Here is a 57,287-nt window from a genome sequence, read left to right as displayed (position 1 = left end):
GGCGGTGTGATCATGGCTTTGTGGGGCGCGTTGGCCGATTTCATGGTTCGCAATCAGCTCGACACCATGATCGGTTGCGCCAGCATCCCCATGCTGCACAACGGTGTGGTCAGTGGCGACGTGGCTGCCAGTATCTGGGAGCAGCTTCGCCAAACCCACCTTGCGCCCATTGAATACCACGTACGTCCCCGCCTTCCTCTGCCTGTGGAGCAGCTCGACAATTCGGTATTGGCCGAGCCACCAGCCTTGATCAAAGGCTATTTGCGCCTGGGTGCCCGTGTGTTGGGCGCACCCGCATGGGATCCCGATTTCAACACCGCAGATCTGCCCATGTTGATGCGTCTGGCAGATTTGCATCCCCGCTATCGCAAGCACTTTCTGGGGGCTTGATGCGGGCCGCGCTGGATGCTTCCGGTGCGTGGGGTGGTATGAACCTGCCTTTTCTTCCACCCGAAGCGCAAGCCGTTGATACAGACAGCCCGGAGGCGGAGTCTCATCCCAAGTACCGGGCCATTTTTATCTCGGATTTGCATTTGGGAACTCCAGGCTTCCAGGCTGCTGCACTGCTGGATTTTCTGCGTCACCACTCCAGCGACTCGCTGTATTTGGTGGGGGACATTGTGGATGGTTGGCAACTCCGCCGCCGCTGGTTTTGGCCCCAGTTGCACAACGACGTGGTGCAGAAATTATTGAGAAGTGCCCGCAAAGGTTGTCGCATCGTCTTTGTTCCGGGTAACCACGACGAGTTTGCAAGAGCATTTGAAGGGCATTCCTTTGGGGGAATCCACGTGCAAACCGAAGCAGTACACACCACAGCCGATGGGCGAAGGCTTTGGGTGGTCCATGGGGACTACTTCGATGGCGTCATCCAATGCGCCAAATGGTTGGCCTACCTGGGGGACAACCTGTATGAATTGACCCTCAAACTCAACCGGCACCTCAATCGCTTGCGCGCGCGCATGGGGCTGCCCTACTGGTCGCTTTCTGCCTATCTCAAAGGCAAAGTCAAAAAGGCATTGAACTACGTGACTGATTTTGAGAACGCCGTGGCGGCTGAAGCCCGTCGCAGGGGGCACCAGGGCGTGGTGTGTGGCCATATCCACCGGGCAGAGATGCGCGAGATCGACGGTATTTTGTATTGCAATGATGGTGATTGGGTGGAGAGTTGCACGGCTTTGGTTGAGCACCGCGATGGGCGCTTGGAAATCGTGCATTGGCATGGAAATGCGTCGCCCCGCGTGTTGGAGCCCCTAGGGCAGCAGGTGGCCGCATGAAAATTGCCCTCGTCACCGATGCATGGCAGCCCCAGGTCAATGGCGTTGTGACAACGCTGGTGGAACTGGTGCAGCAACTGGAGTCGCGTGGACACCAGGTGATGGTCATACATCCAGGGCTGTTTCGCACCCGTCCCTGTCCTGGCTATGCGGGCATTGATTTGGCGGTACGGCCATTCAAAATGTTGACAGGCTTGTTGGCTGATTACCAGCCCGATGCGATTCATCTGGCCACGGAAGGTCCTCTGGGCTGGGCTGCTCGCAAATATTGTTTGCGGCACCGCTTGGCGTTCACCACCGCCTTTCACACACGGTTTCCAGAGATTCTGCAAGCGGCGCTGCGCATTCCGCTGGCTTGGGGGTATGCCCTTTTTCGCCATTTTCACCGACCGTCTTCAGGGGTGATGGTGCCGACGCGAGATGTGATGAATATGCTGGCCCAACGTGGCTTTCGCAACTTGCGCAGGTGGACCCATGGGGTGGACACTCAGGCATTTCAATTTGAAGCCGTCACAAAGCCTTGTCATGTGACAGGGGCATTGGCGCATCCCGTCAGTCTGTATGTCGGTCGTGTTTCCTACGAGAAAAATATTGAGGCCTTCCTGCAAATGCAGATGCCTGGGACCAAGGTGGTCTGCGGGGTTGGGCCGCTGGAAGCAGGGCTGAAGGCGCGGTTTCCCCACGTTCGCTGGTTGGGAATTTTGGACAGGCCCACGCTGGCGCAGGTCTATGCAGCGGCTGATGTATTTGTTTTTCCCAGCCGCTCTGAGACTTTTGGCTTGGTGATGCTGGAAGCCATGGCTTGTGGCACTCCGGTTGCTGCGTTTCCTGTCGAGGGGCCTATGGAGGTGCTGGGTGCGCATGACGGTGCTGCAGCCCAGGGTGGTATGCTGGATGAAGACCTTTTGTCGGCTTGTCAGCAAGCCTTGCGCATCCCTCGGCATGAGGCGCGTCAGCGTGCACTGGCATTTACCTGGGGTTCGGCTGCGGATCAGTTTCTCGGCCATCTTGTGCCGGTCAATCGCTTTGTGACACCGCATAAGGTGGTGCAAAAAACTGTCACATCACTGTCATCTGAATAGCAAATACTGCGCGTCTGATTGTGACTTTGATTGCGCCTCTCATGCTGCCCTTGCCTTTGGACAAACCGCTGACCGATGCTGTTGTTGAGGGTGCTGGAGAGTCTGGTACTCCTGACGATTCTGGAGCTTTGCGGTGCAAAAGCCCCATGTCCCCTGTTGTGATGCTGGACCGTGATCAGAGCATCCTGGCATTCAACGAGCGGGTGTTTGATTGGGCCGCACGCACGGACGTGCCGTTGCTGGAGCGGCTGCGTTACCTGTGCATCGTGTCGTCCAATCTGGATGAGTTTTTTGAGGTGCGGGCTGCGCCACACATCACTGCCGCCAAGAACGGGGACGCCAAGGGCCTCTACAGTGCTGCGTCGCTTGAGTCCTTGTCCGCAATCGTCCACAACCTAGTGGTGCGCCAGTATGCGTTGTACAACGAGTCCTTGGTCCCCGCGTTTGAGTCGCATGGAATTCGCATCGTCTCCCACGGGGAACGCAATGCCGCGCAGCGGCGCTGGGTACAAGACTACTTTGTGAAAGAGGTGCGGCCTTTGCTCATACCGGTGGGGCTGGATCCGGCCCATCCGTTTCCGCAAGTGGCCAACAAATCCTTGAATTTCATTGTGCGCCTGCGCGGACCGGATGCCTTTGGTCGTGAGAACGAAGTCGCCATTGTGAAAGTGCCTCGGGCCTTGCCACGCCTGGTTCGCATGCCCAGCAAGGTGGCCCCGCAAGGCACTTGGTTTGTGAGCCTTTCGAGCATCATCCGCTCCCATCTGCACGACCTGTTTCCAGGGCGCGAAGTCACCGAATTCTCGCAGTTCCGGGTTACCCGGCATTCGGACATGGCGCTGGACGAGGAGGATGTGCGCAACCTGCGCACTGCTCTGCGCCAAGGGCTTCAGCAGCGTCACTATGGCCAAGCGGTTCGATTGGAGGTATCTGCCGGTTGTTCTTCGTTTTTGTCTGAGTTTTTGAGGGCGCAGTTTGCGCTACCGCCTGCGGCTGTCTACAGGGTTCCAGGGCCTGTCAATCTGGTGCGGCTGACGCAATTGGTGGATCTCGTCAATGACCCCGCTTTGTTGTTTCCGCCCTGGCGCTCGTCCTGGCCACGGCAGTTGCAGCAGGGAGTCTCTATTTTGGAGCAGGTGCGCCAGAGGGACGTGGTGATCCACCAGCCATTTGAGAGTTTCGATGGCGTGCTGGCATTTTTGCGCGAGGCCGTCAACGACCCTCAAGTGCTGGTGATCAAGCAAACGATCTACCGCACAGGGGCTGATTCAGAGTTGATGGAGTTGCTGACGGAAGCGGTGCGCCGCGGCAAAGAGGTCATGGCGGTTGTGGAGCTGAAAGCCCGCTTTGATGAAGAGGCCAACATCAACTGGGCAGAAGCTCTGGAGTCTGTGGGGGCGCAGGTGGTTTATGGGGTGGTGGGCCTCAAGACCCACGCAAAGATGCTGTTGGTGACCCGCCGGGAAGGTGGGCGTTTGCGCCGCTACGGGCACCTCTCCACGGGCAACTACAACGTGCGCACAGCACGCTTGTACACAGACCTCAGTTACCTGACTGCGAACGAGGAAACCACTGCTGACATGGATGGCGTTTTTAGCCACCTTGCCAGCCAGAATCGCCCGCCTAAGCTGCGCCAACTGATCTTGGCCCCATTTCATCTGCAGCGCCGCATGCAGGAAAAGATTGAGCAGGTGGGGCAAGCGGCCAGTCGAGGAGAAGATGCACGCATCGTGCTCAAGATGAACGCCTTGACCGACGAGGCTTTGATTCGGGCGCTGATCCTGGCCGGGCAGTGCGGTGCGCGCATTGATCTCATTGTGCGTGGAGCGTGCATGTTGGCCGCTCAGGTACCGGGCGTCACCGATAACATCCGCGTGCGCTCGGTCATTGGCCGGTTCTTGGAGCATACGCGGGTGTTTTACTTTCGCAGCAATGGCCAAGAAGACTTGTATCTTTCGAGTGCCGATTGGATGAATCGCAACATGATGCGGCGCATTGAGTTGGCGTGGCCGGTGACGGACTCGAAACTGCGCCAGCAAATTGTGGATGAGTGCTTGGTGGCCTATTTGCATGACGACCGGGATGCGTGGACCTTGGACGCCAACGGTGCGTACCAGCGTGCAAGCCGCCCATCGACAGGGCATGGCGCGCAGAACGCCTTGATGGTGCGCTATGGCGCGGCGGGGCTTCGGTCTGCGTGACGGGGGATGAAATGGATTTGATTCTCTGGCGACATGCCGAGGCCGAAGAGGCTGCCGAGGGGGTAGATGATTTGGCACGCGCGTTAACGCCGCGCGGCGAGAAGCAGGCGGCCAGAATGGCCGCCTGGCTGGACCGCCAATTGCCCGAGGGGTTGCGTGTGATTGCCAGCCCGGCGCGCCGAACAGAGCAGACGGCAGCAGCGCTGGGCCGCAAATTCAAAATGCGTGCTGAACTGTTACCAGGCGGCACAGTGCAAGATTTGCTCGACTTGGCGCAATGGCCCAACGCCCGGGGCACCATCTTGATTGTGGGACACCAGCCCGTACTGGGGCAGGTGATTGCCCAATTGCTCGGGCTGCAGTCGCCTGAGTGTGCGGTACGCAAAGGGGCTGTGTGGTGGCTGCGCCAGCGGCAACGCCTGGAGCAGAGCCAAACGGTCCTGATGACCGTTCAGTCCCCCGAGTACCTGTGATGCTTTGCTTTGCCAGTGGGCTTACTTGGTGCGAGCCTTGGCGGCTGGCTTTGCCTTGGGGGCCGCCACTGCCACTGGTTTGGGTTGTGGTGCCTGCGCTTCTTTGGTAGGGCGCCCGGTTTTGATGGAAGGCACGGCCTGTAAGGCGGTGCGCAGCGCAGCATCAGAGAGGCCTGCGAGCAGCTTCAGTCCAGCGCGCAGCAGCTCGCTCTTTTTGACAGGGTGCGAGAGACCCAGTGCCCGCTGCTTCAGGTTTTCAATCACCAGGTATTCGTCCTTGGGGATGGTGAAGCTGTCGCGCACCAACTTGGGCTTTTTGGTCTTGGCTTCCTTGATGGGGATCGCTTTGCTCGGGGCTGCTTTGGCTTTAGGGGCCGCCGCTACCTTGGCTTTTTCGGTTTTTGCCTTGGTGGGCGATGCTGGTGCTTTTTTTGCGGGAGCGGCGACTGCTTTGGTGGCTTTTGCCGGTTCTTTTTCTGCAGCGGTAGCGACGGGCGTTGTTTCTTGGGCGGTGTTCATGTAGTTCTCCTTAAACGGTATAAACAGTTTATACCGTTTAAGGGTGTGTATCAATCACCCACGATGTGCAAATCCCAAGGCGTTTTTTGCCAGGCGGTGACTTCTTCCTGCAGCAAGTGGGCCGATTGGGGATAGGCTTTTGACCAAGGCGGTGGGGCTGAGAGTGTGAATACGCCAGGCTCTGCCTGCAACCGTATGCCTGAGATATCGGGGGCGCGCCGTGCGTGGCACAGCGCTACGGCCAATCGAAGGCACAGCAACTGCAGAGCAAAGATGGGGTCGGATAAATCCGCCTCTAGCTTGCGCACTTTTCCACGTTGTCCCAAAACGAGCACACTCAGTCGATGCAACTCGGGCAGCGCAAAGCCTGCCGCGTCTGTGTTGTCGAGGATGTAGGCGCCGTGCCGGTGGTAGTCGCTGTGCGAAATGCGGCATCCCACCTCGTGCAACTTGGCAGCCCATTCCAGTTTGCGTGCGGCCCGCTCACTGTCGGGCTGCGCCGCTTGCAAGAAGAGCTTGCAGGCCGTTTCGGCAACGCGTTCGGCGTGGGGCACATCCACGGCAAAGCGCTGCATCAGGGCGTTCACGGTGTCGGTGCGCAGGTCGGTCTCGGGCTGCTCGCGGTCCAATAGGTCGTAGAGGGCGCCTTGTCGCAAGGCCCCTTGCGCCACCTGCATTTCGTCAATATCCAGAAGATCGAACACCGCTCGCAGGATGCTGATCCCGCCGCCAATCACGGCGCGCCGGTCTTCCTTGAGTCCTTCCATGCGAACTCGGTCTGCGCTTTGGGCGCGCAGCAGTTTGTCGCGCAATGCCTCCAGGCCCGAGCGAGTGATGATGCCCTTGGGACCACCCATGGCTGCTAGCACATCGCCCACGGCACCGGCTGTACCTGATGATCCATACGCCACATCCCACGCGTCTCGGCGAAAAACGGCCAGAGCCTCGTCCAGCACGGCTTTGGCGGCGATTTCTGCGGCCAGAAAGGCCTGGGGGGTGAAGGCGCCATCCGCAAAATAGCGGGACGACCATGCCACGCTGCCCACCCTGAACGAAGCCACGGACTTGGGGGAGAACTGCTCGCCCAAAATCAGTTCGGTAGATCGCCCCCCAATGTCCACCACCAGCCGGCGTTCATCGGATTGCGGCAGCAATCGGGCCACCCCTTGGTAGATCAGTCGGGCTTCTTCGATGCCAGACACTACGTCAATCGGGTACCCCAGCACCTCACTGCCGCGGGTTAGAAAATCGTCCCGGTTGCGGGCTTCGCGCAGAGTTTGGGTGGCGACGGCTCGCACATGTTCGCGAGGAAATCCAGCCAGTCGTTCACCAAATCGTGCCAGGCAGGCCCAGCCGCGCTCCAGCGCGTCTTGCGTCAGGTTGCGGTTGTCGTCCAGCCCGTTGCCTTGGCGCACGGTCTCCTTGAGGTATTCGACTTTGTGGATGTGGCCGTGCTCGAAGCGGCCAATTTCAAGGCGAAAGCTGTTGGATCCAAGATCCACAGCTGCGAGCAATGTTCCGTTTTGCATGGGGTGGCGCAGTGTGCGCAGTCTCTCTGGCTCTGATCTTGGGCAGCATAGCATCTGCCTTGCGCGAATGGCGGCTGGGGCCTTAGCCCACAATGCGACCGTCGGATGACAGCATGCTTTGGGTCACAAAGGGCGCGGAGCGTTTCTTGTCTTGATAGGAAACAGCCCAGCCACCCACTGTGACGGGCTTGCGTTGCTGGAAGGCCGCCAGTGCATTGGCCCGGGTGATGGTGCCGTTAATTTGTTGCAACACCTCGGCGGTGTACTTGGCGGCAATAAAACCGGCCAACCCCTGGGGCGAGGGGGGCTCGTCGTACAAACGTGCCAGGGCTTCTCGGTATGCGCGGACGATGGGCAGGCCCGCAGTGACCAGGGGAACGGTCTGTGTGGCGACGATGGACACTTTCTTGGGCAGATTGCCCATTTGGGCCAGCACCTGCAAATTCACGTCGGCCAATGCAATCACGTAGCACTGGCGCCCCGCTGGCAGTTTGAGTTTTTCCACAAACGCGTGCAGTTCGGGGGTGCCCCCCACAAAAAGAACGATGGGCTGCGTCAACTGCGCGTCCGCGCCGATGGTTTGCACCTTGACGTTCTGCTCGCGTGCGGCTTGCGCCACTGCGGCTTGCCAAAGAGCAGGGTCATGGCCCGCCGCATAGGCGACGGCCAGTTCTGGGACACCCATGGATGCCAGGGACTTCAATGCATGGGTGACTTGCGCGCGCAAGTCGGCAAAGACATCAAATACGGTATCGGATGCACCTTGGGCTGTAGTGTGGTGCAGCCATGGGGCCACCAAAGGCAGCGGGTTGTTGGTGTCCGCACCTGTTTGCAGCTTGGCAAGCCCTTGGGCCGCGTTGTGCCCTACGCAGCCCGCCAACGCTGCGCACTGGCTTTGACGGTGGGCGGTTTGCCAGGCCGACTGGAGTTGCCCTGGGGTGCCATCGGTTTCCAGAACCATGTGCTGCACCGGTTTGCCCTGGATGCCACCGCGTGCATTCGTGTCTTGCCACGCCGCGCGCGATCCGGTCAGAAAATCTCGGCTCACATCTTGTTGGGTGGGCGACATGTCCACCACTTGTGCAATCGAAACGGTGCGCGAGCTGTCCCCCTGTGCCCAGGTGGGCTGCCCGGCCGTAACCCATACCCCCATGCCTGTTGCCCAGCGCAGCCAATCACGTCGCCCCAGCGCGACGGCGCCACTACTCCTGCGCAGGGGGCGCGAGGCAGGGTGGGTCGTGATGTGGGTGAGCATGGGGTGTGATTTGGGGTGTCGGCGGCGCTCTGGTGCGGTCATGGTTGGGGCTTGTCTCGGGCGGGCAGACCTGCGGTGGGTCATAAAGTGGGGCAGCGTCCATGCCATCGATGTCTCTTGTGAGGTCGTAGCAGCGCGTAGGCCGGTGGCGGGAGACTAAGGGGGCTTTGTGTCATTCTTATGACGGTGAGCCGCAAGAACTCCACGAGTCGGTCCACGTGATGTTGTCGCCTGGGGGGGCTGCGCAGTTTGGATGCAGATCGGTAAGGTATTCGTGCGCCCACGACTCCTTGAAAATCGCTCCTGCGGCTGTTGTGACAATCCATTTTTTTATGTCACAACACTGTCATAGAGTGATCCTAGAGTAGCGACATCCCAACTTATTCACCCTAGAGGTCTTTCCATGAAACTGTCTGCGATTCGAGTTCTGGTTGCCGGTGTGGTTGCTGCGGGTGCTTTTTCCAGCGCCATGGCGCAGCAAGAGGCAACTGGCGCGGGTGCCAGCTTCCCTGCACCCCTGTACTCCAAGTGGGCTGCTGATTACAACAAGGCCACTGGTGTGAAGATCAACTACCAATCCGTTGGCTCCGGAGCTGGCCTGCGCCAGATCGAAGCCAAGACAGTGGACTTTGGTGCCTCTGATGCCCCGCTCAAGGATGAAGAACTGAGCAAAAAGGGCTTGGTTCAGTTTCCTACCGTGATCGGTGGCGTGGTGCCGGTGGTCAATATCAAGGGCATTGCTGCCGGTCAGATCAAGCTCAGCGGCCAAGTGTTGGGCGACATTTACCTGGGCAAAATCACCAACTGGAACGATGCCGCCATCAAGGCGCTCAACCCCAGTGTGGCTCTGCCTGATGCCGCCATCGCCCCTGTGCGCCGTGCCGACGGTTCGGGCACCAGCTTTATCTTTACTAATTACCTGAGCAAGGTGAATGCTGAGTGGAAGAGCAAGGTTGGTGAGGGCACAGCAGTGAACTGGCCTACGGGTGCGGGTGGCAAGGGCAACGAAGGCGTGGCTGCGTTTGTGGGTCGTCTGCCCAACTCCATCGGTTACGTGGAGTACGCCTACGTCAAGCAAAACAAGATGACCTATGTGCAGATGCAAAATGCCGATGGTCAGTTTGTCGCCCCTGACGACACCGCCTTCAAGGCTGCTGCTGCAGGTGCAGATTGGGCCAAGAGCTTCTACCAAATCTTGACCAATCAGCCTGGCAAGGAATCCTGGCCCATCACTGGCGCCACCTTCATCCTGATGCAGAAGTCGCAAGACAAGCCTGTGCAGGCGGCTACGTCTCTGAAGTTCTTTGAATGGGCTTACAAGTCTGGGGACAAAACCGCTGAAGACCTGGACTATGTGCCTATGCCTGACGCTGTGAAGGGCATCATTCTGAAGTCTTGGGCTGGTATCCAAGATGCGGCTGGTAAGGCGATTGCATACAAGTAAGTAGTCTGGTGGGACTGGCTGGCTTGATGGCCTGGCCAGTCCCCAGATTGCATTTATAGAAGGCTCTTAACGTGTCCACTATCTTGCCGGTCCCGCAAACCCCGTCTGCCAAGGCGGGGCGTGGCGCTCAACGGACCACGCCACCTCGCCCGCAGCCCTTGATCTCTGGCATGTTGGCTGACCGCATTTTTGGTTGGCTCGCTCGCAGCGCAGCCGTGCTGACCTTGCTGCTCCTGGTGGGCATCCTTGTTTCTTTGGTGATCGGAGCCTGGCCTTCGATCGCGAAATATGGCCTCAGTTTCCTGACCCGTAGCGTCTGGGACCCCGTACAGAACGAGTACGGTGGCTTGGTCATGATTTACGGTACCTTGGCCACCTCGGTCATCGCCTTGCTGATCGCCGTGCCCGTGAGTTTTGGCATTGCGCTGTTTTTGACCGAACTTTCTCCCGCCTGGCTCAAGCGTCCTTTGGGGACTGCGATCGAACTGCTGGCGGCCGTGCCGTCCATTGTGTATGGCATGTGGGGGCTGATGGTGTTTGGCCCCATTCTTGCGCGCTTTGTGCAGCAGCCTTTGCAAGCGATGTTCAGCGGAGTGCCTTACTTGGGCGCTTTTGTGTCGGGCCCTCCCGTGGGCATCGGCATTTTGTCGGCGGGCATCATCCTGGCCATCATGATCATCCCCTTCATTGCGTCGGTGATGCGTGATGTGTTTGAGGTGACCCCCGCCTTGCTCAAAGAGTCTGCCTATGGCTTGGGTGCGACCACTTGGGAGGTTGTCTTCAAAGTGGTGCTGCCGTTCACCAAGACCGGTGTGCTCGGCGGCGTCATGCTGGGCCTGGGCCGTGCGTTGGGCGAAACCATGGCCGTGACATTCGTCATCGGCAATATGAACCAGCTCGACTCCCTGTCGGTGTTTGAGGCGGCCAACAGCATCACCTCTGCATTGGCCAACGAGTTCGCCGAAGCCGGTGAGGGCTTGCACCAGGCGTCCCTCATTTACCTGGGCTTGGTTCTGTTCTTCATCACCTTCGTGGTGCTGTCTTTGTCCAAGCTGTTGCTGTCGCGTCTTAAAAAGAGTGAAGGGGCGCGTTCATGAGTACCTCTCAACGCCTGATTTCTGCCGCCGATTTGGCGCAAATGCGGCAAGCCCGCTACAACGGCCGCAAGCGCGTCAACCAGATTGCGCTCACGCTGTCTTTAGCGGCCATGCTGTTCGGTGTGTTCTGGCTGGTCTGGATTCTGTGGGAAACCATCCGCCTGGGCCTGGGTGGCCTGAGTGTGGCGCTGTTCACGCAGATGACCCCACCACCCAACGAAGTGGGCGGTATTTCCAACGCCATCTTTGGTTCGTTGGTCATGGTAACGATGGCCACGTTTGTGGGCACGCCGATTGGCATCATGGCCGGTATCTACTTGGCCGAATACGAGTCGCGCAGCTGGCTGGCGGCCACGACCCGGTTCGTGAACGACATTTTGCTGTCCGCCCCGAGCATCGTGATTGGCCTGTTTGTGTACGCAGTGGTGGTAGCCCGGTTCAAGAGCTTCTCAGGCTACGCCGGGGTGCTGGCCCTGGCGCTGATCGTGATTCCGGTGGTCATCCGCACTACCGAAAACATGCTGCTGCTGGTGCCTGCCAGCCTGCGTGAGGCGGCTTATGCCCTGGGCACGCCCAAGTGGCGCGTCATCACCATGGTTACCTTGCGTGCGGCCCGTGCCGGTGTGATCACTGGGGTGTTGCTGGCTGTGGCGCGCATTGCGGGTGAGACAGCGCCTCTGCTGTTTACCGCGCTCAACAACCAATTCTGGAATGCCGATCTGTCCAAACCCATGGCCAGCTTGCCGGTCACGATTTTCAAATTTGCGATGAGCCCCTATGAGAACTGGCAGGAGCTGGCGTGGGCCGGCGTGTTCCTGATCACGGTAGCTGTTCTCGGTCTCAACATCCTGGCGCGTGTTTTGACACGCCAGAAATAAACAAGGAAGACATTCATGCCCTCCACCCTGCAAGCATCCGCATCCGCCAACTCCAAGATCACGGTGCGCGATCTGAACTTTTACTACGGCAAATTCCACGCCCTCAAGGGCATCAACCTGGACATCCCCGAGAACAAGGTCACGGCCTTCATCGGCCCTTCGGGCTGTGGCAAGTCCACCCTGCTGCGCACCTTCAACCGCATGTTCGAGCTGTACCCCGAGCAGCGCGCTGAAGGCCAGATCGTGCTGGACGGTGAGAACCTGCTCACCAGCAAGCAGGACGTGGCCCTGGTGCGCGCCAAGGTGGGCATGGTGTTCCAGAAGCCCACGCCGTTCCCGATGTCCATCTACGACAACATCGCGTTTGGTGTGAAGCTGTTTGAAAGCCTCAACGCCACTGACATGGACGACCGTGTGGAATGGGCGCTGCGCAAGGCGGCACTGTGGAACGAAGTCAAGGACAAGCTCAATCAAAGTGGCTCCAGCCTCTCGGGCGGCCAACAGCAGCGCCTGTGCATTGCACGCGGCATTGCCATCAAGCCCGAAGTGCTGTTGCTGGACGAGCCTTGCTCGGCGCTGGACCCCATCTCTACCGCCAAGGTTGAGGAACTGATTGCCGAGCTGAAGAACGACTACACCGTGGTCATCGTGACCCACAACATGCAGCAGGCCGCGCGCTGCAGCGACTACACGGCCTACATGTACCTGGGCGATCTGGTGGAGTTTGGCGAGACAGAGCAGATGTTCTTCAAGCCCCAGCGCAAAGAAACCGAAGACTACATTACCGGCCGTTTCGGCTGAGGAGACACCATGCCCGAAAAACACCTCTCCACCCAGTTCGATAGCGAACTCAATAACGTCTCTTCCCGCGTGATGGAGTTGGGCGGCTTGGTGGAGTCGCAAATCCGCCAGGCGATCTATGCCTTGTCCCAGTTCAGCATGGACGCCGTGGAGCAAGTGGTCGCCATGGAGCAGCGCGTGAATGCCATGGAGGTGGAGATTGACCATGAACTCTCGTCCATCATTGCCCGCCGTCAACCCACGGCGCGCGACCTGCGCTTGCTGATCGCTTTCTCGAAGGCCACCGCCAACCTCGAGCGCATGGGCGACGAGGCGCACAAGATGGCGCGGATGGTCAAGTCCATCATTGAAAGCGGTGCCGCGCGTTCACTGCCCTCCAGTGATTTGCGCATGGCGGCAGATTTGGCCTCCGGCCTGCTGCGCAAGGCCCTGGATGCCTTTGCCCGCCTGGACACCAAAGCCGCGCTCGCCATCCTGAAAGAAGACGACCTGATCGACAAGGAGTTCGACGGGTTTGTGCGCAAGCTGGTCACCTACATGATGGAAGACCCTCGCACCATCTCTGCCAGCCTGGACTTGCTCTTTTTGGCCAAGGCGATTGAGCGCATTGGCGACCACTCCAAGAATGTGGCCGAACTCATCATCTATCTGGTCAAAGGCAAGGACGTGCGCCATACCGCGATGGACGATATTGAATCGACCGTGTTGCAGTAAGGGAAGGGCATCGCCATGAAGAAAATGCCCCGGGTCTTGATCGTTGAGGATGAACCCGCGATTGCCGAGCTGATTGCCGTGAACCTGCGGCACAACGGGTTCCAGCCCATCTGGTCTGAAGATGGCGAGTCGGCCCAGCGCGAGCTGGATGCCGTGCTGCCGGACGTGATCCTGCTGGACTGGATGTTGCCTGGCCAAAGCGGGCTGCAGCTGGCCCGCAAGTGGCGCGCCGACAGCCGCATCAAGGCCATCCCGATCCTCATGCTCACCGCGCGCGGTGACGAGCCTGACAAGGTGGCTGGTCTGGATGCGGGTGCGGACGACTACATCACCAAGCCGTTTTCCACGCAAGAGCTGCTGGCCCGCATCCGTGCCGTGCTGCGCCGCCGCGCGCCCGAACAGGTGAACGACAGCGTGACCATTGGCGATCTGGTGCTGGACGCAGCCACCTACCGCGTCACCTTCCAGGCGCAACCCCTCAAGGTGGGGCCTACCGAGTTCAAGCTGCTGCACTTTCTCATGAAGCACTCGGAGCGGGTGCACAGCCGCTCGCAGTTGCTCGACAAGGTGTGGGGTGACCATGTGTTCATTGAAGAGCGCACGGTGGATGTCCACGTCAAGCGCCTGCGCGAGGCCTTGGGCACGGCAGGCACCATGGTCGAGACCGTGCGCGGCGCAGGTTACCGCCTCACGGCCCAACCCCAGGCGCTGATGCAGGCCTGAGGGCCAGCTTCCAGCCGCTGCTGGGTTTGCACTGAACGGGCCACAGGCGGGCCTGCCATCGAAATGGCCCGCATTTTTGAGAAAGCTGTGCGTCTCGCATGTTTTGGCGTTTTGTGTTTTTCCTGACCTGGCAACTGGCCGGAGGCGGGCTGGGTTGGTGGCGGGCGGGCCCATGGGGCGCAGCAGCGGGGGCTGCGGTGGCGGCCTGGGCTTGGTTTGTCTGGGACTTATCGCGCGGGGCTCGCGTGCTGCTGTGGTTGCGCACGGGTGAGCTGGCCAAGGCTCCGAATATGCGCGGCATGTGGGGCGAAGCGGCTGACCGTGCTCGCCGACTGCTGCGCCAAAGTGAAGCCAGAGAACAGGACAGTCTGAGCCGGCTCCACGAGATTCTGGCCGCGCTGCAGGCCACGCCCAATGGCGTGGTGCTGCTCGACAGCGAAGGCCATATTGAGTGGTGCAACCAGATCGCTGCCAGCCAGTTTGGCATCGATGCGCAACGCGATGTGATGCAGTCCATCGGCAACCTGGTGCGCGACCCGGACTTCAGTGCCTACTACGCCGCACATGATTTTTCGCACGACGTGGTGCTGCAGGGGCGCGACAGCAAGCCCTCACGCCCCGTTCGCATCTCGGTGCATCTGCACCCCTATGGCGACGGGCGCAAACTGCTGCTGTCGCGCGATGTGACGGCCTTGGAGCAGGCCGATGCCATGCGCCGCGATTTCGTCGCCAACGTGTCGCATGAGATTCGCACGCCGTTGACGGTGTTGATCGGCTTTGTGGAGACTTTGCAGACCCTGCAGCTTTCGCCACAGGAGCGCAACCGTTACCTGGGCATGATGGCGCAGCAGGCTTCGCGCATGCAGAGCGTAGTGCAGGATTTGCTTACGCTCTCGCGCCTGGAAGGCAGTCCGCCGCCTGGTATTTCGGAGTGGACGCCCGTGCAGGCGTTGCTCCACCGCTGCGAAGAGGAAGCTCGGGCGTTGTCCTCACTGCTTACGCCGAACCAGGCGCGCCCGCATGTGCTGGGGTTTCCTGCGCTCGAGCAGTTGCGCGCCATGGGTGATATTGCCGGGGTGCCTGCTGAGTTGCAAAGCGCGCTCTCCAACATCATCAACAATGCCATCCGCTACACGCCGGTCGGCGGCAGCATCACGGTGACCTGGGAGCGCAGCAGCGATGGATCGGCCCTGTTCTCCGTGCGAGACACCGGGCCAGGCATTGCGGCCGAACACATCCCCCGGCTGACGGAGCGCTTTTACCGAGTGGACCGCAGCCGCTCGCGGGAAACCGGAGGCACTGGCCTGGGGCTGGCCATCGTCAAGCATGTGTTGCAGCGCCACGGTGCTTCGCTCAACATCGCCAGTGAGGTAGGAAAAGGCTCGACGTTCTCGGTCTCCTTCCCGGCCAATCGCCTACGCTGATGGCGGGGGCTGCGCCGTCCGTGCGGCGGCTTTGAGCAGCATCGCGCCAAACGCGGCTGCGGTGATGGCCAGGGCCAGGGCGCTGCAGGCCCAGAATGCGGTGGGTGAGTGGGCCATCTGCGCCCAGGGGCTCCACGTGCCGTAGGCCAGCAGGTAGCCGCCCCCCAGCCCCAGGCCCCACAGCAGCAGGCAATACACCACCAGTGGCGCCACCGTGATGTGGTAGCTGCGCAGCACAAAGACGCAAAAGGTTTGGCAGGCATCGGTCAAGTGGTAGGCCGCTACCCACAGCAGCAGGCCCGACGCCACCGCCACCACGGCAGGGCTGCCCGAGTACAGGCTGGCTATGGCATGGTTTGCTATAAATAACATAGCTGCTAGCGCAATACCTGTGAGCGCTGCAACCCTAAAGCCCATATAAACGATGCGGCGGGCGTGCTGCGGATCGCCTGCGCCCAGCCAGTAGCTCACGCGGGTGCTGGTGGCAATCGCCAGTGACAGGGGCACCATGTATAGCAGCGCCCCCATGTTCGAGGCGATCTGGTGCGCCGCCGCCGCCGTCGTGCCCTGGCGAGCTATGAACAACGCCATCAGAGTGAATGACGTCACCTCCACCATGATGGCCAAGCCCGCAGGCACGCCCAGTTGCAAGAAACTGCCCAGTGTGGGGCCATGGGGGCGCTCCAGCGGGCGCCACAGTTGCAGGGGCTCGTAGATGCCTTGGGTGCGCAACAGCCACAGCGCCAGTCCCAGCATGGTGTAGTTCACGATCAGGGTGGCCCAGGCGCACCCCACCACCCCTTGGGCGGGCAAGCCCGCGCCGCCCAGCGTGAACCAGATGGACAGCGGGATTTTGATAAAAAGCGAGCCCACCTGCAGCCAGGTCACCAACTGCGGCCTGCCCATCGCCTGGTTCAGTGTGCTGTAGATGCGAAACAGCAGCGCAGCAGGCAGTGCGAAGGCCAGCACCGCCAGGTATTGCACCACCTCGGCGCGCAGCGTGGGCGGGATTTCGGTCCATCGCAGCAGGGGAGCGGGTGACAGCAGCAGTCCCATGCCCAGCACCGATGCTGCTGCGCACAGGTACAGCGACTGCCGCACCGACCGCCCTATTGCTGGCAGGTCGCCTGCGCCACGTTGCTGCGCCCACACCGGCATCAGCGCCTGCAGCACCCCCATCAGGCCCACATAAATGCTGATGAAAATCGCCGAGCCCACCGACAGTGCCGCCAATGACGCTTCGCCATCCCGGCCTGCGACCAAGGTGTCTGTGACGCCAAACGCCATCACCGCCAACTGCCCTGCCAGCACGGTGGCCGCGTGGCGTGTAATCTGGGGCAGTTCGGGGGGCTTGTCTTGAATACGGGGCAGGGCGTTAGTCATGCGGGACTGGGGTGGGGACGTGGCTGACACTTGTGTAGCGAGGCTCGATGGCAGACGGAGCGTGCGGCCGTGCTGCACGATCCATTGGCATCATTGCAGACCGCGCTGTCGCCCTGGATCGGGCGGCACAGGCGGATGGGCTTTGGCGCTAAGGCCGCTACCGCGAGGTGCGCTGGAACACCAGCACCTGGTCGTTCTTGTCGGTGGGTCGGGGCACATTGGCGACGGGCGTCCACTCAGCGGCCTGAACAACGCCCGGAGGTGCAGGCCATGCGCTCGCATCCACCAGCAACCAGTTGCAGTCCTTGTTGTCATTCTTGCTGTCGGCAGGCTGCAGGGTGAGCCCGCCGTGGTACTGAAAGGCCGCAGTTTGCGCGCGGCTGAGCCCATAGGTCTGCACGCAGCTTTGCGGCGCATCTGGCATTACCCGCAGCATGTTTTGCACCTGAGGCACATAGCTGCGCGCGTGATTGAGCAAAGGCAACCATAGCGTCATGAGCAGCAGCCAGCCCAGCGCGGCACCGCTGGCGGGCAGCACCAAGCTCTTCCAGATGGCGGCTCGGTCGCGTGAGGCACGCCACCACACAAGGCTGCACCAAGCCACCGAAGCGGCCAGCGCCACCAGCAAAGCGATCCATGAAAAGGAGGGCGCAAACTCAGGCGCCAGCTTGGCCACGTTGGCTGCGGGTTTGGCGGGTACGCCGGTTTGCATGGCAATCCAGATCACCCAGATGGCCAGGGCTGAAAGGCTGAAGAACAGCAACGTGAACCAGTCGATCAGCGCTGCCACGGCGCGGCTGAGGGTGGGCAGGGCAAAGGCCGCCAGTGTGGCCATGGCCGGCAGGCCCAGAAGCAGGGCTCGGTCTGCCGGGTTGGTGGTGATGGTGGCCCCGATGGACACCAGCGAAAACCACAGCGGTAGCCACAGGTGGCGGTGCCATTGGGCACTGGCAATCTGCTTGCGCCAACGCCACAAAGTCCAGATAGCCAGAGGCCAGGCAGGCCAGCCAAACCACAGCAGCAGGCGTGCCAGGCTCAGCCATTCCTTGCCGCCTGCCGCAATGCTGACAATGCGCCAGCCCCACAGGTCCAGCAGCCAGGTCATCCCGGCGATGGCTGCCAGCAGCGCCACGGTGGCACAGGCCCAGGTGCGGCGGTGCGCTACTTCCTGGGCCGGTGCATGCCATAGCAGCCAGGCCCCACCCAGGCCCAGCAAGGTGGCCAGTGTGGGCGCACCTGCCAGCGCCAGGCCTGCCAGCCCGGCCACCAGGGCCAGCGCAGGTGCCACGCGGTGAAACGCCAGGCCTGCGAAACCAAAAAACACCAGGGCGGTGCAGCACAACTGCACCAGGTAACTGGTGGCCTCGTGCGAGAGTTGCGCCAGCCCCAGGCAGGCCAGCAGGGCCAGCAGCCCGCCATCGGCCATGGCGCGGGCGTAGTCGGTGGGAAGGGCCTCACCACCAAACGCAAACGCGACCGGCTGGGCGGCAGGGCTGCGGGCCAGGTAATACACGCCGTACCAGGTGGCCACCAGGGTCAGCACCAGCAGCCCCACAAAAGGCAGGCGCGCAGCCATGTCGGGCGATATGCCTGCGGGCGCCCACTGGATGGCCAAGGCCCCCAGCCAGTAGGGCAGCAGGCCATCTGTCTCGGGGGCTACCCCACCCAGCAATGGGTTCAACCAGGACGTCTTGCCCCGCGCCAGTTCCAGCATGTAGCCAAAGGCGCTGACATCAGAACTCTTCCAAGGGTCGCGCACCACAAAGCCCGGGATGACATACGCCATGCACAGCAACAGCAGGGCCCAGCGGGGCAGTGCTTTGGCGGCTTTTTGGCTAACGATGGCGGGTGTGGGGGGGGTCACGCGAGATGCCAGGCAGGAAGGTGAAGGGGGTCGAACAAAAGAGGCGTTGCCGAGGATAAAGGCAAAACCAAAGAGCCAGAACCAAAGAAAAAAGGCAGCACGGTTGCCCGGGCTGCCTTTTTGGCGAAACGGCCGCGAATTACTTCGCTGCGGTGGTCTTGCCGAAACGGTTGCGGAACTTCTCCACGCGGCCGCCCATGTTGTCCACCGACTTTTGTGTGCCAGTGTAGAAGGGGTGCGATTCAGAGGAAGTGTCCAGCTTGAACAGAGGATAGTCCTTGCCTTCGAAGGTTTCGGTTTCCTTGGTGTTCACGCAAGAACGGGTCACGAACTTGAAGCCGTTGGACAGGTCAACGAACAACACTTCGCGGTAATTGGGGTGAATGCCTTCTTTCATGATCAATCCTTGTCAAGTGCGGGAGCCGTGCAGGACCCGGGGCAACCTTTGCACCGTGGAACATCCAGCGTACTTTCCGCAGAAAAAGCCCTCTATTATTGCACAGGCGGTCGGACAGCATTTTTGCGATGGCCTGTGACCGCTGAAACTGGCGTGGCCTGGGCCAGAACCGCCGCGCAAGGACCGCCCCGCCGCGCTGGCGGTGTCCCCCTTCCCGAATTGCGTAGCAATTCGAGAGAAGGGGGAAGGCGCGACAGCGCCTCAGGGGGTTGTCACCCCCCTCGTCTCATCATGTCGAAGAAGTCCACATTCGTTTTTGTGGCCTTCATGTTCTTGATCATGAGTTCCATGGACTCGATCTCGTCCATGTTGTACATGAACTGGCGCAGGATGCGGGTCTTTTGCAGGATCTCGGGCGCCAGCAGCAGCTCTTCGCGGCGGGTGCCGCTCTTGTTGAGCTCGATGGCGGGGAACACGCGCTTTTCGTACAGGCGGCGGTTCAGGTGGATTTCGCAGTTGCCCGTGCCCTTGAATTCTTCAAAGATCACTTCGTCCATGCGGCTGCCGGTGTCGACCAGCGCGGTGGCGATGATGGTCAGCGAGCCACCTTCTTCGACCTTGCGAGCGGCACCGAAGAAGCGCTTGGGGCGCTGCAGCGCGGCGGCGTCCACACCGCCCGACAGCACCTTGCCGCTGGAGGGCACGACGTTGTTGTAGGCACGGGCCAGGCGGGTGATGGAGTCGAGCAGAATGACCACGTCCTTCTTGAGCTCGACCAGGCGCTTGGCGCGCTCGATCACCATCTCGGCCACGTGCACGTGGCGCGCTGCGGGCTCGTCGAAGGTGGAGGCGATGATCTCGCCCTTGACCGTGCGCTGCATTTCGGTCACTTCTTCAGGGCGCTCGTCCACCAGCAGCACCATGAGGTGCACGTCGGGGTTGTTGGCCGTGATGGCGTGGGCGATGTGCTGCATCATCACCGTCTTGCCGCTCTTGGGCGGGGCAACAATAAGTGCGCGCTGGCCACGGCCGATGGGCGCGATGATGTCGATGATGCGGCCGGTGATGTTCTCTTCGCTCTTGACGTCGCGCTCCAGGCGCATCTGCTCCTTGGGGAACAGGGGCGTCAGGTTCTCAAACATCACCTTGTGCTTGTTCTGCTCTGGCGGGCCGTCGTTGACCTTGTCGAGCTTGGTCAGCGCAAAGTAGCGCTCACCGTCCTTCGGGGTGCGCACTTCGCCTTCGATCATGTCGCCCGTGTGCAGGTTAAAGCGGCGCACCTGGCTGGGGCTGATGTAGATATCGTCGGTGCTGGCCGTGAAGCTGGTATCAGGGCTGCGCAAAAAGCCGAAACCATCGGGCAGGATTTCCAGCACGCCGTCTGCAAACACCTGCTCGCCCGCCTTGGCGCGCTTTTTGATGATGGCAAACATCAGCTCCTGCTTGCGCATGCGGCCCGTGTTTTCGATTTCGAGTTCTTCGGCCTGCTTCAGGACTTCAGACACGTGCAGTGCCTTGAGTTCGTTTAAGTGCATGGAATGACTCCTTGGCGGAGCTGGTAAGAATCTTGGGGGAGTGGGGGCTGGTGCCAGATGGGCTGCTGTTTGCAGGTCCGACTTGCCGGGGATCTTGGTCCGTCTGCCAGTGCGTGCAGGCCGGTGATCTGAAGGAATTATGACAGGAAAAAATGCAGCCGCTTTGCGTGATCGCAATAGGTGCTAGTGCTGCAACGAGGCTTTGGTGCCATCGGGTGCCGCACGCACCCTAAAAAAATGCCCCGCAGGCAGCAAACCAGCGAGGCTTTGGGGATCAGGCCAATTGCTGATCGATGAAGGCGGTCAGTTGCGCCTTGCTCATGGCGCCCACTTTGGTGGCGGCCAGTTGGCCGTCTTTGAACAGCATCAAGGTGGGGATGCCGCGGATGCCGAACTTGGCGGGGATCTCACGGTTTTCGTCCACATTCATCTTGGCGATTTGCAGCTTGCCTTGGTAGGTGCCTGCGACCTCGTCCAGGATGGGGGCAATCATTTTGCAGGGGCCGCACCACTCGGCCCAGTAATCCACCAGCACCGGGGTGCCGGGTTGCAGCACGTCGGCTTCAAAGCTGGCGTCGGAGACATGTTTGATGAGTTCGCTGGCCATGGCGGATTCCTTGATTTTGAGCGGGTTGTGACCGGTGTACGTTTAAAGTCTGGGCATTGTGACAGAAACCAATACCACGTACACCGTTATGGCCGGGGCTTGTGACGCTATGACTGTCATAGCGAAAAGCGATCATGGCACGGGCCTGGGCGCGGCCCTGTGGCAACGTGCGCTGGCCCAGGTGGCCGTGCATGCCCAGGCCCACGGTGCCCATTTGGCGCGCACCGTGGTGCTGGTGCCTTACGCCCAGCTCATGCCCTGGGCCCAGCGCCACTGGGCGCTGCAGTTTCCGCAAGGCTTTGCTCCGCGCTTTGAAACCAGCCGCAACTGGGCGCGCCAATTGCAGGTGTTTGAGCCTTCGGCCGATGACTTTGCGGGCGACGTGGCGCGCGACACCCTCACGGCCCGTGCCTTGCTCGACCGCGTGGGCCAGGGCGCCCAGCGCGAGATGCTGGCCACGCCGCTGCAAGAGGCCGCAGCCCAACTGGCCCCTGTCGTGGCGGCCGTGCCCCCCGCGCAGCGAGTGGCTTGGGGCGATGGGGCCCGCACACTTCTAGCCAGCGCGGACGAGGGCAGCTCCCTGCACTACGAGGCCTTGGTGGCGCGCCTGGCGCTGGAATGGGTGCTGGCTTCGCGCCACGCCACCGATGTGCTGTTTGAGCCGGGCGTGCGCGCGGCGGTGGATGCCGTGGTGGTGCTCGAAGGGTTTCAGTCCGACGCACTGACCCCGGCCCTGATGGCCCATTGGGGTGAGTGCGGCGTGCGCGTTGCGTTGCCGGCATTGGTCGATGCAGTCCCTGCGCCGCCCCAACTCGCTTTGCACACAGCCACCGATGCCGAAGACGAAGCCCACCGCGCCGCCGCCTGCGTTTTGGCCCATGTCCGCGATGGCCGGGTGCCCGTGGCGCTGGCTGCGACTGACCGGGCCTTGATCCGCCGTGTGCTGGCCCACCTGGACAGCAGCGGGGTGCTGGTGCGCGATGAAAGCGGTTGGATTCTTTCCACCACGCGCGCCGCTTCGCGGGTCATGGCGGCGCTGCAGGCTGCGGCGTGGAATGCCTCGTCCAACGCGGTGCTGGACTGGATCAAACACACTCCCGCGCTGATGTCGGGCGAGGTCAACCGCCTGGAGCAATGGCTGCGCAAGGGCGTGGTGCAGCACTGGAGCGCCGCCGCAGCCCGCGACCTGAGCGCGCAGCCCCATCTGGCCCGCACCGTGGCCACGGTGGAGGCCTGGCGCGACACCCTGCGCACCGCCCGCCCGCTGGCGCAGTGGCTGCCCGCGTTGCGTGCGGTGCTGGAGCAGGCGGGGCAGTGGCAGGGCCTGCAGGCTGACCCTGCGGGCATGCGCGTGCTGGCGGCGCTGCGCCTGCAAGACGGCCAGCAGGCCGAGCTGGAGGGCTGGGGCCCCGGGGATGGCGGCGCGGGCCGCCGCATGACACTGGCCGAATTCACCCGCTGGGCCAAAGACGTGCTCGAAGCCGGGCGCTACGTGGCCGCGCAAGCCGCCGATGCGCCCGTGGTGGTGGTGCCCCTGCCGCAACTGCTGGCCCGCCCGTTTGCTGCCGCTGTGCTGCCGGGCTGCGATGAAAAGCGCCTGCAAGCCGCGCCTGAGCCCGCTGGCGACTGGTCCCAAGCCCAGCGCGAGGCTTGGGGCTTGCCCACACGCCAGTCGCTCGAAGCCGCCCAGCGGGCCGCCTGGGCGCACGCCCTGCGCACGCCGGTGGTGGATGTGCTGTGGCGCACAGGGGACGAGGGGGGCGAGCCGCTGCTGGCCAGCGCCTTGGTGCTGGCCCTGCAACTTGAGGGCACTGCCACGCCCGGCACGGACGACCGCGCCGCACGCGAAGTGCTCGCCACGCCCACGCAGCGCCCGCAGCCCGTGGGCCAGGCCTTGCCCGTGGTGCAGCTCTCGTCCACCGCGTATTCCGACCTGCGCCATTGCCCCTACCGCTTCTTTGCCCAGCGCCAACTGGGCCTGCGCGAGGCCGACGAGCTGGACGCTGCCGTGGACAAGCGGGACTTTGGTAACTGGCTGCATGCCGTGCTGCAGCGCTTTCATGAAGCCCTGCTGGCCGAGCCCGCCGACGGTGCGGACGAGCGCCGCGCCCGAATGGACGCCGCCGCCGAGGCCGTCACCCACGAGCAGCGCCTGCAAGACGGCGACTTTCTGCCCTTTGCCGCAGGTTGGTCGCAACTGCGCGATGGCTACCTGCACTGGCTGGCGGGGCACGAACAGCAGGGCGCCAGCTTCCGCCAGGCCGAGGTCAAGGCCCGCCAGCCGCTGGGCGACCTGGAGCTGATCGGAACCCTCGACCGCATCGACGGCGTCTCGTCCACTGGCGAGCCCACGGCGCTGGTGATTGACTACAAGACCGAAAGCGACAGCGTCACCCGCCAGCGCATCAAGGCCGGGGCCGAGGACACGCAACTGGCCTTCTACGCCGCCTTGTTGAGCCACGACACTCTGCGCGCCGCCTACGTTAACGTGGGCGAGCGCGGTGAGACACAACTGCACGAACAGGACGAGGTGGTGCACCTGCGCGATGTGCTGATCGAAGGCATCCAGCACGACATGGCCCGCATCGCCGCTGGTGCGCCGCTGCCTGCTTTGGGCGAGGGCTCGGTGTGCGAGTTCTGTGCTGTGCGCGGCCTGTGCCGCAAAGACTATTGGGCGGACGCTAAGCAGGCGCCGCCCGTGCAACAAACGCCATGACCGACAGCACTCCCCAGGCCAACCCACCCATCCAGGCCGCCTACGAACACAACGGCCGTCCCGTCTCGCGCGAGGCCTTCTACGCCATCGCCTGCGACCCCGCGCGCAGCGTGGCGGTGGAGGCCTGCGCCGGTGCGGGCAAGACCTGGATGCTGGTCTCGCGCATGCTGCGGGCGCTGCTGGACGGCTGTGCGCCGCACGAAATCCTGGCCATCACTTTCACCAAAAAGGCCGCGGGTGAGATGCGCCAGCGCCTGCAGGAATGGCTGGAGCAGTTCAGCCACAAGCCGCTGGAAGAGCTGCCGGCAGAGCTGGTTGCACGCGGAATCAGCCCCCAGGGCGCACTGGACAAGCGCGAGGCGCTACAAAATTTATACCGCCAGCTGCTGGGGGCTGGCCGCCCGGTGCAGATCCGCACCTTCCACAGCTGGTTTGCCGCGCTGCTGGGCACGGCCCCGCTGGCGCTGCTGCAGCAGCAAGGTCTGCCCGCGCACTTTGAGCTGCTGGAAGACGATGCCGAGGCCGTGCGCGAGGTGTGGCCGCCGTTTCTGCAGACCGTGGCGGAGAGCGCCAGCCTGCGTGCCGACTACGAAGCCGTGGTGGCCCGCCATGGCCGATCACAAACCCACAAGGCGCTGGCAGCGGCGCTGGCCAAGCGGGTGGAGTTTGACCTGGCCGACGCGGAAGGCGTTGTGGATGCATCGGTGCCGCCGTTCCAGCAGGCCTACCCCGACCTGGCCGCGTTGGCAGAGCCCGCCGAAGCGCTGCAGACCGAGGCCGCCCTGCAGCGCTGGCGCAGCCGTGCCAGCGCTTTGGGCGCCGAGTCCAACAAGACCCCGCAAAAGGCGGCCGACGCCATCATCGACGCGCTGGGCTGCACCGACCTGAACCAGCGCCTGGACCAATTGCGCCGTGCGATGTTCGTGGCCAAGGAAGACCGCCTGTCCAAGAACCTCGAGAAGTTCCCCGCCGCGCAGGAGGCCGAGCCCGAGCTGCAGCGCCTGCTCACCGCCCGCCGCCAGCACGAGGCCTGGCAGCACCAGCAGCGCATGGCCCGGCTGGCGCGCTGCCTGATTGCGCAGTTTGTTGCCGTCAAGCAGCAGCACGGCTGGGTGGACATGAACGATGTGGAGCGCACGGCCCTGGTCATGCTGGCCGACCCGGTCCTCTCTGGCTGGGTGCAAGAGCGGCTGGACGCGCGCATCCGCCACCTGCTGGTCGATGAGTTTCAGGACACCAACCCGCTGCAGTGGCAGGCGCTGCACGCGTGGCTGTCGGGCTACGCTGGCTCGGGTGGTGGGTCGGCCGCGCCCAGTGTGTTCATTGTGGGCGACCCCAAGCAGAGCATCTACCGCTTTCGCCGCGCCGAGCCGCAGGTGTTCATCGCCGCGCAGGCGTTTGTGCGCGACGGGCTGGGCGGCGACCTGCTGAGCTGCGACCACACACGCCGCAACGCGCAGGGCGTGATCGGTGCCGTCAACGCCGTGATGGGCGAGGCTCAGGCGCAGCACGAGACCAGCGGCTTTCGCGACCACACCACAGAATCCAAGCATCCCGGCCAGTTGCTGCGCCTGCCCGCCATCACCGATGCGGACGACGACAACCAAGGCGCAGCCCGCGACGCCCTGGCCTGGCGCGACAGCCTGACCGAACCTCGGCACGAGGCTGAAGAAACCCAGCGCATGCGCGAATGCACCCAGGCCGCCGCCTGGGTGGCCGCCCAAATCGCCAGCGGCACCCCGCCCAAAGAGGTGCTGGTGCTGGCTCGCAAGCGCGACCGCCTGGCCAGTATGCAAGACGCCCTGCGAGCCCTGCACCTGCCCTGTGTGCAGCCCGAAAAGGCCGACCTGTTCGACGCGCCCGAGGTGCAGGACATGGTGGCATTGCTGGATGTGCTGGTCTCGCCCACGCACGACCTGCCTTTGGCCCGCGCGCTCAAGTCGCCGTTGTTTGGCCTGGGCGATGACGCTTTGGTGGCCCTGGCCGTGTTGCGCCGCCAGCCTGAACATACGGGCAGTAGCTGGTTTGATTTGCTATTAAAAAGTGAGCTTCTACCGCTTGATATGCAAGCGCTGGGGCCTGTTTTGATTCAATACCAGGCGTGGGTAGGCAGCCTGCCTCCGCACGATGCGCTGCATGCCATCTACGAGCATGGCGACTTGCTGGCCCGTTTTGCCGCCGCCGCACCCCCCACCCAGCGCCTGTCGGTGCAGGCCAACCTGCGCGCCCTGCTGGCCGCAGCGCTGCAGCACGATGGGGGCCGTTACCTCACGCCCTATGCCTTGGTGCGGGCCATGAAGAAGGGCGGCGTGCGTGCCCCCGGCCGTGCCGACGCGCAGGCCATCCGCCTGCTGACGGTGCACGGCGCCAAGGGGCTGGAGGCCGACTGCGTGCTGCTGCTGGACACCGACACCCGCCCGCAAAAAGCCGAGACCATGGGCGTGCTGGTGGACTGGCCTGGTGAGCAGACCGTGCCCTCGGCCTTCGTCTTTTTGGCCAGTGAGTCGAATCCGCCGCCCAGCGCGGTGGACGCACTCGTCGCCGAGCAGCAGGCCCGCAGCCGCGAGGAGCTGAACATGCTCTATGTGGCCATGACACGCGCCAAGCACTGTCTGGCGCTGTCGTCCGTGCAGCCCAGCAATTCGGCGCCGGGCAGCTGGTGGAACCGGCTGACACCCTTGGCTCAGTTGGTGACCGAGGTGGACGTAGGCATCGCCCCGGCACCTGCCGCCGGGGCCGGGGCAACCCCCGACACCTTCACCATCGCCGCGCTGCAACCCCTGCCCGAGGCCCTGCGAAGTGCCCGCACCAAACCGGGTGCAGTGGCCGCCGCCGACCCCAGTGGCGCCACGCCCGTGGCCATGCCCGGCGATGGCGACTCCACCCCCCTGTCGCGCCAGGGCGACGCCATGCACCAGCTGCTGGAGCAGGCCGGTGTGGCCGGGGCCCCGTTGGCCGACTTGCGCGCCCACGGCTGGCCTGCGGCGCGCATCGCCCGGCTGGCCAGCGACCACGACATCGCCCCGGCTGCCGCCGAGCTGGCCGCCCGCATGGCACAGGGCATTCTGGCGGGCGAGGGCGCCTGGGCCTGGGACCCGTCCCAGGTGCAGACAGCCATCAACGAGGCCCCGCTGCACTACCAGGGCCAGAGCCTGCGCATCGACCGGCTGGTACAGCGCCGTGCGTCTCCTGCAGATGACGCCGTGGCAGGCTGGTGGGTGCTGGACTACAAAAGCGCCGCCCAGCCCCAGCGCCAGCAGGCGCTGGTGGTGCAACTGCAGCGCTACCACGAGGCTGTGCAGGCCCTGATGCCGGGCGAGGTGGTGCACGCGGCCTTCCTCACGGGCGATGGGCGCATGGTGCGGGTGGGCGATGGGCCTGCGGGTGGCACAGGGGCGAGTGGGGGGGGGAGCGAGGGAGGCAAGGCAGGCCCATCGGCCGCCCCGGCCTCTGGCGTGGGGCATACTTCCGCCCCCGTTGCCTCGGCCGCGGCCCCGAAGTCCGAACGCCCGCGCGCCGCGCCGGGGCCTGCAGATTCTGCGCAAGGCTCCTTGTTTTGACCTAAATCCAGGGCCCTCAACCCGCGCAACGCCCCTCTTTTTAGCAAGGTTCTCCCGTGTCCCACACCCTCTCTTCTTCCCCCACACCCGTTGCGCCAGCCCTGCCTGCGGGAGCCTTGTCGTGTGACGTTGCCATCATCGGCGGTGGCCCGGCGGGCCTGATGGCGGCCGAGGTGCTGGCCCAGGCCGGGGTGGCCGTGCACCTGTTCGACGCCATGCCCTCGGTAGGCCGCAAGTTTTTGCTGGCGGGCAAGGGCGGGCTCAACCTCACGCACTCTGAGCCGCACGAGCCCTTTGCCAGCCGCTATGCCGCGCGCCAGTCGCAGGTCGAGCCGCTGCTGCGCACCTTTGGCGGCCCCGAGGTGCGCGCCTGGGCGCAGGGCCTGGGGGTGGAGACCTTTGTGGGCACTTCGGGCCGGGTCTTTCCCACCGATATGAAAGCCGCCCCTTTGCTGCGCGCCTGGCTGCACCGCTTGCGCGGGCAGGGCGTGCAGCTGCACATGCGCCACCGCTGGCTGGGTTGGGCCAACGACCACGATGCTGCGCAAGCCGCTCAGCCTGCGCAGCAAGCGCTTGATTTCACACCCTCCTCAGCGCATGTCCTGCGCTTTGCCACCCCTGCCGGCGAGTGCCGCGTGACCTGTCGCGCCGTGGTGCTGGCCCTGGGCGGCGGCAGCTGGGCGCGGCTGGGGTCTGACGGTGCCTGGGTGCCGCTGCTGGCCGAGCGCGGCGTGGCCGTGGCGCCCCTGCGCCCGTCCAACTGCGGCTTTGACGTGGCAGGCATGCACGCCCCAGCAGGCGAAACGCGCCGCGCCTTTTTGCAAGAGCTGCTGGGCCGCACCCCCGCCGCGCCCGTGGGCTGGACACCCCATTTTGTGGAGCGCTTTGCAGGCCAGCCGTTCAAGTCCGTGGCGCTGGGCTTTACCAGCAGCACCGGCCAGCAGTTCCAGCGCCGGGGTGAATTTGTGGCTACGGCCACAGGCGTGGAGGGCAGCCTGGTGTACGCCGTGTCACACCTTTTGCGCGATGAGATCGAAGCCCACGGCCACGCCACTTTCCATCTCGACCTGCTGCCCGACCACAGCCCAGAGCGTGTGCTGCAGGAAGTGCGCCACCCGCGCGGCTCGCGCTCACTGTCCAGCCACCTCAAAAGCCGCCTGGGGCTCGACGGCATCAAGGCCGGGGTGCTGTTTGAGCACCTGGGCAAAGACGGCATGAACAACCCCGTGGCCCTGGCCCACGCCATCAAGGCGCTGCCCATTACCGTGGTGGCCACCCGGCCCATCGACGAGGCCATCAGCACAGCGGGCGGCGTCACGTTTGAGGCGCTGGACGCGCACCTCATGGCCCAGGCCGCCCCGGGCGTTTTTTGCGCAGGCGAAATGCTGGACTGGGAGGCTCCCACAGGGGGCTATTTGCTTACCGCCTGTTTGGCCAGTGGTGTGCAGGCGGGGCAGGGTGTTTTGGCTTTTTTGGGTCGTAGCGCCTGATGGGTAAGCGCTGGTAGCTATCAGATTGATAGCGATGGGTGTGCGGTTGTGTCCCCTCTAAACAGCCTCTGGGGGATACCATGCACCCGTCCTCTACTGGCAACGTGTCAATGAAAGGGAAATTTGTATGAGCCAGTCCAATGCCCCTCACATCGTCGGCATGAAAGCCCAGATCGCTGAGCTGCAGGAGCAGATTCGCTCCCACGAGGCGGCCATTGCCGAACTGCGCGAGAAGGAATCCGAGCTGAAAACCATCGTCTCCACGCTGGAAGAGATGGAAAAATTCATGCGCGAGTCGGGTGTGGGGCGCTGAGCGCCTGCTTCAGAGATCGGCACAAGGCCAGCCTGGCGAGCGTCAGCGGCCAAGGGTTATTGGCATTGGCCGATGCTTGCAATCACTGTGGGGGAACGATGCACCTGGGGTGCGCCTGCTGGCGCGGGGTGCGATGCACATGGCGTGCATGGCATTCAAAGAAGAAGTTGACGAGCCTTACCCCCGGCACTGACTCTACAGTTAGGGCTGCTTGGTTCCCCACCTGACCCGGTTGGCTGCTTTGCCATGCGGGGAGGCCCGTCAGCGCGGATTGTACTTCGGATGCTGGGCACTTTGCGGAGTGCAGGGGATTTGTGGGTGCGGCAAAAAGAGCGGGCACCGCCCAGCCCGTAGAATCCCGCCCATGTCCTATCTCGTGCTCGCCCGCAAGTACCGCCCCCGCAATTTCACCGAAATGGTGGGGCAGGAGCATGTGGTCCAGGCCCTGTCGAACGCGCTGACCCAGCAGCGCCTGCACCACGCTTACCTTTTTACCGGCACGCGCGGCGTGGGCAAGACCACGGTGTCGCGCATTCTGGCCAAGTCGCTCAACTGTCAGGGGCCGGATGGCAACGGCGGCATCACCGCCACGCCCTGCGGCGTGTGCCAAGCGTGCACCGACATCGACAGCGGCCGCTTTGTGGACTACACCGAGCTGGACGCAGCGTCCAACCGGGGCGTGGACGAGGTGCAGAGCCTGCTCGAGCAGGCCGTCTACAAGCCGGTGCAGGGCCGCTTCAAGGTCTTCATGATCGACGAAGTGCACATGCTCACGAACACGGCGTTCAACGCCATGCTCAAGACGCTGGAAGAGCCGCCCGAGTACCTCAAGTTCGTGCTGGCCACGACCGACCCGCAGAAGGTGCCCGTGACGGTGCTCAGCCGCTGTCTGCAGTTCAACCTGCGCCCCATGGCGCCCGAGACGGTGCTGGACCACCTCACCCGTGTGCTGGCCCAAGAGAACGTGCCCGCCGAACCCCAGGCGCTGCGCCTGCTCTCACGCGCTGCGCGGGGCTCCATGCGCGATGCGCTCTCGCTCACCGACCAGGCCATCGCCTTCGGCAGCGGCCAGTTGCAAGAAGCCGGTGTGCGCCAGATGCTGGGCGCGGTCGACCGTTCCTACGTCTTTCGCCTCATCGACGCGCTGGCCCAGGCCGATGGCAAAACCGTGGTGGAAACGGCCGATGCCCTGCGCATGAACGGCCTGTCGGCCGCATCGACGCTGGAAGAAATGAGCGCCGTGCTGCAACGCATGGCCGTGTACCAGGCCGTGCCGCAAATGGCCCAGGCCGTAGACGCCAACGACCCCGAAGCCGTGGAAACCGCCCGCCTGGCGGGCGAAATGCCCGCAGACGAAACCCAGTTGCTCTACAGCCTATGCCTGCACGGCCGGGGCGAACTGGGCCTGGCGCCCGACGAATACGCCGCGCTGACCATGGTGCTGCTGCGCCTGCTGGCCTTCAAAGCCCCTGCAGACCCGGCTGAAAAAAAAACTCTGACGCGGCCTGAGCCCGCACTGCCATCGACCCCTGCCCCCGCCTTGGCGCCTGCCGTGCAGCCTGCAGCGGTTGCTCCGCAGGCTGCCCCACTGCCGCCCATAGCCCCTGCCGAGCCGGTGCCTCCCGCTGCGTTGGCTCCCTCCGCTCCAACGACCACAACGATCCCAACGATCCCAATGGCTCCTGCCGCTGCGCAGCCACCAGAGCCTGCGCCCCGGGCCGTGCCATCGGCTCAGCCCCCTGTGTCGGCGCCCGCCCCGGCGGCTGTCCCAGCCAATGCCGTTGCCCCGTGGGATGACGCTGGCAGCGAACCCCCTCCCTGGCCTGACGCGGACGATGGATCGGTACCTGCCCCCGCCGTTCCGCCAGCGCATGCGGCTCGAAATTCAGAACAAAATCTGCCTCCAGCGCTTAACAATCAAGCGCAAGCAGCTCCTGAATTGGTAGCAATCCCGGTCCGTGAGGCGTCTGAGCCCAGCGAACGCTTGCAGCCCTTGCCCCTGTCGGCCCCCACACCGGTATCGACCCGTTACACGCCCACCGAAGAGGGCGACGTGTGGCACGCCACGGTGCAGCAGCTGGTGGCGGCCGAGGCCATCACCGCCCTGGTGCGCGAGCTGGCCTTGCAATCCCAACTGGTGGCGCGCGATGGCGCCCACTGGCTGCTGCGGGTGGAGCGCGAATCGCTCAACCAGCCCACCGCCCGCGAGCGCCTGCGCGCGGCGCTAGAGGCCGCAGGCCACGCCACACAGATCAGCGTGGAGGTGGGCCGCGTGATCGACAGCCCCGCCCGCCGCAACGCCGCCGCTGCCGCCGAACGCCAGCGCCTGGCCGAAGAAACCGTGATGAACGACCCCTATGTGCAGACGCTGATGCGCGACCACGGCGCGAAGATCGTGCCGGGCAGCATCAAGCCGCTGTAATTTTTGACCCTCGTCATTTTTCAAAAAAGGAAACCATCCATGTTCAACAAAGGACAACTCGCCGGCCTGATGAAGCAAGCCCAGGCCATGCAGGACAACCTCAAGAAGGCCCAGGACGAACTGGCGTTTGTCGAGGTGGAAGGCGAATCGGGCGCAGGCCTGGTCAAGGTGGTGATGACTTGCAAGCACGATGTCAAACGCATCACCATCGACCCGAGCCTGCTGGCCGAAGACAAGGACATGCTGGAAGACCTGGTGGCGGCTGCGTTCAATGCGGCGGTGCGCAAGGCTGAGGAGACTTCGTCGGAGAAGATGGGCAAGCTGACAGCAGGGATGCCAGGCCTCCCCGGCGGCATGAAATTCCCTTTCTGAGGTCTGGCTACTGCGCGCCAGCCATGCGTCGTTGGGCGGTGCTCGCAATCCTCACGTACTTTAAGTACGTTCCGGTTGCTGTGCTCCGTCCGCCTAGCCTGGCAGGCGCTCGCTACGCCCTTGAGGGTGGGGTGTGAAGGCAGGGGAAGGGCAGGGTTTGGATGGGATATTTCTGATCTTTCCCCAGTCCGTTCGGGCTGAGCCTGTCGAAGCCGTGGCGATCCCCTCACCGTTCAGGCTGAGCCTGTCGAAGCTTTTCACCGCACCTCCCGTATTCCGATCCCCACGTCCCCTGATTGCCACCCACCCATGTCCTCCACCAACGCCCTTGATGTCTTGATTCAGGCGCTGCGCCGTTTGCCGGGGGTGGGGGTCAAGTCTGCGCAGCGCATGGCGTTTCATTTGATGCAGCATGACCGCGATGGGGCCGAGGCGTTGTCGGTGGCGCTGCATGGTGCGGTGCAGAACGTGCACCACTGCGCGCGCTGCCACACCTTTACCGAAGACGACATCTGCAGCACCTGCCTGGACCCAGATCGCGATGCTTCGCGGCTGTGCGTGGTGGAGACCCCGGCCGATCAATCGGCGCTGGAGCGCACGGGGGCGTTCAAGGGGCTGTACTTTGTGCTGATGGGGCGCCTGAGCCCGCTCGATGGCATTGGTCCCAAGGAGATTGGCCTGCACAAGCTGATGGAGCGCGCCAGCGATGGCGTGGTGCAAGAGGTGATTTTGGCCACCAACTTCAATGCCGAGGGCGAGGCCACCGCGCATGTGTTGAGCGAGGCCCTCAAGAGCCGGGGCCTGCATGTGACCCGCCTCGCACGCGGCGTGCCGGTGGGCAGCGAGCTGGAGTACGTGGACCTGGGCACCATTGCGCACGCGCTGGTCGACCGCCGCTGAAGTGCGGGCCTGAGGCCTGACCATCGTGGGTAGAATACTCCCGAATTCATAGCGGCTAGCGCTTATAAACAGGGGCTTTGGGCCCTTAAAGGCTTAAAAATGAACACATCCATGCAACTGGCCCGCTTCACGGTGGCGTACTGGTGCGTCCTGGTGGCCGCGTTGCTGCCCATCGTGTGCGCCTGGATCGCCAAGCGGGGCGCCCTCGGCAAGCCCGTAGACCAGGGCGGCTTCGACAACAGCGACCCGCGGGGCTGGCTGGCCCGCCAGTCGGATTGGCGGGCCCGTGCCAACGCCGCGCAGGCCAACAGTTTTGAAGTGCTGCCGTTTTTCATCGGCGCGGTCATCATTGCGCACCAGCTCGGGGCTCGGCAGACCTGGCTGGACTTGCTGGCCATGCTGTTCATCATGCTGCGCATTTTCTACATCATGATGTACGTGTCCAACATGCCCACGGCCCGCAGTGCGGTGTGGGGGGCTGCGTTCTTTGTGAACATTGCCATCCTGTTTGTGGGCTATCACTGACCCAGGGCGGTTGTGGCTGCCAACGTGCTGAGACGTTGAGCGCCTTTTTGTCGCCCGATTTGTTTCCATCGACCGCATCCACGCGCCTCTACGGTGCAGATTCAGGCAAGCCTTGGTCTGCGCGGTGGGGGCGCTTCGGCTTTATAGCCGTCGTAGAGCCGTCGTAGAACCGGCTTGCAGGCCTGTGACGGGTGCACGGGCTTGTTGTCCCCCCGTGTTGCCCGCTGGTTACCTCCGTTTTTCGACGGTTTCCCCACCTTTTTCACGGTACGTAGAAGCCCGCAGGGGTGATCCCTGATGTTTTCGCCCCATGGCTCCGGCACAATTGTTGCAGTGCAGCATCTTTGTTTTTTGCTGCGCTGCATTGTGTGCGTTGCACTTTTCTGGGCTGTCTTGATTCCATGTCGCGTTTTCTGATCCACCGCCGTACCCTGGGGGCCGCATCCGTTGCATACGCGGCTGGCGTTTTTGCGCCCTTGCTGGGCGCCCAGTCGGCCCCTGTGGGCGACCTGGGGCGGGTGACGCTGGCGGTGGCGGGGCAAAGCGAGATGTTCCATCTGCCCGTGTTGCTGGCCGACCAGCTTGGTTTTTTCCGAGCCGAGGGGCTGGACGTAGTGCTGCGCGATTTTTCTGCTGGGGCGTTGGCTCTGCAGGCGCTGCAAGAGGGCGCGGTGGATGTGGTCTCCGGGGCTTACGAGCACACCATTCGCCAGCAGGTGCGTGGGCTGCCGTTGCGGTCCATGGTGCTGCACGGGCGGGCGCCGCAAGTGGCCCTGGGCATATCGCAGCGCGCGCTACCCAAGTTTGAATCCGTGCGTGATCTGGTCGGGCGGCGCATTGGTGTATCCGCCCCGGGCTCTTCCACCCACACCTTTGCGCGCTGGGTGCTGGCGCGTGAGGGCGTGGCGCCGGAGGATGTGACCTTTGTCGCCACACCTTCTGGGGCGGCAGCCCTGGCAGCCCTGCGTGCGGGGCAGGTGCACGCGCTGTGCCATTCAGACCCCATCGTGGCGCAGGCCGAGCAAAAGCTGGCCCTGCGCGTGGTGGCCGATGCGCGCACGCTCAAGTCTTCGCAGGACTTGTTTGGCGGCAATATGCCCGCCAGCTGTTTGTATGCGGCCCAGCCCTTTGTCCAAAAGCGCCCCGAGCAGGTGCAGGCCCTGGTGCATGCGATGGTGCACACGCTCAAGTGGTTGCAGACGGCTGAGCCTGCCGACATGGTCAAGGCGCTGCCCACGGCCCACCTGGCCAGCGACAGGGCTTTGTATTTGACCGCCTTCTATCGCATGCGTGAGACCTTCTCTCCCAACGGGCTGATGCCCGACGATGGGCCTGGCGTGGCGTTGCGCACTTTGACGCTGGCCTATCCTGAGCTGGCGGGCAGCAAGGTAGACCTGGCGCGTACCTTCTCGAACGACTGGGTGCGCAAGGCACGGCAAAAATTCAACGTGTGAGGGCGCAGGGCGGGGTGCGCTCGGGCAAGATAGCGGCCTGTTTCACTTTGTGCAGAAAGACCCGCCATGTCGTTGAGTCTCAGTATCGGCCCCTTGGTGTCCCTGATTGCTGGCATCCTGATCCTGGTCATGCCCCGTTTGCTCAGCACCATCGTGGCGCTGTACCTCATCATCATGGGAATTTTGGGCCTGATGGGCATGGCATCGCTGCGCCTTTGAGGCCTGCATAAACACAAAGCGCCTGTCTTTGCAGGCGCTTTGTGGAGTGTGTGCAGGGGCGTGCTCAGCGGCGGCGTACCTTAGAGGGCGTGCCACCACGGCGCGTTGGGGCGGATGCGGTCTTGCTGGCGCTGCTGCGGGCCTGCACGCGTGGCTGTGCGGCGGCAGCGATTTGGCGCACGGGCAGGTACATCACCACCTGTTGTCCGGCCTTGAAGGCGGCGCTCAGCTTCACATCGTTCCAATCGGCCACGTTGGCGGCACTGACCTTGTAGCGCTGCGCAATGCTGGCCACTGTTTCGCCTTTGGCGGCCCGCACCGAGGTGCGCCGCGTCACGATTTCGGGGGCGAGCGCCACTTGGCCGTTGTCTGCCAGGTGCGATGACACATCCTGGCGCGTGGTGGCGCTGCGCGGCACGATCAAGGCCGAGCCCGCCTTGATGAGCATGCGCGGAGGGATGTTGTTGAGGCTGCGCAGGTCGTTCTCGCTCATGTCCGTGCGGCGTGCCGCTTCGGCCACACTCATGGTGCTGGGGGCCGACCACACGGTCCAGCTCGCGTACTGGCCTTCGCTGCGGGCTTCCAGGTTGCGCTGGAAGACTTTGGCGTTGTCCCAGGGCAAGAGGATCTGTGGGGTGCCTGCGGCCAGGATCACGGGTTTGTTGAAAGAGGGATTCAGCGCCTTGAAATCTGCTTCGCGGATGCCTGCAAGGCTCGCCACCAGCGACACATCGATGTCGTGGGTAACGTCCACCGTCTGGAAATAGGGGTGGTTCTCAATCAGTGGCAGTTCGGTCTTGAAGGCATCCGGGTTGGCCACGATGTTTTTGACGGCCTGCAGCTTGGGTACATACATGCGTGTTTCTGCGGGCATGTTCAGGTCGGTGTAGCTGGTGCCCAGGCCTGCCTTTTGGTTGCGCGCAATGGCACGGCCCACGCTGCCTTCGCCCCAGTTGTAGGCGGCCAGTGCCAGGTGCCAATCGCCAAACATGCCGTAGAGCTTTTGCAGGTAGTCCAGCGCTGCACGGGTGGAGGCCAGCACATCGCGCCGGTCATCGCGAAACGCGTTTTGCTTCAGGTCGAAGTAGTTGCCGGTGGCGGGCATGAATTGCCACATGCCCGCTGCCTTGGCGCTGGAGACGGCCTGTGGGTTGAAGGCGCTTTCAATGTAAGGCAGCAGGGCCAGCTCGGTGGGCATGCCGCGCCGCTCCAGTTCCTCGACGATGTGAAAGAGGTATTTGCTGGAGCGCTCGGTCATGCGCTGCATGTAGTCTGGTCGGCTGGCATACCACTGCTCGCGGTCTTGCACCAGATCGTGTTGCAGGTCGGGCATGGCAAAGCCGCGCCGGATGCGATCCCACAGATCGGCGGGAGCGGAGAGCGATGCCACTTCGCGGCTAGAGGCATTGGCGGCCGTGATGGGTTGCAGCGGCCCCTTGGGGATGAGTGGCGTGTGGCCTGCCTGCCGGCTGGTGGGTGTTTCGTTGGGCGAGTTGCTGGCGGTATCCGGCGCTCCACCGGTGGTGGCGCAGCCTGTCAGCCACAGCATGCCAAGCAGGCTGGCAATGTGCAGAAATTTCATCGAAACTCGTTCTTCCAAGTGCGCAATGCGGCCAGTACGGCGATTGCGTCGTTGCTGTCGATCTGCGGCGCGTGGGCCTTGGCTGCTCGTGCAACCTCTGGCTGCTGAACCCGCAGGAATGGGTTGATGCTGCGCTCCAGCGCCATGTGGGATGGCAACGTGGGGCGGTTGGCGGCCCGTTGGGCCAGGCACCAGGCGTTGTAGTTGAGCAGTGCTGCGTTGGCGGGTTCCACCGCCAGCGCAAATTTCAGGTTAGAGAGTGTGTATTCGTGCGCGCAGCATACCCGTGTGTTGTCGGGCAGTGCACTGAGCTGGCTGAGCGATGTGTGCATTTGTGCCGGAGTCCCCTCAAACAACCGACCACAGCCACCCGAGAACAAGGTGTCGCCACAGAACAGCATGGGCTCGCCCCCGCCTCCAACGCCAGCACCGTAATAAGCAATGTGCCCGGCGGTGTGTCCGGGTACGTCCAGTACGTCCAGCGTGAGGCCCAGCACCTTCACCTGATCGCCCTGGCTCAGGCCAGTGAGGGGCCGGGGGATGTCTTCGCCTGCCGGGCCGTACACGCGGGCCCCGGTGTGCTCACGCAAAACCCCTACGCCACCGACATGATCGGCATGGTGGTGGGTGACTAGAATTGCCTGCAAGGACAGATCCATCGACTGCAGCGCCTCCAGCACGGGCGCGGGGTCTCCAGGGTCCACCACCACCGCATGCTGCGCGTCGTGCAGCATCCAGATGTAGTTGTCGGTAAAGGCGGGTAGCGGCAGCAAGTTCATGAGCTCTCAAATTATAGATTTGCACCAGTGGTTCGACTCTGCGCCTGGACGGTACCTGCTGGCCTGGGAGCAGGCTTGCATGGACGAGGCTGTGGCCGACATCTTTGGCTACCACGCTGTGCAGCTGGGCATGCCCCGCATTGATGGCCTGCGCACCAACCGCATGCCGCACCAGTGGCTTGCCTTGGGCGCAGATGCATTGCTGAATGAACCGGGCGACTGGGGCGGCCCCATCCCCCCTGATGCGCCGCGCGCGGTGGCCTTGTGGGCCGAGCCTGTGGCGTTGCCGTTTCCCAGTGCCAGCCTGGACCTGGTGGTGTTGCCCCACACCCTGGAGTTGAGCGAGGACCCGCACATGGCCCTGCGCGAGGTCGAGCGTGTACTGGTGCCCGAGGGGCGTGTGGTGATTGCCGGGCTCAACCCCCTGAGCCTGTGGGCCCTGCGCCAGATGCGGGTGCGCTTGTGCCAGCGCTGGATGGGGGGCTCGCTGTACTTGCCAGATGCTGGTGAGTTCATTGGCTTTGGGCGCTTGCGTGACTGGCTGCGATTGTTGAGCTTTGAGGTCGAGTCGGCCCAGTTTGGCTGTTATCGTCCAGCGGTGCGCAGTGCCGAGTGGCTGGAGCGCTTTGCCTGGGTGGACCCGCTGGGCGAAAAGTGGTGGCCCATTTTTGGCGCGGCCTATTTTTTGGTAGCGGTCAAGCGTGTCCATGGCATGCGCCTGCTGGGCCCTGCCTGGCGCTCTGGCAAGGCCCGCGTGGCCGCCACGGTGCCCGTGGTGCGGCGCACGGACCCAGGTGGCCCGGTGCGCAGGCGTTGACCCAGGGGCTGCGCAGGCCACGCATGGCTTGCCGCTGCGCAGTGCGATTGGGGGCTCTGTGCTCTCACGCCCTCCTATTCATCATCTTCACATTTGCAGGAATCCAGTTTGAACCAGGTCGAGATATACACAGATGGCGCATGCAAAGGCAACCCTGGGCCAGGGGGTTGGGGGGTGCTGCTGCGTTCAGGCACGCTGGAAAAAGAGTTGTTTGGCGGTGAGCTGGGCACCACCAACAACCGCATGGAGCTGATGGCGGTGATCGAGGCGCTCACAGCCCTCAAGCGGCCCTGCGCCGTCACACTGTTTCTGGACAGCGAATATGTGCGCAAAGGCATCACCGAGTGGATTCATGGCTGGAAGGCCAAAGGCTGGCGCACGTCATCCAACCAGCCGGTCAAGAATGTGGAGTTGTGGAAGCGTCTGGACGCGCTGGTGAGCACGGGGGGCCACCGCATTGAATGGCGCTGGGTCAAGGGCCACTCGGGCGATCCGGGCAATGAACGGGCAGACGCGCTGGCCAACAAAGGCGTGGACAAGGCCAACGGCCGTTGATGTGAGAGCCCTCCCCTGGGCGCAAGGCGCGGGCTCAGCGCAAAGCGCCTTGCCAGAGGTGTGAAGCGCACTGCGCCATGGCTGCGTGTAAAGCTTGTGTAAAACTTGCACAACAGACCACGGGGGTAAGCGCCAAAGTGAATGCACAACTTGGTACGCACTGATACATTGCTTCGCTGCATGTCGCAACTCCCCAGGTTTGATGGATCCATGGCGCTCAAGAACAAATACGTCGTTTTTGCGGTTATCGGTTTGGCTGCTGCTTCCGGTGCGGCCTGGTGGCTCCAGTCACCCTCAAAGGCTTCGCGCCCCGATGCGGCAGTCCCTCAGGCCAAGTCGGCGCCTCAAGGCGGTGGAAAGCCTGTGATGGTGGAAGCCACCGCTGTGCGCCAGATGGCCTTGCGCGACGACGCCGAGGCCGTGGGCAGCCTGCGGTCACGGCGCAGCGTGGTGCTGCGGCCTGAAATCAGTGGGCGCATCACCCATTTGAACTTTCGCGATGGACAGCGGGTGCACAAGGGCCAGTTGCTGGTGCAACTGGACGACCAGTTGCCCCGGGCCCAGGTGCAGCAAAGCCGGGCTGAGTTGTCGATTGCCCGCGCCAACCACAAACGCAACCAGGAGCTGGTGGCCCAGGGCTTCATCAGCCAGCGCTCGGTGGACGAAAGTGCTGCCAACCTTGAAGTGGCTGAGGCCAAGCTGGCCCTGTCAGAGGCCACGGCGCAGCGCCTGCGCATCCTGGCGCCCTTCGATGGCATCGCGGGCATTCGGGGTGTGAATGTGGGCGACTACCTCAAGGATGGCGCCGACATCGTCAACGTGGAAGACCTGGACGCGGTGTATGTGGACTTCCGCCTGCCCGAGCGGCTGCAGGACAAGGTCAAACCTGGCCAACTGGCCCGTGTGGCCTTCGATGCGCTGCCGGGTGTGCAGTATGCGGCGGTGGTGCAGGCCATCAACCCGCAGATTGACGCCGATGGGCGCTCCATTGCCGTGCGCGGTTGCATCGACAACCGCCGCTTGCAGTTGCGCCCCGGCATGTTTGCCCGCGTGACAGCGGTGTTTGGCGAGCGTGCAGACGCCCGTGTGATCCCTGAGGAGGCCATCGTGCCCGATGGCACCTCCCCCTATGTGCTGCGCATCGTGCCCGGCAAGGAAGAGGGCAGCAAGATTGCCAAACGCACCCCGGTGCGCCTGGGGGCCCGCACCCCTGGCTTTGTCGAGGTGGTGGAAGGGTTGGCCGCTGGGGACGTGGTGGTGACCGCCGGGCAGCAACGCTTGCAGCGCGATGGTTTGGCCGTGCGCGTGGTGGAGCTGGGTCAGTCTGCGGGCGATGCCAAGGCAGCGGCGGCGGCAACCCCAACCCCACCTGCATCGGCCACAGACACAGCGGCTGCAGTCCCCGCTGTGGCCTCCGCCACGGTGGTGGCGACCAGCACCCGCGCAGCATCTGCTGCTGCCAGCCCGCAGCCTGGGCTGCCCGATGCGCGCGTTGCCAATCCGTGCCAAGGGGCGGCAGAGCCTGCGGTGCCGCCTGGCCCCACGCGCGCGGCCCGTGGCGCGCGTTCCTCCTGAGTTCTGCATTTTTGACATCGCCCGACGCCCGCCATGCAACTTGCTGAAATCTCCATCCGTCGGCCGGTCTTCGCCACCGTCCTGTCCTTGCTGGTCTTGCTGGTGGGGGCCGTCAGCTTCACCCGCCTGACGGTGCGTGAGTACCCCAAGATCGACGAACCCGTGGTCACCGTGAGCGTGCGCTATGCGGGGGCCTCGGCCGAGGTGATTGAATCCCAGGTCACCAAGCCGCTCGAAGACTCGATTGCCGGTATTGATGCGGTGGACGTGATCACCTCCATCAGCCGCGCCGAGCAAAGCCAGATCAGTGTGCGCTTTCGCCTGGAGAAAGACGCCGACAACGCCGCCGCCGAGGTGCGTGACCGCACCGCCCGCGTGCGCAACCGCCTGCCCGACGCGGTGGACGAACCCGTCATCGCCAAGGTGGAGGCCGATGCCTCGCCCGTGATGTGGCTGGCCTTCAGCAGCGACACGCGCAGCCCGCTCGAAATCAATGACCTGCTCAACCGCATCGTCAAGCCTCGGCTGCAGACGGTGACGGGCGTGGCCGATGTGCCGATTTACGGCGAGCGCCGCTATGCCATGCGCATCTGGCTGGACCCCGAGCGCATGGCCGGCTACCGCCTCACCACGCAGGACGTGGAAGACGCCATTCGCCGCAACAACCTGGAGCTGCCTGCGGGCCGCATCGAGTCGCAGCAGCGCGAGTTCAGCGTGACCTCGCAGACGGAGCTGGCACGCCCGGCGCAGTTCTCTGACATCGTCATCCGCACGGTCAGCGGCTTTCCGGTGCGCATGCGCGATGTGGCTCGGGTGGAAGAAAGCGCCGCCAGCGACCGCAGCCGCGTGCGTCTCAATGGCCGCGAAGCCATCTCGATGGGCGTGATCCGCCAGGCCACGGCCAACCCGCTGGAGTTGTCTGCCGGTGTGCGCGCCATGCTGCCCACCTTGAAGGCAGACCTGCCCGCTGACATCACTATCGACGTGGCCAACGACAACTCGGTGTTCATCGACCGCTCGGTCAAGAGCGTGTACCACACCATTGGTGAGGCGGTGGTGCTGGTGGCGTTGGTGATTTTTGTGTTCTTGCGCACCTTGCGCGCCTCCATCATTCCGATCATCACCATCCCGGTGAGCTTGGTGGGCACGTTTGCATTGATGTCCCTGGCGGGCTTCTCCATCAACACCTTGACCTTGCTGGCCCTGGTGCTGGCCATCGGGCTGGTGGTGGACGATGCCATCGTGATGCTGGAGAACATCTACCGGCACATTGAAGAAGGGCTGGACCCGTTCTCGGCCGCCATCAAGGGGGCGCGCGAAATCGGCTTTGCCATCATCGCCATGACGCTCACGCTGGTGGCGGTGTACGCGCCGCTGGCCTTTACCCCCGGCCGCACCGGGCGGTTGTTCGTTGAGTTTGCGCTGGCCCTGGCCGGGGCGGTGGTGGTATCTGGCTTTGTGGCGCTGACCCTGTCGCCCATGATGTGCTCGCTGCTGCTCAAGCACAACCCCAATCCGAACTGGTTTGACCGCTCCATGGAGCGGGGGCTCACGGCCCTGTCAGACGCCTATGGCCGCCTGTTGCGCTGGGTGGTCACCGCGCGGTGGGGGGGGCGCAGGGAAGACGGCTCGGGCGGAGGGCTGCGTGGTGCGCTGTTCCAGGCCCGCTGGCTGGTGGTGGCGGTGATGCTCGTCAGTGGGGCCGGTTTGGTGGCGATCTACCCCAAGATGAAGCAAGAGCTCTCGCCTATGGAAGACCGGGGCACGATTCTCGTCAACGTCACGGCGCCCGATGGTGCCACGCTGGACTACACCAACCGCTACGCGCTGGAGCTGGAAAAGATGGGCCGCGAGTACCCCGAGTTCGACCGCATCTTCGCCAACATCGGCAACCCCACGGTGGCGCAGGGTAGCGTGATCTACCGCACGGTGGATTGGGAGCAGCGCGAGCGCAGCACCCTGGCCATGGCGCGCGATCTGCAGCCCAAGGTGGCGGCCTTGCCGGGGGTGAATTCGTTCCTGATCACCCCGCCATCGCTGGGCCAGGGCTTTCGTTCGCGGCCTCTGACCTATGTGATCCAGACCTCGGACAGCTACGAGAACCTGAACGCGGTCACCAACCAGATGATGGCCGAGATTGCCAAGAACCCCGGCATCATCGCGCCCGACGTGGACCTGCGCCTGAACAAGCCTGAGCTGCGCATCAGCGTGAACCGCGAGCGTGCTGCCGACCTGGGGGTCAGCGTGGACGTGGTGGCCAAGGCCATTGAGACCATGCTGGGCGGGCGCACCGTGACGCGCTACAAGCGCGATGCCGAACAGTACGACGTGATCGTGCAAACCGAGGCCCGAGGCCGCACCACACCAGAGAACATTGACAGCATCTACGTGCGTGGCCGCAACGACGCCATGATTCCGCTCTCCAGTCTGGTGAACGTGAAGGAGAGCGTGAGCCCGCGCGAGCTGAACCACTTTGGCCAGCGCCGCTCGGTCACCATCACGGCCAACCTGTCGCCCGACTATTCGCTGGGCGAGGCGCTGACCTTCATGGATTCCACCGCCGCCAAGGTGCTCAAGCCTGGCTACACCACCGACCTCAACGGCACCTCGCGCGAGTTCAAAAGCTCGCAGGGGGCCCTGGGCATCGTCTTCTTGCTGGCGCTGGTGTTCATCTTCCTGGTGCTGGCCGCGCAGTTTGAAAGCTTTATCGACCCGCTGGTCATCATGGTGTCGGTGCCCCTGTCCATGATCGGTGCGCTGCTGGCGCTGCAGTGGAGCGGGGGCTCGCTCAACGTGTACTCGCAGATCGGCCTGATCACGCTGGTGGGCCTGATCACCAAGCACGGCATCTTGATTGTGGAGTTCACCAACCAGCTGCGCGAAGAGGGTATGGACATGGTGGATGCGCTGGTCAAAGCCTCGGCCCAGCGCCTGCGCCCCATCCTGATGACCACTGGCGCCATGGTGCTGGGCGCCGTGCCCCTGGCGCTGGCCACCGGGGCGGGGGCCGAGACGCGGTCACAGATTGGCTGGGTGATTGTGGGCGGCATGTCGCTGGGCACCTTGCTCACCATTTTTGTGGTGCCCACCATGTACACCCTGTTTGCCCGCAAGGCTGTGCCGGGGGCCAAGACCACCGTGGCGGTGGAGAGTGCCACGCCGCACGCCGATGGCCCTGCAGGGTCTGCGGCGGCGCACGGCTGAGTCGCACTGGCTGCACCCACAAAAAAGGCCCTTGGCATCACGCCAAGGGCCTTTTTTATTGAATGTGCCTCTAGCGCCTGTGGAATAAGCGCTGGCAGCTATTAAATTAATAGCATTTGAACTGGTCGCTTACTGAGCCGCCCAGCCGCCGTCCATGTTCCAGGCCACACCACGCACGTTGTTGGCGGCGGCGGAGCAGAAGAACACCGCCAGGTCACCCAGCTCCTCGGGGGTGGTGAATTGCATGGAGGGCTCTTTCTCGCCCAGCAACAGCTTGGTGGCTTCTTCGTTGCTCAAGCCGTGGGCGGCGGCCTTGGCATCCACCTGTTTTTGCACCAGCGGTGTCAGCACCCAGCCGGGGCAGATGGCGTTGGCCGTGATGCCTGTGGTGGCGGTCTCCAGTGCCGTCACTTTGGTCAACCCCACGATGCCGTGCTTGGCGGCCACATAGGCGGATTTTTGGGCCGAGCCCACCAGCCCATGCACCGATGCGACATTGATGATGCGGCCCCACTTGGCCTTGCGCATGCTGGGCAAGGCCAGGCGCGACGTGTGGAAGGCGCTGGTCAGGTTGATGGCCAAAATGGCATCCCACTTCTCCACGGGAAAGTCTTCCACATTGGCGACATGCTGGATGCCCGCGTTGTTGACCAGAATGTCCACCTGGCCGAACTGGGTGGCGCTGTAGCGCATCATGTCTTCGATGTCTGCCGCCCGGCTCATGTCCGCCCCGTGGTAGGCCACCTGGGCGCCCGCCGCCTGGCCTGCGGCCAGCACCTCGGCCCGGGGGGCGTCCACGTCACCAAACCCGTTGAGAACGATGTTGGCCCCCTGGCGGGCCAGGGCTTTTGCAATGCCCAGGCCGATGCCGCTGGTAGAGCCGGTGACGAGGGCCGTTTTGCCTTTCAGCATGAGAGTTTCTCCCTAATGAACATGACTGGGGAACATGACTGGCGCAACCAGGGTGCAGGTGGCCCAACCGCAGGGCAAAGGCTTTTGCTGTATCCCGGTTTGCGCAAGTCCTAATGAATTACGATGCAACGCAGCCATTATCAAGCGCTGCCTTCGGATTTCGCACCCATGATTGAACCTACGCTGAACTACGTACCGTGCCCAGGCCTTGCTGCGGCCTCGGCACCAGCAGCCCTGACCGACGTGACCGGCGCATCGCCTGCGCAGTATCCTGCGGCCCACCGCATGGCGTATTGGGAGTGGAATGCCACAGGCAACCCAGCCCATCCGCATGTGGTGGTTTGCGTGCACGGCCTGTCGCGCCAAGGGCGCGACTTTGACACCCTGGCCCGCAGCCTCAGTGCCCACGTACGCGTGATTTGCCCCGATGTGGTGGGGCGTGGCCAAAGCGACTGGCTGGCAGACCCCATGGGCTATCAGCTGCCGGTGTACGCGGCCGACATGCTGGCCTTGCTGGCGCAGGTGCACCAGCAAGGCCCCATTGCCACCCTCGATTGGGTGGGCACCAGCATGGGGGGGTTCATCGGCATGGCCCTGGCGGGGCAACCGGGCTTGCCCTTGCCAGCACCCGTTCGCCGATTGGTGCTCAACGATGTGGGGCCGGTCATCCAGTGGCAGGCGCTGCAGCGCATTGGCCAATACCTGGGCTACCCAGCGCGGTTTGAATCGCTGCAGCAGGCGGCCGATGCACTCTGGGCTATTTCCAGCAGCTTTGGGCCACACACTCCAGAACAATGGCTGGCACTTTCCCAGCCCATGGTACGCAGCCTGCCCGAAGGGGGCTTGGCGTTGCACTACGACCCGGCCATTGCCGTGCCGTTTCGGGCGTTGACGCCCGAGGCTGCTGCTGCGGGCGAGGCCGCCTTATGGCAGCTGTACGACCATATCCAGGCGCAGACCCTGTTGCTGCGTGGGGCGCAATCGGACTTGCTCTCGCGAGAGACTGCCAGTGCCATGCAGGCCCGCGGCCCCCGGGCGCGCTGTGTGGAGTTGGCAGGGGTGGGGCATGCCCCCACCTTGGTGGCTGCCGACCAGGTGGCCGTGGTGCAGGACTTTCTTCTGGCCGCTCCCCTCGAAACAGGTGCCTTGGCAGAATGAAGACGAACCCCTCGACCCACACCCCCACCCTCGCGCCCTCTGAGCCCCTGCCGCAGCTGATTGCTGCCACGGCCCATGCACTGCCCGAGCAAGTGGACGCTCTGGCCCGGGCCCGGGCTTTTGCCGAACCCTTGCTGGCCTGCGAGACGCTGGACTCTGGCGAAAACACCCTGGTCCACGCCGACGCCGTGGCGGCCATCCTCAAAGGCATTGGCGGCTCCGAAGCCATGCAGGCCGCGTGCTATCTGGTGTACGCCTGCGTGCACCTCAACAAACCCGAAGAGGTGATCGCCAAAGCGTTTGGCGACAACTTTGCCGCCCTGGCGGTCGAGACCACCAAGCTCATGCGGGTACAGCGCCAGGCCCTGGCCGCTGAGCAGGTCGATGATCCGGCCGTGCAGACCGAGAACGTGCGCAAGATGCTGCTGGCCTTCTCGCGCGACTTGCGGGTGGTGATGCTGCGTCTGGCCTCGCGCCTGCAAACGCTGCGCTTTCATGCGGCCAGCAAGCGGCCGGTGTCGCCCAGCTTGGCACGCGAATCGCTGCAGGTGTTTGCGCCGCTGGCCAACCGCCTGGGCATCTGGCAGATGAAGTGGGAGTTGGAGGATTTGTCCTTTCGCTTCCTGGAGCCCGACACCTACAAGGAGGTGGCCCGCCTGCTCGATGAAAAGCGCGGTGAGCGCGAGGTGTACATGCAGCAGCTGCGCCAGCGGCTGGAGTCCGAGCTGCGCGGGCGCAGCATCAGCGCCACCGTGCAGGGGCGGCCCAAGCACATCTACAGCATCGTCAAGAAGATGCGGGGCAAGTCGCTGAATTTTGACCAGGTGCTGGACCTGCGGGCGCTGCGCGTGGTGGTGCCCAGCGTGAAGGATTGCTACGCCGCCCTCAGCTGGGTGCACGAGCAGTTCACGCCCATCGTGGAAGAGTTTGACGACTACATCGCCAAGCCCAAGCCCAACGGCTACCAGTCCCTGCACACCATCGTGCGGGACGAGCAGGGCCGCCCGGTAGAAATCCAGATCCGTACCCAGGCCATGCACGACCACGCCGAGCACGGAGTGGCGGCGCACTGGGCGTACAAGGAGGCGGGCAGCAAAGGTTACGCGGGCGTGTCTGCCGCAGGCGAGTACGACGCCAAGATCGCGGTGCTGCGCCAGTTGCTGGCCTGGGAGCGCGACCTGGCTGGCAATGTGCCCAACCGGGGCTTGTTTGAAGACCGCATCTACGTGCTCACCCCCGATGCGGCGGTGATCGAGCTTTCGCAAGGCGCTACCCCGGTGGACTTTGCCTATGCCGTGCATACCAGCGTGGGGCACCGCTGCCGGGGCGCACGGGTGGACGGCGCCATGGTGCCGCTGAACACCCCACTGCAAAACGGCCAGACGGTGGAAATCAGCACCGTCAAGGAAGGCCGCCCCTCGCGCGACTGGCTCAACGCCGAGCTGGGCTACCTCACCAGTAACCGTGCCAAAGCCAAGGTGCGCGCCTGGTTCAACGCCCAGGCCACGCACGAGACGGTGGCCCGTGGGCGTGAGGCGGTGGAAAAGCTGCTGCAGCGCGAAGGCAAAACCGCCATGAAGCTCGACGACCTGGCAGCGCAGCTGGGCTTCAAATCTGCGGACGGTTTGTTTGAAGTGGTGGGTAAGGACGAGTTTTCGCTGCGCAACATCGAGAACCTGCTGCGCCCGCCCGAGCCTGTACTGCAGCCGGACGACTACCTTCTGCTCAAGAAAACCCGCACCAATGAATCTGCCCCCAAGGGCGGGGTGTTGGTGGTCGGCATCGATTCGTTGATGACCCAGTTGGCCAAGTGCTGCAAACCTGCACCGCCCGATCTGATTCGGGGTTTTGTCACGCGCGGCAAGGGGGTGAGCGTGCACCGGGCCGATTGCAGCAACTTCCGTGAGATGGCCGCGCGAAGCGCCGAACGGGTGATCGAGGTGGAATGGGGTACGCCCAAGGCTGCTGCCGCTGCTGTGTACCCGGTGGATGTAGCGGTTGAGGCGGCTGACCGCCAGGGGCTGCTGCGCGATATCTCGGAAGTGTTTGCCCGTGAAAAGACCAACGTGATCGGGGTGCAGACCCAGTCCGTCAAGGGCACCGCCTGGATGACTTTCACGGTAGAAGTGGCAGACTCCGGTCGCCTCAACAAGGTGCTGGGCATCGTGGCTTCGGTGCCGGGGGTGCGCTCGGCACGGCGGCGTTGAGTGCGGAGTTTTGCGAGGCCTGCATTTTTGATGCTATACTCGCATTCTCGAATACAAACAGGCGCGTAGCTCAGCTGGTTAGAGCACCACCTTGACATGGTGGGGGTCGTTGGTTCGAGTCCAATCGCGCCTACCAACTAACCATTGGTAAAAAGCCTTCCAAAGCAAACTGCTTGGAAGGCTTTTTTATTTTCCGCCGTGAAACCGGGTGTTGGGTCGGCGCGCACGCCCATCAGGGTAATCCTCGGAGAATCTCCGCCCTGTGGCTCTCTAGAATGTGTTGCACTGCAATACCCACATGGGCGTTCGCCCAAGGAGCCACGATTTGCCTGAATCCACCAGCGCCTCTGCCAAACCAGCGCAGCGCGTGATCAAGAAGTACCCCAATCGGCGCCTGTACGACACCGATACCTCCACCTACATCACGTTGACCGAGGTGCGGCAACTCGTCATGGACCACCAGAATGTGGTGGTGCGCGACGCCAAGACCGGTGACGACCTCACGCGCAGCATCCTGCTGCAGATCATTCTGGAAGAGGAAGCGGGCGGGGCGCCCATGTTCAGTGAGGCGGTGCTGGCCAACATCATCCGGTTCTACGGCCATGCCATGCAGGGCTTCATGGGGGCTTATCTGGAGAAAAATGTCCAGGCTTTCACCGATGTGCAAACCAAACTGGCCGAGCAGTCGCAAAGCGTGACGCCGGAGATGTGGGCGCAATTCATGAACCTGCAGTCGCCGATGCTCAAGGGCATGATGGGCAACTATGTGGAGCAATCCCAATCGATGCTCACGCAAATGCAGGAACAGATGCAAAAGCAGACCGAGCAGATGCTGGGTGCGTTTGGAATCAAAAGGTAGTCACTGAGCCGCGTGGCTGCTGTCCCCGTCAAAGGGGCTCTGCCCGCGCCAAACCTCGCCGTGAATAGGCAACTCCACCCGCCGAACGCCGGAACTGGGACAATACGGGGATATGAGCGAAGCAATTGCCCCCACCAAAACACCCAAAGTCGGATTCGTGAGCCTTGGATGCCCCAAGGCACTGACCGATTCCGAACTCATCCTCACGCAACTGAGCGCTGAGGGTTATGAAACCTCCAAAACCTTCCAGGGCGCCGATCTGGTGATCGTCAACACCTGCGGTTTCATCGACGATGCCGTCAAAGAAAGCCTGGACACCATCGGCGAAGCCCTGGCTGAAAACGGCAAAGTGATTGTCACCGGCTGCCTGGGCGCGCGCGCAGGTGAGGGCGGCGGCAACATGGTGCGTGAAATGCACCCCAGCGTGCTGGCCGTGACGGGTCCCCACGCTACGCAAGAGGTGATGGACGCGGTGCATCTGAATCTGCCCAAGCCGCACGATCCGTTCATCGATCTGGTGCCCGGCGGCTTCGGTGTGGCGGGCATCAAGCTCACGCCCAAGCATTACGCCTACCTCAAGATCAGCGAAGGCTGCAACCACCGTTGCACGTTCTGCATCATCCCGTCCATGCGTGGCGATCTGGTATCGCGCCCGGTGGGGGATGTGCTGAGCGAGGCAAAAGCCTTGTTCGAAGGTGGTGTGAAAGAGCTGCTGGTGATCAGCCAAGACACCTCGGCCTACGGGGTGGATGTGAAGTACCGCACCGGCTTCTGGGACGGCAAGCCCGTCAAGACCCGCATGCTGGAGCTGGTGCAGACGCTGGGCGAGATTGCCGAGCCCTACGGCGCCTGGGTGCGCTTGCACTATGTGTACCCGTATCCGAGCGTGGACGAGGTGATTCCGTTCATGGCCACGGGCAAAGTGCTGCCTTACCTGGATGTCCCTTTCCAGCACAGCCACCCCGACGTGCTCAAGCGCATGAAGCGCCCCGCCAGTGGCGAGCGCAACCTCGAGCGCATTCAGCGCTGGCGCGAGGCCTGCCCCGAGATCGTGATTCGCAGCACCTTCATTGCTGGATTCCCGGGTGAAACGGAAGAAGAATTCCAGCATCTGCTCGACTTTGTGCGCGAGGCGCAGATTGACCGTGCAGGCTGCTTTGCCTACAGCGACGTGAATGGCGCTGCCGCTAACGAACTGCCCGGCATGCTGCCGATGGAAGTGCGCGAAGAGCGCCGCGCGCGCTTCATGGCGGTGGCCGAGGAAGTTTCTATCGCCCGGCTGCGCCAGCGCGTGGGTTCGACCATGCAGGTGCTGGTGGACCACGCCCCTGCGCTGGGCCGCAAGGGCGGCACGGGCCGTACTTACGGCGATGCCCCCGAGATCGATGGCGTGGTGCACCTGCTGCCACCGGAGAAGATCAGCAAGACGCTGAAGGTGGGCGAGTTCACCAAGGCGCGCATTGTGGGCGTGCAAGGGCACGACCTGGTGGCTCTGCCCATCTGATCGGCATTGCCCGTGCCGAGGGGCGGCTGGCCTTTGTCTTGTGGGTTTCCAGCGCGTTTCTCGGCCCGTTATGGCGGTTGATGGGGGCGCGAAGGGACGTGTGTTATCGCAATGAGAACACGCCGTACGAGCAAAGCAAGGCCATGCCCAGAACGGCGCCAAAGTCCATCAACAAGTCGGTGCTGTCGGGCTCCTGGTCGCGAATGAGCACCCAGGTGGCGGCCCCGGCCAACAAAGCGCAGACGGGCAGGATCAGTGGAAAGTAAAGAAGCCATTTGGCCATGGGCAAACCTTTGGGGGCGTTTTTGCTGTGGGCTGGGGATTGGATTGCTGGCTTTGCTTCAAGGAATGAAGGTGCGCCAGCTGGGCTGCCAACCCGCATCCCGCAGTGCACGCAGGCCTGTGTAGATCAGCCAGGCCCATAGCGCCATGTTGGCGATGGGCGTGAAGGAGGCCACGGCGTAGAGCAGCGCGGTGGTGGTTTGTGCCCCCAGTCCATAAGACAGCCGCACCGCTCCGATGGCGCCCAGCGCAGCTGCCGCCGTGCCCAGCAATTGCGATGGCCCCAGACGCATGAAGGGACTGAGCTTCCACAGCAGCGCGCCCAGCACGAACACCACCAGGGCCGCCAGCAGGCATTGCATGCCCGTGGTCACGAGGTGTGAGTCCTCGATGTCTCCAGAGTTTGCGAAGTCTTGCCTGGCATATCGCTCTGCTGCCTCTGGCAGCTCCAGCGCTGTCGCAGCGGATGCACCGCTGATTTGGGTTGCGGCGGCCGGTGCAGTACGGGGGCGCTGTGTCGCCTGGCTTGCGTGGCTTTGGGCGGCTTCCTCGGTTTTTTTGCGCCTGCGTTTGCGTTGGGTGGGCTTGAGCGATGCGGGTAGCCGCACATGCATGCGCCAGCCGGTCTGGTCAAAGTGCAGCAGGCAGCCCGACAGCTGTTGCGGCCCGGCGGCGGAAAATTCTGTGTCTGCGGCGTCAAACAGCTGGGCCTGGGCGGCATTGTCGTCAGCGGGGGCCAGGGCCATCCAGCCCCGGCGCGGCATGGCCACCACCACGCCGCACGGGAATTGCGCGAGCAGCCCCCGCCAAAAGTTGCGGTCGGTGAGGTGGCTCTCCAGCAGCAAGGGCTGTGATGACTGCAGCCTGTAGGTGCCATTGGCTTGTGGTTGCAGGGTGGGGGTTGCACCAGTTTTGCGCAGGCGCATCGTGGCCAGGGCCAGCGCCTTGTGGGGCGTCAGCTCGAGCCGTGCCAGGTCGCTGGCGCGGGCCAGGGCCATGGATTCGGTGCCGGGCTGGGTGAACACAAAGCGCAAGCGCAGGTCTGCCAGATACCCCAGGGCCAGGACTTCGCGGGCGTCTTCATCGCGTGCGAGGGATTGCTCGGGCGGTTGCAGTTGTTCCTGTGGCTGGCAGGTGCCCGGCCAGCGGTGCACGATGGCGTAGAGGTGCTCGCTGGTGCGCTCGGCGAACGCGGGTGGCGTGGGGTCTGTTGCTGGGGTGGTGCTTTGCATGGGGCGTGTGGCGAGCTGAGGTGCTAAGGGGCCACCTCGGGCCATCCTGTGCAACCCGCGATGGTGCCAGCGTCCCCCGGATTTGGGTGGGCTGTGCGCGCGCCAAAAGGACCAGCGGATAAAAAAAGGAGCCACGCGGGCTCCTTTTTTGTGCATTTTTGCCACGCACACCCTGCGGTGAGCAGGGCGGTGGCCGGGTGCCCCCGGCGCAAAGGCTAGACGCGCTTGCGGTACTCGCCGGTGCGGGTGTCGATTTCGATCTTGTCGCCTTGCGACACGAACAGGGGCACGGGCACTTCAAAGCCGGTAGCGATCTTGGCGGGCTTCATGACCTTGCCGGAGGTGTCGCCCTTGACGGCTGGCTCTGTCCAGGTGATTTCGCGCTCCACGCTGGTGGGCAGTTCAACCGAGATGGCCTTGCCGTCATAGAACACGACTTCGAGGGACATGCCGTCTTCCAGGTAGTTCAGTGCGTCGCCCATGTTTTCGGCTTCGACTTCGTACTGGTTGAACTCGGTGTCCATGCAAACGTACATCGGATCGGCGAAGTAGGAGTAGGTGCACTCCTTCTTGTCCAGAATCACGTTGTCGATCTTGTCGTCGGCCTTGAACACGTTTTCGGTGCCGAAGTTGCCGATCAGGCTCTTGAGCTTCATGCGCACGGTGGCTGCACCGCGGCCGCCACGGGCGTATTCAGTCTTCAGGACGACCATGGGGTCCTTGCCGTGCATGATGACGTTGCCAGCGCGGATTTCTTGAGCGATTTTCATAGCGAGTTGCTTGGGTTGGGGCCGCTCAATGCGGGCGGGCTGCCTTGTGGGGCGGTGCCTGCCGGCGCATGTTCCGCGGCGGAAGTGCGCGGTTGCGGGGCATCCAGTGCCCCCGATTTGCGCAAAGCCTCGGATTTTACCGTTTTTCCGCGATAAAGCCCAAAAGCTGCGCCACAAGGTTGTCTTGCGTCAGCAGCCGTGCTCTGGCGGCTTGCACGCAAGCGGTCCATTCGCGCAGGGTGGTGTCGCCTGGCCATTGCAGGGGCTGGGCGTCCAAACCGTTCCAGGTGCAGTGAAACTGGCGCATAGAGGCTGGTGCCTGCAGCCAGTCCAAAAACGCCAGCAGCTTGGCGTGGTGGGCATCGTCGTCCTGTGGGTAGATGTGCCACACCAGCGCCTTGCCTGCCCACAGCGCGCGCACCAAGGAGTCTTCACCGCGCACAGCGTTGAAGTCGCAGGCCCACAGCATCTCGTCAAACGCTGCCTGCGGGCAGTGTGATCGGTATGAAATGTATAGCTGCTCGCGCTTTCCTGTAGGGGGCTGGAGGTCGATTTCACCTTCAGGGACAAGCGCCTGCCGCACCGCGTGCGTGGGGCGGCCAGGTGCCACCAGCAGGTGCGTGGGCGTGGCAGCCGTTTGGCACAGTTGCAGCCATTGGGGCAGGGCGCTGGGTTCGTAGCAGAACAGCGACATCCAGCGCGCAGCAGGTTCGCTGTCCGCAGTTTGCATTGGCAGTTGGGGGTGTGCGTTGGCGGCGCGCCAGGCCAGGGCATCAAAGCTTTGGCAACGCAGCTGCAAATCGGGCTCGCGCAGCAGCCCACCGGTGGCGGGCGTAAAGCCGGGGTAGAAAAACCACCGTGTCCACCCCTGTGCAGGTCCGTGCGAGATGAGCGAGGGCAGGCGGTGGTTGCGCTCCACATAGCGCTCGGCAGACAGGTATTCGAGGTTGATCCAAACAGGTTTTTGGCCTCTGGCGCCTGCCTGATAAGCGCAAGCAGCTATGAATTCAGGAGTGATTTCGCAACCAAAGGCTTCCACCATCACATCGGTGGGGGCTTCGTTGGCGCTGGGGGGCGGGGCGTTCCAGTGGCGCAGTTCCACGCCGGGGCAGCCGCCGGGGGCCATCCAGGCCAGGGCCGATGCATCGTCCACCCACAGGCGCACGCGCTGACCTTGCCCGGCCAGTTGCGAGGCCAGGCGCCAGCACACGCCAATGTCGCCAAAGTTGTCGATCACGCGGCAGAACACATCCCATTGCAATGTGGGCTGGGCGGTCAAAGTGGGGAGGTTGGTTCGGCTCATATCAGTGGTTCATGTTGCGAGCACCACCCATGGCCCACGAAACTGGCGCTGCCCGCGCCAGGGCCGCCGCGCAAGGGCCGCCCCGCCGCGCTGGCGGCGTCCCCCTGCCCGCAGCGCACGGCGCTGCGAGAGCGGGGGGAAGGCCCGCAGGGCCTCAGGGGGGGGCGTTTCATGGCATGCGCAAGTGGTCTGCCAGCAGGCGGGCCACGCTGGAGAGCGATTCTTCCGAGCGCACGCACAGCTTGAGATGGCGGTGCGCCCAGGGCTCGTTCAGGGTGATGGCGCGGATGCCCAGCGTGCCTTTGTACAGCGCCGCGCTGCCCCGGGGCATCACGCCCACGCCCAAGCCCGCGTTCACCATCAGGCACAGCGCGTCGTAGCTGGTGACCTGGATGCGCAGCTTCAGCGGCAACCCAGCCTGCGCGGCGGCCTGGTTGAGCTGGTTGTTGATGGCGCTGCCGGGGTGGGCGCCCACAAAGTCGTAGGCCAGCGCTTCGCACAGCCGCACCGCCTTGCGCCGCGCCAGGGGGTGGTCTGCCGGTATCACCAGCACCAGTTCATCGGCTCGGTAGGGCAGCAGCGTGACGCGGTCGCCGTAGTCGCCATCGTTCAAGATGCCGATGTCGGCCGCGTTCTCCGCCACCGAGGTGGCGATGGCGGTGCTGATCTGCTCTTGCAGGCGCACATCGACCTGCGGGTGCAGGGCCAAGAAGCTTTGCAGTTGTGCTGGCAAGAACTGCGTGATGGCCGAAATGTTGGCCACCACCCGCACATGCCCACGCACGCCGCTGCCGTACTCGCGCATCTGGCTGGCAATGCTGTCCAGGTCGTTCAGCACCCCGCGCGCCAGGTGCAGCAGCGCAAACGCCGCAGCGGTGGGCGTGGCGCCCCGGTTGCTGCGGGTGAAGAGTTCTACCCGCAAGGCCTCTTCGAGATCGGCCAGGCGGCGACTGACGGCTGAGGCCGCCATGTGCTCGCGCTCTGCGGCGGCGGCGATGGTGCTTTCTTCCATCACCGCAACGAAGAGGCGCAGGGAGACTGGGTCTAGTTTCATGGTCGTCAGATCGTACCCTTGTCATGCCCGTTTGCGATGGCAGCTTCGCGCATCAGCGTTTTGCAGATGGCGTGGGCTTTGCGCATGATGCGCGCCATCCCCTCCATGTTGCATGGAGAGCGCATTGATTGTCTGATGGACCCCAGGAGAACCCCCGCATGGCTTTGCCGCCCGCCCACCCGCCCACTTCGTTCATCCCGCCCAGCCCGGCTGCGTTGCAGGGCGTGCGCGTCATTGAAATGGGCCAGCTGATTGCCGGGCCTTTCTGCGGCAAGACGCTGGGCGAGTTTGGCGCCGATGTGATCAAGATCGAGGCACCAGAAACGGGCGACCCGCTGCGCAACTGGCGCCTGATCAAGGAAGGCACCTCCGTCTGGTGGCAGGTGCAGTCGCGCAACAAGCGCTCGGTGGCGCTGGACCTGCGCCAGAAAGAGGGTCAGGATATTGCCCGCCAGCTGATTGCTGAAGCCGATGTGCTGGTCGAAAACTTCCGCCCCGGCACGCTGGAAGGCTGGGGCATGTCGCCCGAAGAGCTGCATGCGCTCAACCCGGGCTTGGTCATGCTGCGAATATCGGGCTACGGCCAGACGGGGCCGTACCGCGACCTACCAGGCTTTGGCGCCATCGGCGAAGCCATGGGCGGCCTGCGCCACCTGACGGGCGAGCCCGGGCGCGTGCCGGTGCGCGTCGGTGTCTCGATTGGGGACACGCTGGCGGCGCTGCACGGCACCATCGGCGTGCTCACGGCGCTGTACCACCGCAAGGTCAACGGCGGCCAGGGCCAGGTGATTGATGTGGCGCTGCACGAAGCGGTGTTCAACGTGATGGAAAGCCTGATCCCTGAATACAGCGCTTTCGGTGCGGTGCGCGAAGCCGCGGGCAGCGCGCTGCCGGGCATTGCGCCGAGCAACGCCTACCCCTGCGCGGACGGCTGGGTGCTGGTGGCGGGCAATGGCGACAGCATTTTCAAGCGGTTGATGGAGGCCATTGGCCGGGCAGACCTGGGCGCCGCGCCCGACCTGGCTAACAACACCGGCCGCGTGGCGCGGGTGGAAGAAATCGACGCCGCCATTGGCGCCTGGAGTGCCCTGCGCACGGTGCAGCAAGTGCTGGATGTGTTGGGCGCCGCCCGCGTGCCTGCGGGCAAGGTCTACACCGCCAAAGACATTGCCGAAGACCCGCACTACCGCGCACGCGACATGCTCTTGACCCAGCAGACGCGCGACGGCTACAGCGTGGAAGTGCCGGGCATCGTGCCCAAGCTCTCGGGCACGCCCGGAACCATCCGCAGCAGTGCTCCGCACCTGGGCGACGACACCGATGCGGTGCTGGCCGAGGCAGGCCTCACGGCCGAACAGATCGCGCTGCTGCGCAGCAAGGGGGTGATTCAATGAGTGCATCCAACACGGTGTGGCAGGGCGCAGGCCGCCGCATCCACATGCAGGAAGTCGGCTTGCGCGACGGCCTGCAGATGGAAAAGACGTTTGTGCCCACGGCCGACAAGATCGCGCTGTGCAATGCACTGTCGGCAGCGGGCCTGTCCAAGATCGAAGTGACTTCGTTCACTTCACCCACCGCCATCCCTGCGCTCAAAGACGCCGAGATCGTGATGCGCGAGATCACGCGTCGCCCAGGCACGGTCTACACCGCGCTGGTGCCCAACCTGCGCGGTGCCGAGCGCGCCATTGAGTCGAGCACGGATGAACTCAACCTTGTGATGTCGGTGAGCGCCACCCACAACCTGGCCAACCTGCGCATGACGCAGGAGCAGTCGTTCGCGGCGCTGGCCCAGGTGGTGGCCCTGGCTCAGGGGGTGAAAGTGGCCGTCAACGTGTCGCTGTCGTGCGTGTTCGGCTGCCCCATGGAGGGCGATGTGCCCGAGGCCGATGTGTTCGGCTGGGTGCAGCGTTTTGTGGATTTAGGCGTGTGCGGCATCACGCTGTGCGACACCACAGGCATGGCCTACCCCACGCAGGTGCACCAGCTCACAGCGGCAGCGCGCGTGCGCTGGCCGGGCATCGTGTTCACCCTGCACTTTCACAACACACGCGGCATGGGGTTGGCCAATGTGCTGGCGGCCATTGATGCAGGTGCGGACCGGTTTGACGCTTCGCTGGGTGGCCTGGGCGGCTGTCCGTATGCACCGGGCGCCAGCGGCAATGTGTGCAGTGAAGAGATCGTGCATGCGCTGGAGCTGATGGGCTATGACACGGACGTGGACCTGGCTCAATTGGTGGCAGCGGCGCAGCAGCTGCCTGCGCTGATCGGCCACGACATCCCGAGCCAGATTGCCAAGGCAGGCCCGCGCTTGGCGCTGCACCCG

48 protein-coding genes, 1 tRNA gene and 1 other RNA gene (2 of these 50 cut by a window edge) are annotated in these 57,287 nt (G+C 63.7%); 33 read left to right on the top strand and 17 right to left on the bottom strand.

Annotated features, from left to right (window positions below):
• The 5 genes from C8C98_RS01510 to C8C98_RS01490 all read left to right on the top strand — a co-directional run.
• On the top strand, positions 1–390 hold the end of the coding sequence (locus tag C8C98_RS01510; RefSeq protein WP_121452849.1) for a GNAT family N-acetyltransferase. The gene continues 447 nt to the left of window position 1, outside the view; 390 of the gene's 837 nt are visible here — the last part of the coding sequence; its start codon lies off the left edge, out of view; its stop codon occupies positions 388–390.
• The gene (locus C8C98_RS01505; protein ID WP_121452848.1) at positions 390–1,274 is read left to right on the top strand and encodes a UDP-2,3-diacylglucosamine diphosphatase; all 885 of its coding nucleotides are present in this window, start codon (positions 390–392) and stop codon (positions 1,272–1,274) included. Before C8C98_RS01510 ends, C8C98_RS01505 begins: the two co-directional genes overlap by 1 nt.
• Positions 1,271–2,356: a glycosyltransferase family 1 protein gene (locus C8C98_RS01500; protein WP_121452847.1), complete on the top strand. Its 1,086-nt coding sequence runs from the start codon at positions 1,271–1,273 to the stop codon at positions 2,354–2,356. Before C8C98_RS01505 ends, C8C98_RS01500 begins: the two co-directional genes overlap by 4 nt.
• Before the next feature lie 146 nt (positions 2,357–2,502).
• Positions 2,503–4,557, top strand: a complete 2,055-nt coding sequence (gene ppk1 / locus C8C98_RS01495) for a polyphosphate kinase 1 (RefSeq protein WP_233574415.1) — start codon at positions 2,503–2,505, stop codon at positions 4,555–4,557.
• A gap of 11 nt (positions 4,558–4,568) precedes the next feature.
• Positions 4,569–5,030: a histidine phosphatase family protein gene (locus C8C98_RS01490; protein ID WP_121455950.1), complete on the top strand. Its 462-nt coding sequence runs from the start codon at positions 4,569–4,571 to the stop codon at positions 5,028–5,030.
• A gap of 21 nt (positions 5,031–5,051) precedes the next feature.
• On the opposite strand, the gene C8C98_RS01485 is transcribed toward C8C98_RS01490, so the two are convergent.
• From C8C98_RS01485 to C8C98_RS01475, 3 genes are all read right to left on the bottom strand, one after another.
• Positions 5,052–5,549 carry a hypothetical protein gene (locus tag C8C98_RS01485; RefSeq protein ID WP_121452845.1) on the bottom strand — a complete coding sequence of 166 codons (498 nt, stop codon included), beginning with the start codon at positions 5,547–5,549 and terminating at the stop codon, positions 5,052–5,054.
• 50 nt (positions 5,550–5,599) lie between these two features.
• Positions 5,600–7,078, bottom strand: coding sequence for a Ppx/GppA phosphatase family protein (locus tag C8C98_RS01480; protein ID WP_121452844.1), 1,479 nt, complete (start codon positions 7,076–7,078; stop codon positions 5,600–5,602).
• A gap of 82 nt (positions 7,079–7,160) precedes the next feature.
• The gene (locus tag C8C98_RS01475) at positions 7,161–8,333 is read right to left on the bottom strand and encodes an ABC transporter substrate-binding protein (RefSeq protein WP_233574414.1); all 1,173 of its coding nucleotides are present in this window, start codon (positions 8,331–8,333) and stop codon (positions 7,161–7,163) included.
• Positions 8,334–8,736: 403 nt separating this feature from the next.
• Here C8C98_RS01475 and pstS point away from each other — a divergent pair, with 403 nt between their 5' ends.
• The 7 genes from pstS (at position 8,737) to phoR (ending at position 15,414) form a co-directional block, all read left to right on the top strand.
• Complete coding sequence (pstS, locus tag C8C98_RS01470) at positions 8,737–9,777, top strand: phosphate ABC transporter substrate-binding protein PstS (protein WP_121452842.1); 1,041 nt, start codon at positions 8,737–8,739, stop codon at positions 9,775–9,777.
• A gap of 170 nt (positions 9,778–9,947) precedes the next feature.
• On the top strand, positions 9,948–10,874 hold the full coding sequence (pstC, locus tag C8C98_RS01465) for a phosphate ABC transporter permease subunit PstC (RefSeq protein ID WP_233194960.1): 927 nt from the start codon (positions 9,948–9,950) through the stop codon (positions 10,872–10,874).
• Complete coding sequence (pstA, locus tag C8C98_RS01460) at positions 10,871–11,752, top strand: phosphate ABC transporter permease PstA (RefSeq protein WP_121452841.1); 882 nt, start codon at positions 10,871–10,873, stop codon at positions 11,750–11,752. Before pstC ends, pstA begins: the two co-directional genes overlap by 4 nt.
• A gap of 15 nt (positions 11,753–11,767) precedes the next feature.
• Positions 11,768–12,553, top strand: coding sequence for a phosphate ABC transporter ATP-binding protein PstB (gene pstB, locus C8C98_RS01455; RefSeq protein ID WP_099656177.1), 786 nt, complete (start codon positions 11,768–11,770; stop codon positions 12,551–12,553).
• Positions 12,554–12,562: 9 nt separating this feature from the next.
• Positions 12,563–13,267, top strand: a complete 705-nt coding sequence (gene phoU / locus C8C98_RS01450) for a phosphate signaling complex protein PhoU (protein ID WP_121452840.1) — start codon at positions 12,563–12,565, stop codon at positions 13,265–13,267.
• Positions 13,268–13,282: 15 nt separating this feature from the next.
• Complete coding sequence (phoB, locus tag C8C98_RS01445) at positions 13,283–13,990, top strand: phosphate regulon transcriptional regulator PhoB (protein ID WP_121452839.1); 708 nt, start codon at positions 13,283–13,285, stop codon at positions 13,988–13,990.
• Positions 13,991–14,088: 98 nt separating this feature from the next.
• Positions 14,089–15,414: a phosphate regulon sensor histidine kinase PhoR gene (phoR, locus tag C8C98_RS01440; RefSeq protein ID WP_121452838.1), complete on the top strand. Its 1,326-nt coding sequence runs from the start codon at positions 14,089–14,091 to the stop codon at positions 15,412–15,414.
• On the opposite strand, the gene C8C98_RS01435 is transcribed toward phoR, so the two are convergent.
• From C8C98_RS01435 to trxA, 5 genes are all read right to left on the bottom strand, one after another.
• Complete coding sequence (locus C8C98_RS01435; protein WP_121452837.1) at positions 15,406–16,797, bottom strand: MATE family efflux transporter; 1,392 nt, start codon at positions 16,795–16,797, stop codon at positions 15,406–15,408. The two genes, phoR and C8C98_RS01435, sit on opposite strands and share 9 nt — an antisense overlap.
• A gap of 157 nt (positions 16,798–16,954) precedes the next feature.
• A complete protein-coding gene (locus C8C98_RS01430; RefSeq protein WP_121452836.1) occupies positions 16,955–18,661 on the bottom strand; it encodes a hypothetical protein in 1,707 nt (568 codons plus the stop codon).
• 139 nt (positions 18,662–18,800) lie between these two features.
• Positions 18,801–19,058, bottom strand: coding sequence for a type B 50S ribosomal protein L31 (locus C8C98_RS01425; protein ID WP_099656171.1), 258 nt, complete (start codon positions 19,056–19,058; stop codon positions 18,801–18,803).
• 272 nt (positions 19,059–19,330) lie between these two features.
• Complete coding sequence (rho, locus tag C8C98_RS01420) at positions 19,331–20,593, bottom strand: transcription termination factor Rho (RefSeq protein WP_056067265.1); 1,263 nt, start codon at positions 20,591–20,593, stop codon at positions 19,331–19,333.
• 274 nt (positions 20,594–20,867) lie between these two features.
• Positions 20,868–21,200, bottom strand: a complete 333-nt coding sequence (gene trxA, locus C8C98_RS01415) for a thioredoxin TrxA (RefSeq protein WP_099656170.1) — start codon at positions 21,198–21,200, stop codon at positions 20,868–20,870.
• Between the two features lie 109 nt (positions 21,201–21,309).
• Between trxA and C8C98_RS01410 the strand changes: the two genes are divergently transcribed.
• The 4 genes from C8C98_RS01410 (at position 21,310) to C8C98_RS01395 (ending at position 29,279) form a co-directional block, all read left to right on the top strand.
• Positions 21,310–23,916 (top strand): PD-(D/E)XK nuclease family protein, encoded by a 2,607-nt coding sequence (locus C8C98_RS01410; protein WP_121452835.1) that lies wholly within the window; start codon positions 21,310–21,312, stop codon positions 23,914–23,916.
• Positions 23,913–27,476, top strand: coding sequence for an exodeoxyribonuclease V subunit beta (locus tag C8C98_RS01405; RefSeq protein WP_121452834.1), 3,564 nt, complete (start codon positions 23,913–23,915; stop codon positions 27,474–27,476). The genes C8C98_RS01410 and C8C98_RS01405 overlap by 4 nt, the downstream gene beginning before the upstream one ends.
• Positions 27,477–27,637: 161 nt before the next feature.
• Complete coding sequence (locus C8C98_RS01400) at positions 27,638–28,966, top strand: TIGR03862 family flavoprotein (RefSeq protein WP_233574637.1); 1,329 nt, start codon at positions 27,638–27,640, stop codon at positions 28,964–28,966.
• A 127-nt stretch (positions 28,967–29,093) separates the two neighbouring features.
• Complete coding sequence (locus tag C8C98_RS01395) at positions 29,094–29,279, top strand: hypothetical protein (protein ID WP_121452832.1); 186 nt, start codon at positions 29,094–29,096, stop codon at positions 29,277–29,279.
• Between the two features lie 166 nt (positions 29,280–29,445).
• Here the strand turns inward: C8C98_RS01395 and ffs are convergent.
• Positions 29,446–29,542: signal recognition particle sRNA small type (ffs, locus tag C8C98_RS01390), an RNA gene on the bottom strand.
• A gap of 101 nt (positions 29,543–29,643) precedes the next feature.
• Between ffs and dnaX the strand changes: the two genes are divergently transcribed.
• The 6 genes from dnaX (at position 29,644) to C8C98_RS01360 (ending at position 35,171) form a co-directional block, all read left to right on the top strand.
• Entirely contained in the window at positions 29,644–31,701 is a 2,058-nt protein-coding gene (gene dnaX / locus C8C98_RS01385) for a DNA polymerase III subunit gamma/tau (RefSeq protein ID WP_121452831.1), read from the top strand.
• Between the two features lie 39 nt (positions 31,702–31,740).
• Positions 31,741–32,073 (top strand): YbaB/EbfC family nucleoid-associated protein, encoded by a 333-nt coding sequence (locus C8C98_RS01380; protein WP_099656165.1) that lies wholly within the window; start codon positions 31,741–31,743, stop codon positions 32,071–32,073.
• Positions 32,074–32,382: 309 nt separating this feature from the next.
• Positions 32,383–32,973 carry a recombination mediator RecR gene (gene recR / locus C8C98_RS01375; protein ID WP_121452830.1) on the top strand — a complete coding sequence of 197 codons (591 nt, stop codon included), beginning with the start codon at positions 32,383–32,385 and terminating at the stop codon, positions 32,971–32,973.
• A gap of 99 nt (positions 32,974–33,072) precedes the next feature.
• Entirely contained in the window at positions 33,073–33,498 is a 426-nt protein-coding gene (locus C8C98_RS01370; RefSeq protein WP_099656163.1) for an MAPEG family protein, read from the top strand.
• Between the two features lie 401 nt (positions 33,499–33,899).
• Positions 33,900–34,952, top strand: coding sequence for an ABC transporter substrate-binding protein (locus C8C98_RS01365; protein ID WP_121452829.1), 1,053 nt, complete (start codon positions 33,900–33,902; stop codon positions 34,950–34,952).
• A gap of 66 nt (positions 34,953–35,018) precedes the next feature.
• Positions 35,019–35,171 (top strand): DUF3096 domain-containing protein, encoded by a 153-nt coding sequence (locus tag C8C98_RS01360; RefSeq protein WP_099656161.1) that lies wholly within the window; start codon positions 35,019–35,021, stop codon positions 35,169–35,171.
• Between the two features lie 64 nt (positions 35,172–35,235).
• Here the strand turns inward: C8C98_RS01360 and C8C98_RS01355 are convergent, their stop codons facing one another.
• Together C8C98_RS01355 and gloB are read right to left on the bottom strand one after the other, a co-directional pair.
• Positions 35,236–36,753 carry a transglycosylase SLT domain-containing protein gene (locus C8C98_RS01355; protein WP_121452828.1) on the bottom strand — a complete coding sequence of 506 codons (1,518 nt, stop codon included), beginning with the start codon at positions 36,751–36,753 and terminating at the stop codon, positions 35,236–35,238.
• A complete protein-coding gene (gene gloB, locus C8C98_RS01350) occupies positions 36,750–37,532 on the bottom strand; it encodes a hydroxyacylglutathione hydrolase (RefSeq protein WP_121452827.1) in 783 nt (260 codons plus the stop codon). Before gloB ends, C8C98_RS01355 begins: the two co-directional genes overlap by 4 nt.
• On the opposite strand from gloB, the gene C8C98_RS01345 reads away from it, so the two are divergent.
• The 4 genes from C8C98_RS01345 (at position 37,531) to C8C98_RS01330 (ending at position 43,683) form a co-directional block, all read left to right on the top strand.
• Positions 37,531–38,349, top strand: coding sequence for a class I SAM-dependent methyltransferase (locus C8C98_RS01345; protein ID WP_099656158.1), 819 nt, complete (start codon positions 37,531–37,533; stop codon positions 38,347–38,349). The genes gloB and C8C98_RS01345 overlap by 2 nt on opposite strands.
• Positions 38,350–38,457: 108 nt before the next feature.
• Positions 38,458–38,904, top strand: coding sequence for a ribonuclease HI (gene rnhA / locus C8C98_RS01340; protein WP_099658725.1), 447 nt, complete (start codon positions 38,458–38,460; stop codon positions 38,902–38,904).
• Between the two features lie 210 nt (positions 38,905–39,114).
• Complete coding sequence (locus tag C8C98_RS01335) at positions 39,115–40,479, top strand: efflux RND transporter periplasmic adaptor subunit (protein ID WP_121452826.1); 1,365 nt, start codon at positions 39,115–39,117, stop codon at positions 40,477–40,479.
• A gap of 33 nt (positions 40,480–40,512) precedes the next feature.
• Positions 40,513–43,683, top strand: coding sequence for an efflux RND transporter permease subunit (locus tag C8C98_RS01330; protein ID WP_121452825.1), 3,171 nt, complete (start codon positions 40,513–40,515; stop codon positions 43,681–43,683).
• Positions 43,684–43,812: 129 nt separating this feature from the next.
• Here C8C98_RS01330 and C8C98_RS01325 read toward each other — a convergent pair whose 3' ends face one another.
• On the bottom strand, positions 43,813–44,595 hold the full coding sequence (locus tag C8C98_RS01325; RefSeq protein ID WP_121452824.1) for a 3-hydroxybutyrate dehydrogenase: 783 nt from the start codon (positions 44,593–44,595) through the stop codon (positions 43,813–43,815).
• A gap of 168 nt (positions 44,596–44,763) precedes the next feature.
• On the opposite strand from C8C98_RS01325, the gene C8C98_RS01320 reads away from it, so the two are divergent.
• The 5 genes from C8C98_RS01320 (at position 44,764) to rimO (ending at position 50,323) form a co-directional block, all read left to right on the top strand.
• Positions 44,764–45,753, top strand: a complete 990-nt coding sequence (locus tag C8C98_RS01320) for an alpha/beta fold hydrolase (protein ID WP_121455949.1) — start codon at positions 44,764–44,766, stop codon at positions 45,751–45,753.
• Positions 45,750–47,960 (top strand): bifunctional (p)ppGpp synthetase/guanosine-3',5'-bis(diphosphate) 3'-pyrophosphohydrolase, encoded by a 2,211-nt coding sequence (locus C8C98_RS01315; protein WP_121452823.1) that lies wholly within the window; start codon positions 45,750–45,752, stop codon positions 47,958–47,960. The genes C8C98_RS01320 and C8C98_RS01315 overlap by 4 nt, the downstream gene beginning before the upstream one ends.
• 59 nt (positions 47,961–48,019) lie before the next feature.
• A tRNA-Val gene (locus C8C98_RS01310) sits at positions 48,020–48,096 on the top strand.
• A gap of 189 nt (positions 48,097–48,285) precedes the next feature.
• Positions 48,286–48,819, top strand: coding sequence for a polyhydroxyalkanoate synthesis repressor PhaR (phaR, locus tag C8C98_RS01305; protein ID WP_233574413.1), 534 nt, complete (start codon positions 48,286–48,288; stop codon positions 48,817–48,819).
• 112 nt (positions 48,820–48,931) lie between these two features.
• On the top strand, positions 48,932–50,323 hold the full coding sequence (gene rimO / locus C8C98_RS01300; RefSeq protein WP_099656152.1) for a 30S ribosomal protein S12 methylthiotransferase RimO: 1,392 nt from the start codon (positions 48,932–48,934) through the stop codon (positions 50,321–50,323).
• Positions 50,324–50,426: 103 nt separating this feature from the next.
• Here the strand turns inward: rimO and C8C98_RS01295 are convergent, their stop codons facing one another.
• From C8C98_RS01295 to C8C98_RS01270, 5 genes are all read right to left on the bottom strand, one after another.
• Positions 50,427–50,606 carry a hypothetical protein gene (locus tag C8C98_RS01295; RefSeq protein ID WP_121452821.1) on the bottom strand — a complete coding sequence of 60 codons (180 nt, stop codon included), beginning with the start codon at positions 50,604–50,606 and terminating at the stop codon, positions 50,427–50,429.
• Between the two features lie 58 nt (positions 50,607–50,664).
• Positions 50,665–51,837 carry a hypothetical protein gene (locus C8C98_RS01290; RefSeq protein WP_121452820.1) on the bottom strand — a complete coding sequence of 391 codons (1,173 nt, stop codon included), beginning with the start codon at positions 51,835–51,837 and terminating at the stop codon, positions 50,665–50,667.
• A gap of 215 nt (positions 51,838–52,052) precedes the next feature.
• Entirely contained in the window at positions 52,053–52,607 is a 555-nt protein-coding gene (efp, locus tag C8C98_RS01285; protein ID WP_121452819.1) for an elongation factor P, read from the bottom strand.
• A 136-nt stretch (positions 52,608–52,743) separates the two neighbouring features.
• Entirely contained in the window at positions 52,744–53,910 is a 1,167-nt protein-coding gene (gene earP / locus C8C98_RS01280) for an elongation factor P maturation arginine rhamnosyltransferase EarP (protein WP_121452818.1), read from the bottom strand.
• A 169-nt stretch (positions 53,911–54,079) separates the two neighbouring features.
• Positions 54,080–54,964 carry a LysR family transcriptional regulator gene (locus C8C98_RS01270; protein WP_121452817.1) on the bottom strand — a complete coding sequence of 295 codons (885 nt, stop codon included), beginning with the start codon at positions 54,962–54,964 and terminating at the stop codon, positions 54,080–54,082.
• Positions 54,965–55,122: 158 nt separating this feature from the next.
• On the opposite strand from C8C98_RS01270, the gene C8C98_RS01265 reads away from it, so the two are divergent.
• The gene (locus C8C98_RS01265; protein ID WP_121452816.1) at positions 55,123–56,358 is read left to right on the top strand and encodes a CaiB/BaiF CoA-transferase family protein; all 1,236 of its coding nucleotides are present in this window, start codon (positions 55,123–55,125) and stop codon (positions 56,356–56,358) included.
• Positions 56,355–57,287, top strand: the 5' portion of a protein-coding gene (locus C8C98_RS01260; RefSeq protein WP_121452815.1) for a hydroxymethylglutaryl-CoA lyase. It continues 48 nt past the right edge of the window; only the first 933 of its 981 coding nucleotides appear in the window; it begins with the start codon at positions 56,355–56,357; the stop codon falls past the right edge of the window. The genes C8C98_RS01265 and C8C98_RS01260 overlap by 4 nt, the downstream gene beginning before the upstream one ends.

It is taken from the genome of Acidovorax sp. 106 (assembly GCF_003663825.1).
In the GTDB taxonomy this organism is placed as follows: Bacteria; Pseudomonadota; Gammaproteobacteria; order Burkholderiales; family Burkholderiaceae_C; genus Acidovorax.
The sequence above is the reverse complement of the archived record's forward strand: the minus strand, read 5'-3'. Positions and strand labels throughout refer to the sequence as shown.

Coding starts and splice junctions, on each gene's coding strand:
- C8C98_RS01505 (WP_121452848.1), top strand. CDS start 390: ATGCGGGCCGCGCTGGATGCTTCCGGTGCGTGGGGTGGTATGAACCTG.
- C8C98_RS01500 (WP_121452847.1), top strand. CDS start 1,271: ATGAAAATTGCCCTCGTCACCGATGCATGGCAGCCCCAGGTCAATGGC.
- ppk1 (WP_233574415.1), top strand. CDS start 2,503: ATGTCCCCTGTTGTGATGCTGGACCGTGATCAGAGCATCCTGGCATTC.
- C8C98_RS01490 (WP_121455950.1), top strand. CDS start 4,569: ATGGATTTGATTCTCTGGCGACATGCCGAGGCCGAAGAGGCTGCCGAG.
- C8C98_RS01485 (WP_121452845.1), bottom strand. CDS start 5,549: ATGAACACCGCCCAAGAAACAACGCCCGTCGCTACCGCTGCAGAAAAA.
- C8C98_RS01480 (WP_121452844.1), bottom strand. CDS start 7,078: ATGCAAAACGGAACATTGCTCGCAGCTGTGGATCTTGGATCCAACAGC.
- C8C98_RS01475 (WP_233574414.1), bottom strand. CDS start 8,333: ATGCTCACCCACATCACGACCCACCCTGCCTCGCGCCCCCTGCGCAGG.
- pstS (WP_121452842.1), top strand. CDS start 8,737: ATGAAACTGTCTGCGATTCGAGTTCTGGTTGCCGGTGTGGTTGCTGCG.
- pstC (WP_233194960.1), top strand. CDS start 9,948: ATGTTGGCTGACCGCATTTTTGGTTGGCTCGCTCGCAGCGCAGCCGTG.
- pstA (WP_121452841.1), top strand. CDS start 10,871: ATGAGTACCTCTCAACGCCTGATTTCTGCCGCCGATTTGGCGCAAATG.
- pstB (WP_099656177.1), top strand. CDS start 11,768: ATGCCCTCCACCCTGCAAGCATCCGCATCCGCCAACTCCAAGATCACG.
- phoU (WP_121452840.1), top strand. CDS start 12,563: ATGCCCGAAAAACACCTCTCCACCCAGTTCGATAGCGAACTCAATAAC.
- phoB (WP_121452839.1), top strand. CDS start 13,283: ATGAAGAAAATGCCCCGGGTCTTGATCGTTGAGGATGAACCCGCGATT.
- phoR (WP_121452838.1), top strand. CDS start 14,089: ATGTTTTGGCGTTTTGTGTTTTTCCTGACCTGGCAACTGGCCGGAGGC.
- C8C98_RS01435 (WP_121452837.1), bottom strand. CDS start 16,797: ATGACTAACGCCCTGCCCCGTATTCAAGACAAGCCCCCCGAACTGCCC.
- C8C98_RS01425 (WP_099656171.1), bottom strand. CDS start 19,058: ATGAAAGAAGGCATTCACCCCAATTACCGCGAAGTGTTGTTCGTTGAC.
- rho (WP_056067265.1), bottom strand. CDS start 20,593: ATGCACTTAAACGAACTCAAGGCACTGCACGTGTCTGAAGTCCTGAAG.
- trxA (WP_099656170.1), bottom strand. CDS start 21,200: ATGGCCAGCGAACTCATCAAACATGTCTCCGACGCCAGCTTTGAAGCC.
- C8C98_RS01410 (WP_121452835.1), top strand. CDS start 21,310: ATGACTGTCATAGCGAAAAGCGATCATGGCACGGGCCTGGGCGCGGCC.
- C8C98_RS01405 (WP_121452834.1), top strand. CDS start 23,913: ATGACCGACAGCACTCCCCAGGCCAACCCACCCATCCAGGCCGCCTAC.
- C8C98_RS01400 (WP_233574637.1), top strand. CDS start 27,638: ATGGCGGCCGAGGTGCTGGCCCAGGCCGGGGTGGCCGTGCACCTGTTC.
- C8C98_RS01395 (WP_121452832.1), top strand. CDS start 29,094: ATGAGCCAGTCCAATGCCCCTCACATCGTCGGCATGAAAGCCCAGATC.
- dnaX (WP_121452831.1), top strand. CDS start 29,644: ATGTCCTATCTCGTGCTCGCCCGCAAGTACCGCCCCCGCAATTTCACC.
- C8C98_RS01380 (WP_099656165.1), top strand. CDS start 31,741: ATGTTCAACAAAGGACAACTCGCCGGCCTGATGAAGCAAGCCCAGGCC.
- recR (WP_121452830.1), top strand. CDS start 32,383: ATGTCCTCCACCAACGCCCTTGATGTCTTGATTCAGGCGCTGCGCCGT.
- C8C98_RS01370 (WP_099656163.1), top strand. CDS start 33,073: ATGAACACATCCATGCAACTGGCCCGCTTCACGGTGGCGTACTGGTGC.
- C8C98_RS01365 (WP_121452829.1), top strand. CDS start 33,900: ATGTCGCGTTTTCTGATCCACCGCCGTACCCTGGGGGCCGCATCCGTT.
- C8C98_RS01360 (WP_099656161.1), top strand. CDS start 35,019: ATGTCGTTGAGTCTCAGTATCGGCCCCTTGGTGTCCCTGATTGCTGGC.
- C8C98_RS01355 (WP_121452828.1), bottom strand. CDS start 36,753: ATGAAATTTCTGCACATTGCCAGCCTGCTTGGCATGCTGTGGCTGACA.
- C8C98_RS01345 (WP_099656158.1), top strand. CDS start 37,531: ATGAGCTCTCAAATTATAGATTTGCACCAGTGGTTCGACTCTGCGCCT.
- gloB (WP_121452827.1), bottom strand. CDS start 37,532: ATGAACTTGCTGCCGCTACCCGCCTTTACCGACAACTACATCTGGATG.
- C8C98_RS01335 (WP_121452826.1), top strand. CDS start 39,115: ATGGCGCTCAAGAACAAATACGTCGTTTTTGCGGTTATCGGTTTGGCT.
- C8C98_RS01330 (WP_121452825.1), top strand. CDS start 40,513: ATGCAACTTGCTGAAATCTCCATCCGTCGGCCGGTCTTCGCCACCGTC.
- C8C98_RS01325 (WP_121452824.1), bottom strand. CDS start 44,595: ATGCTGAAAGGCAAAACGGCCCTCGTCACCGGCTCTACCAGCGGCATC.
- C8C98_RS01320 (WP_121455949.1), top strand. CDS start 44,764: ATGATTGAACCTACGCTGAACTACGTACCGTGCCCAGGCCTTGCTGCG.
- C8C98_RS01315 (WP_121452823.1), top strand. CDS start 45,750: ATGAAGACGAACCCCTCGACCCACACCCCCACCCTCGCGCCCTCTGAG.
- rimO (WP_099656152.1), top strand. CDS start 48,932: ATGAGCGAAGCAATTGCCCCCACCAAAACACCCAAAGTCGGATTCGTG.
- C8C98_RS01295 (WP_121452821.1), bottom strand. CDS start 50,606: ATGGCCAAATGGCTTCTTTACTTTCCACTGATCCTGCCCGTCTGCGCT.
- C8C98_RS01290 (WP_121452820.1), bottom strand. CDS start 51,837: ATGCAAAGCACCACCCCAGCAACAGACCCCACGCCACCCGCGTTCGCC.
- efp (WP_121452819.1), bottom strand. CDS start 52,607: ATGAAAATCGCTCAAGAAATCCGCGCTGGCAACGTCATCATGCACGGC.
- earP (WP_121452818.1), bottom strand. CDS start 53,910: ATGAGCCGAACCAACCTCCCCACTTTGACCGCCCAGCCCACATTGCAA.
- C8C98_RS01270 (WP_121452817.1), bottom strand. CDS start 54,964: ATGAAACTAGACCCAGTCTCCCTGCGCCTCTTCGTTGCGGTGATGGAA.
- C8C98_RS01265 (WP_121452816.1), top strand. CDS start 55,123: ATGGCTTTGCCGCCCGCCCACCCGCCCACTTCGTTCATCCCGCCCAGC.